Origin of the sequence: Clostridium sp. Marseille-Q5894 (genome assembly GCF_946902305.1) — a bacterium.
GTDB lineage: Bacteria > Bacillota_I > Bacilli_A > Erysipelotrichales > Coprobacillaceae > Thomasclavelia.
The window spans coordinates 1-57,671 of record NZ_CAMPPT010000006.1; the positions used below are offsets into that span (position 1 = coordinate 1).

Genomic DNA, 57,671 nt, shown 5'->3' on the forward strand with positions numbered 1-57,671 from the left:
TAAACTTATTTATACATTTTTTAGGTTGCCCCCTAAAGTGCCCCCTAAATTTCAGCGGACTTTTTTTAAGCCCCCTAAAGTTGACCCCCAAATAATTTGGCTTTCCCCCTAAATTATTTGGTTACCCCTATCTAATACATTAACTATAAATAATTTAATACTTAATTACATAACTAACTACAACTCTTAAAATTTATAACTCTATTTTTATACAATTCAATAATCATATATATATGATTCCTCATTAGATAAGGTGCAACTATTGGCGCAATGAACCAAAAAGAGGAAATCATAAATTATTTAAAGTAACAATTTCTCATTAGATAAGGTGCAACCTTTTCCTATAAAGGAAAAGAAATCCTTCCTATGGCAAAAGTAACAATTCCTCATTAGATAAGGTGCAACTAACAAAGCATGGAATTTATCAAGCAGAAAAAATCCAGTAACAATTCCTCATTAGATAAGGTGCAACAACTATATTTACTAGCTATTTCTTATATCTTACTATAAATTTAACTATTTTTAAACATTTTATGAGTGTTTTTTGCGATCAATCTCTAAATTAATTATTTGTGTGTAAGTGTTGTGTATCATAGGGTTTGAGCATTTTTTGTGTTTTTAATGAACATCTTTAAAAGATTGACTGTGTTTTTTGTTTATTTTTGATGATTTTTAGTTATTTTTTGATTATAAAATTACCCAAAAGTCTTGATGGATATAGGGTTTAGATTGACCGCAAAATATTTACTCTATAACTTCAAACATGCCAAATCCCTGGGATGTTTTTTCTCCTAAACCAACATAATATAAAAATTCTAAATATTCTTTTTTCCCCTGCAACATATAAGTACCATGCCAAGCAGTTATATATGTATTTTTATAATTAGTTACATATTTATCTTTTGCGTTAACATTTATTAATTTGATTTTGATATCATCTGGAACTATTCCATAGTATGCTTCGTATTTCTTTTTAAATAAGTTATTTATTCTGTCTAAAAAGTCTTTTTCTAGGGGATTGAAATAGTGAGTATGTTTTTTGTTTTCTTCAAGAATTGTTTCTCTTACTACTATTGGTGATAATAGTTTTATTTTTATTTGTTCTTTATTGTTGTAGAGAAATACTTGATATTTGGTTAAAATTATATTTTGATTTTGGAGTTTGTAATTAGTATGTTTATTTAAAATGTTTAAAAGGTAATGATCGAATTTGGTATCTATACTGGCGATATCTAAGATGAGAGTGTTTTCGAATATTATTTCATGATTTTTTATTGTTTGTTTAGGTGAGTATAGTTTACTATATGTAAATAATTTATATTTCTTTGTTTCTCCATAACCAAAGTTATGCAGAAATTCAGCGTATTCTTTATTTTCTTTAGTAAATAGAAGATAAATGAATCTTTGAATATCTTCGTGATAATTTAGTCTTAATTTTAGGGGCTTGTTTAATTTAAAAAATAATTTATATCTCATATTACTCCTTTTCATATTAGATTGGAATGGTTTTTTACCATTCCAATCTGCTCTTTAGAAACATATTTTAACGACTCTAATTCATAGAAACAGATACTATCATAATTTACATCAATTATTTTATCTAAATCTTTTTTTAACTTATTTAGTTTACTTTCTGTAATATAACCTTCAAACACTGAGTTTTGAACTGTAAACAAATACTTCTTAAATACTTTTCTCACTTTACCTACTCTTTTATGATGAACATCATATACTGCAATAATATACATAATAGTTACATCCTATATTTAAAGGGTTCATATTCTTCATCGTATTTAAAATACCTTAATAGTTTTAATACTTCTTGCTGTAGTATTTCCTGGTAACTTACTTTTTTGTTATTAATCGTTATTGTACTGCTTAGCTTTTTGTTTAACTGATCAATAAAGAGATATTTACCTTCTTTATTAAGAAATACTCCATTATTTCTTTTTTCGAAATGAACCTTGGCATCAATGATTCTTTTATTTATTAATGAAAATATTACTTTATCAACAAGAATAGGTTTAATTATTTCTGAGATATCAAGATTTAGATTTTCATATCTACGCATTGCAGAATGCAAATAAGAAATTCTAATATCTAGTTTTGTTTTATATATTTCATTAGCTATTTTTTGATATATTATAGTATTACCAAAACTGATCATTGCATTAAGTGCGTCTTTAGGTGGTCTTCTTGTTCTTTTAGTGAATTTGAATTCTGGGTTACTTAGAATTAATAATAACTACTATAATATAATTCTCTCATTCTGGCTTCTTGTAGTAATAATATTTCTAATGTTTTAGCTGCTTTCATTTCTTGTTTACATATTTTTAAATCATCAATTATTTTATCTAACTGAGTATCATCATTATGTTTATTATAATATTTTAGGTTTGAGATAATGTTTGTAGTTCCACTATCGATAATTTTTTTAGCTATTTCTAGTCTTTTTGCTTTATTGATATAGTTTTCAACTTGTTTTATTAGTATTGAGGCTGATTTATGATAATTAACAGGCATAAAAGATCCAATATAATGATCGTATTGGTCAAATAATGAAACTCTTATATTATGTTGATTTAAAGTTTTGAAAAAGTTACTAGAAAAGATAGTTTGTGAATATATATTGATGTGTTCGGTTACTTCAGCTGGAATTTCTATTTTTTTATTTTCGTTTTCAAATAAGATCGAATAATCTTTTTTGGTAAGAATACCATCATTGATAATATGATATTCATTATTTTCTTTTTTGATAGCTGATTTATACCAGTGATTATATTTAGTTCTATTTTCTTGTTTATTTTTCTTTGCTTTAACTATATTATCTTCTTTAACAAAATAATAGCCTAACATTCTTTTTGATAAATAATGTGTGATTGAAGTTTTATTTTGGTTTATTTCTAATTTGTATTTATCTTTTAAGCATTTTGATATATCATTTATTAAAGTTAAACCATCATTTTTATTATTAATAAATATATAAATATTATCACAATAACGAATATAGTTATATTCAAGATATTGTCTATCTAAATCCATTAAATAAAGGTTACTAATTACAGGACTTATTGAAGAACCTGTAATTAATCCTTTATTTTTTCTTTTGATTTTTCCATCTTTTTGAATTAGACAATTTTGATATTTCATGATTAAAGATATTAAAACTTTATCATCAATAATATCAAATAACATCTTTGATAATAGAACATGATCAATATTTTCAAAATACTTTTTTATATCTATTTCAACAATATATTCATAACCTTTCTCAATTAACTCTAATCCCTTTCTAATTACATCTATCGTCTCTTTTCCTTTACGAAAACTATAATTATTATCACTTAATAAACAATCTAATTTATCTTGTAATATTAAAGACACTGCTTTTTGAATAAAATTATCAATAATCGTAAATTTATATATTTCTCTTACTTTTCCTTTTTTAGAAAGTAACTCATATACTTGAACAATATTAGGTTCATATGTACCTAAAACAAGCTGAATTTCAATATCTTGCCAATTAAGAATCAGATATTCTTTTAACTGCGATAACATTACTCCATCTATCCCACTAGAATAGTTACGCTTCATTAACTCTAAATAATTTTTTTAGATTACTTTCACTTAATATTTCTTTTAACATGTTACCTATCATATTTTTGAATGATACAATTATAAATACATATTCCAATTATAATTGCTATATCAATCATTATTAATGTAAAACTATATTTACAAACAATCAATAATATATTTTTAGCTGTAAATATATCAGAATTTAAACTATCAAAATTTTGACTAATAGAAATCGTATCATAAACATATGTTAAAATGACCATAAAAAATGAAATAGAAGCAAAAATCAAAGCATACTTATTAAACTTGTTATCCTGATTAGCGTTAGTTCCTGTATATAAACCATCTAATTGTTCTTTTAATTCTCTTTTTTCTTCATCGATATACATTGCTTTTGTAAGCATATTGTAGATCTCTACGCCTTGCTCTTCTGGTGTTACTTCAAAAAATAATAATTGGTTTTGAAAAGAAATATATTTTTCTTGTAAATTTAATAAATTATTAATTGTTTTTTGATCAATTTTTTTATTATCACTTTCTAGACCTTTTGTAAGTACAGTTGCAAAGTTTTGAAATAGAATTATCGAAGCTCGTTGTGCCTGTACCAATATAGCCATTTCAACATATAGTGTCAAAAATGCATTAATTACATGATCAGGACAGCTAAAGCTAGCTAATCCAATTAATGAATGATGAGTTACAGCATGAATTGTTCCATAATCAATCCAGCGTGTATATAAACTTTTTGCTAATAACTCTTGAATCATATCTTCTGACTGACATGTACTATCACTAGAATCTATATATATTAGAGCATATAACTCTTTAGCTATATCATAATCAACTTGATAAGCATATTTCGTTTCTCCCGCATACCTCATAAATAATTTATTTTCAGGACATGGATATCGAGAGTCATAAACTTTTTTTGATATTTTATTAATTATTTCATCAGATTTGATAAAGGAACATGTAAACATTCGATCACCAAGAACTGATTCTATTAAATATGTGTTTTCATCTATTAGATTCTTTTTATTAGATGTGATTTTTTTATCACCTTCATCATGTTTGCTTGGATAAGTCAACAAATCTTTAATCGGATCAAGAATTTTTGTAAGACTGATTTTCATTACATTTTTTTTAGATCTTGTATTTTCAAATAGTTTATAAAAATTTTCTTCAGTAGTATGCCTCTCATTTCCATCATCAAATTCTATTGCCCAATAAAAAGCACATGGATTACTTGATTCAGTTAAATTAGGAGGAGTAACTCGACGTGTAAATTCATTAATCAATTTAATATCTTCAATCTTATCATATTCATGATTTTCTGTTTCTAATACCATTACTGCAATATTAGTATTAAATACTTTTAATCGAATTGCATTTAATAACAAAGTATATTCCTGTACGCTACTTCCTTTTCCTACTTGAATATGTAATTTTGCTTTATTTCTAATTTTTTCAGGTTTAAATACATAGTTATCTACTATTCTTAAATTATCTTTTTCACTATCATTTAATTCAAATCCATAAATAGCATCTAAACAAGAACGATTAAAATATTGCATCTTATTATAAAATTGTTCAAATTCTGTTTTAGTTGTAAATATTTCCTTATAATCATTATAAGAATCAAGACATTTATCATTCACATTAGCATTAACCCAAGCATCATTATTTCTTAAAATATTATTTAAAAATTTTTTTGTTTCATATTCCTTAAAATATGATTTATTCTTTTTGCTCTTTTCTTTTTTTATCAATCTAAATGGAAAAATAAATGTGTGATAACTATATATTACTTTGTTCTTCTCAATAACTGTTTTATCATCTTCAATAATTTTTTCAACATCATATTCATTTAAATATCTAAAAATTTCCTCATATTTAGATAATTTATTTTTCTTAAATTCACTATCAACTTTCAATTTTTCTAAAGAACAGATATTAGATCTTAATTCTGATTTTTTTAATTCTATAAATTCCTTCAATAAACTTGAGTTATTAATTATAATATTTTCATTATTTTTTAATAATTCATATAATTCTTCAGCATTATATATTTCATTAATCTTTTCAATTCTTTCACTACCCTCAAGCCATTTATCTGCATCATCATTTTTGATACATGCTTTTGCAGATATCTTATTTTCATTTTCATTTAAAATAATCTTTAATTCTTTCATTGTACTTTCCCTGCAGTCCTACTCTATTAAATATCCATACCCTACATTTGTTTTAGCCCCAATACCAAAATCTTTCATAATTTCTTTAAATAAATATATTTTATCAGCATTTGTAATAGTTTTTTCTTTATCACCTATTTTTATTATAGAATCGTTTAAAATAAAATTAAATTTTATTTTAGTACCAGGTGCAAGTCGTAACATAGTAATAACATTAACTTCACCTAAAGTTAAAAGTTTTTCTTTTTGATGATGTGGTGCCAAATAATCTAATTTTAGAACATTCTTATTATTATAATCGCTAATAAACGAATCAATAAAGATGTCCTTCCCTGGTGTATTTTCATCACCAAAAATAGCTGTTTTTATTTTCTTTACAAATTCTTCTTTTTCATTATCATTAATATCTTTAATATTTAATTTAGCTAAAATATACTTATGATAACCGAAAGCGCTGGCAAGTTTACCTTTTAATGAAGAGCCAGGAATATATGGTAAACCAGTTACGTAATCAAAATTAAATCCTAATGATATTTCTCCTTTGATATTAGCTTTATGATTATTACCGATTCCAATTAATAAACCAGGATATTCAACTTTCATTTCAAATGACGAAAGTATATCTTGAAGGGGTTGTAAAAATCTATCTTCTCGATAACGATGCTTTACTATATCGTCATTATTTTTACTTATTATCGTTGTTATCATATTGTTTTCGATTATTTTTTCTTCTTTATCATCAATAGCTATATTTTTTAAAAAATCATAATATGATTTATTGAAAAAATAGTTCATGTTTGAAATCGTCATTTTAATCATTCCCTTCATTTTTAGGAGTTTTATTCTTTGATGGATCTTCTTCAAACAGATTAAGAGTCAGCTTAATTGCAATAGCAGCATCTAATACCTCCTGCTTTACAATTTTATTATTCTGTACACATTCAAATAAATCATATTTTTTTATTTCCTGATATTCTTTTTCACTATTTTTATCTTTTTTTATAATATAACAAATCAATTTCATTAATTCTTGACGCTTTACATCAGAACTACCCTTATCACTAAAAAAAGCAATAGCTGATAACAAACTTCCCATGCTAACAGCTGCTCCAAAAGAAGCGATTTGTGCTTGATAATTTCCTTGTAATTCATTATCTTTAATGAGTTCAGAATTTTTTACTGCTTCATATGCAATCGGTAAATATCTATTTATTCTACTCTTTGACATCATCATCACCGCCTTCTTTAAATACAGTTACTTTAGTAAGTCCATAACCAATTGAAGCATTACCACCAAACTGGACAATTTTATTATTAACAGCTTCATTAAATATTTTAAGTACTTCATCTTCTTCACAGCTAACACAAACAAAGAAAAGGGAATGATGCGGAACGTATTCTTCATACCAGATATTTTCAGAAATACCATTATCTAAAACATTTCTTGCGACAACTGGTAATGAAATATCTTTTATTTTATCATGTGGCATAATAACAAGATTATCTGCTTTATTAGAAGCAATCTGCTTAAATAATTTTTTGATTTCATCATCTTTTAAATTATCATCGATTTTTATTTCTTCTACGGTAATATTACCATTAGCAGCTTTATAAGATTTATTTTCATCCAACTTATCTACATCTAAATTGTATTTTATTTTCATAACCTCACACATTTCAATAAATCTTTCTAACATTTTTTTAGTAGTAACCAATGAATATGGCATCTTACCGACTTCATTACGCATTGTCACCCCTAAACATTCACCACTATAAAATTTTAGTTTACCTGGCTTCTTTTTTTCATCTTTGTTTTGTTCAATTGGTTCAGAGCCAAAAATATCTATTTCATCTTGTTTATTAATTTTAGAATTATCTTGTATAAATTGTCTAAAAGCCCCTTTTATTCCTGATGAATTAATCATTGGATAATTAGTAAGCGGGTCTTTTTCAACCTCATTATCAATAATATTATAATTAATATCTCCGTTACCTACATGTAGGTTAGTAATTGGTTCTAGTATGTATATAATACTTTTCATTAGTTATTTCCTCCTATTTTTATAATCTGATTAAATCCGATATTTTTTAAATTTTCATTTTCAAATAAATGCTCAAAATCTTGCTCTCTTGCTTCATTTACAAAGAAAACACTACCAGCACGAATAAAATTATATAATTCACTTTGCTCTAACTTATGATAAAAATTATCTTTATCATAATTAGTTTTTAAACATCTAAAATTTCTTGTTTCCAAAAAAATCAGATCACAGCATTCATTTAATTTATTAGCATCTTCACAAGCTAAATCCGATAAAGCATAGTAATAAACACCATCATCGATCTTTAAAGTCTTTTTTATCGTTTCTTCTAAATTATCATTTTCTTTATACATAGTTAATTTAAATGCTGATTTCTCTGCACCCAGATAAACAACATCTGTTATCTTGTCATCCAAATTTAACTTTGTATCATCAAGTGTTACATAAAAACATAACTTATAATCTTTAAAAAACTTATACTCTTTTTTAAAGAAACCATCTTCATCTAAATAACGATTAATTCCTACTTTTACATGTGATTTAAAAATTTCACTATTTTCAATAACACTTAAATCATCTAAAAGTACATATGAATCACGATAATCATCTTCTTTTTTTAAATCTATTTTATCGATCAATTTAAAATCTCTTTCACTACTTCCATCCATTATTTTACAAACATCTTTTTGCAATCCTCTTAATTTAATTTTATTATTATCAAAACTACCATTAAAAGGTGTTTTGACTAATATCTGTTTTTTATCATTTTTTAAAAACATCGGACTAATCTTTTTAATAACACCATATTCTAATTTATCATTACATGACATTATAAAACTACTTCTACCAATAAATTCTTTTTGCTTTTCAATTTGTTGAGCAGTTAATCCCTGACTACTAAAATTCTTATTTAACAAATTCATTCTTTTTAACACAAAATATCTCATCATCCCTAATAATGTTGTTTGTGTCGGTAAATTTTCTGATATTACAAAATAATTATTGTAAATCCCCTTATTATTCCTACCAAATCCAAAACTTCTTTCATTTCCCAGGAAATAATATTCAATCGGCTCTAATTCTACACAATACTTACTCATTACTCTTGCCTCCTTTTTCAACTAAAAATTTAGCAAATCTTAACATACTTGATAATTCAGTATCTTCGTCTTTATTAAAATCATTTTTATTTATGGATTTAAAGCGATTACTCTCATTATCACTTTTAGCTTGAATAAACAAATCTGCAATATCTTCAATAAATTTTTGATAGTTATCCTGCATCGGATTACTATACATATTAGTAAAGAAATTGCTTATTTCTTTTTTATCCTTATTTTTTATTGCAATATTATATAAACCACGATAGTTATCCATCAAATAGATTACAGAATTCGTACTGTCGTTTATTTTTTCAGACTCTTTATTAGAAAGATAATAGTTATTTATAAGATTTTTAAATTTCTTTAAAGTTTCTGTTTCATTACCAAAATTTAAAAACACTGATAACCCACTCGCTTTAGTTAAATTAATTGCTATGCTGTCTTTTTTCTTATTATCATCGCCTAGTTTTTTTGCTTTATCTAACATTTCTCTAGCCTGATCAAACGATTCATATAAAGGAAACTTTCTATAATTGATTGCAATTCCAAATGATATGCTAGCTCCTTCGATCTTTGATTTTTTAAAATTAACTCTAATTTTGTCACATAGATCTAAAATATTTTCATTACCATCTTTACTTATTATAGGTGCTAAAAACAATAAATCATCACCACCAGCATATATCGTTACACCACCATATTTTTTGATCAAAGCAGCTGATTTAGTCGTATAATCAACACAACTTTTAGAAAATTTTTTAACTTTTTCAGTATCATTACCCATATCATTAAATTTGTTTGTCATTCCATCACCATCTGCCTGTACTATTGCAAGATAGTTAGATATTTTATAATCTTTTTTATCTTTTATTCTGGCGATATCATCTACGGATTTGATTTGATTATCATTTTTTTCAAACAGAACCTGTGGCTTGATTTGGGTATTATTTCTTTTATCATCATTTATAGTTTTAAAAAAGTTTTTGATATAAATATTTTTAGCATCTGTTTTATCTTTATCATCAAGCTGATCACTTTCTTTAATTTTTATGCCATTAAATAAAGTTAAGAAATAATTTTCTTTTTCTTCATACACATAAGAATTGAACTGTTCAACATTATCTAATATCTCACTGATTTCAAGCATAATATTATCAATCTTCTTTGTCTTGATACAATGAATATTTACATATCTATTAACGAAAGTTTTAACCTCATCTCTACTAAAACATCTTTTGTCAAATTTATTGTCATCTACTCTAATAAAAGCATTATATAATAGTTCACCTGCTTCTTCTTTTATTTTCTTTATTATCCTATTGATATCTAGATTTTCATCAGCAATAAAAATAATATGGTCAGGATAAGAACCTACTTCTTCACTAACATTATTCTTATCTTCAAAACTGGGTATTAATACATCACCATCATTTTGTTTTATTTCTAGAATTAATTGTTTAGCAAGATATGAAAATATATAGCTGGCACCCCACAATCCTCCTGGTGTTGAAGTCATACATAACGTTTTAACTATCGGTCCGATCGTTATCCCATAATACATTTCATTATCTTTCATTTTGGCTTTCCTCCAATCTAGTTAAAAAGTATTCACCTTCATAATTTTTGTTGAATTTATTTTTAACATCCACCATATATAAAACCTTATTTAATCCTGCTATCTCAAAAAAATCGATAAAATTAAAGTCTTTTTGATTAGGTAATCTAGCATCAATATTTATTATTTTTCGATCAGTTTTTTCTCCTTTATATTTTCTTTCTCTAAAACTTATTTTTGGATCAGCATTTTGTAAACTTATTAAAGCGTTATTATTTACTATAATATATATTTCTTTATAGCTTTCTGTGACATGATAATGAAGCGGTGAAGGAAATCTTGATATTTCATCTTTTCCCACTTTTGCTTTAACATCAAAACTTTTCCAAAAACTCTTTGTTTCTTTTCCATTCCTACAAGGAATCTCTTTAAATTTATTACGATTTTCTTTAGTTTCCAAACTAAATTGATACAATTGGGCAAACCCCAATAACCCTCTTGTATAATATACTTTACTTCTATTGTTAAGATTATAATTATTAATAGTTTTTTCATTATCATGATACATTAAATTGTCAATATTATATTTTGCTAAATGAAGCCCTTGTTTCATAGCTTTTTTCTCATTAACAATATTATAACCATCTTGTTTAAAATACTTCTTCATGATTACTGAAGGAACATATTCATAATTAGAGTGAAGACCACTTTTGAGAATACGATTATATTCTGCAATTGCATTCAAAGCAACCGCATAATCAGCATCAATTTTACCGTTTTTTTCTTTATCCAATTCAAGTTTATATACTAAAACATTATTATCCTTAAAATGATTTGCTACTTTAAGTAAATTTTCTTCGATACTATTTTTATATTCCTGATCATCTATCTTAGAAACTCTAAAATTTCCATATCCTTTACTTTGCTGTAATCCAAATGCTGTTATATCAACTAAAATAGGTAATAACTGTATTACTTTATTGGCAAGTAATTCATTAAAGCAAACTATTTTTACTAGAATTTCTTCATAAAAAGTAGAAGTGTATATATTTTCATTATTATCATTCTTTAAAATATAATCAGCATTTCCTAAAAACCTCTTTTTTTTATTACTATGATCTAATAAATCCATATTTTCATCTTTATTAATTGCTTCTATTCTCATTTTATAGTTCAATGCAATATGATCTTTATCAATCAGCCACTCTTTATTTATCAGATTATCTACAACATTTTTTAACATTTCAGTTTCTGAACCTAATTTTTGTTCAGGATGCTTTTTTACCTCTTTTTCATAAGCAAGCCATGATAAAATAAAACGATCTAGCTTGGGTTTTAATTCTGTAGCTCTGATTGTTGCTCCATCATCATCTTGAAAATGAATCATTGGTGTAATTTGTTTTAAACTAAATTTTAACTTTATCATTTCCATATTTGTGCCCTCCTATATCTATATTTAACTACATTTCATTTTATTTTTCGCCCTTTTTATCAAATAAATTTAACTATTTTTTTAATAACAAATATTTAATTTACATTTAAAATAAAAAGAACCTAAACTAGGTTCTTGCTACTAAAAAATACACTAAATACAATTTATACTATAGTTGATATATACATTTTTATACCTCAATATCTATTAACCGCCTAAATAAAAGAATGATTCTTTCGCTTAATAAATAAACTAGTGTCGCTCCAATAAATCCAAATATAATATCATTAACATCAAAAAATCCTTTTAATGTAATAACCTGAATCAGTTCAAAACTAAAAATCACTAATATTAAACATAAATAAAATCTTCGGTGGTTTTGTAAATACGAAAAAGCATCACGGGCCAGTAGCCCAATTGGAAAATATGTAATCAATGAAGTTAGTATCATCTTCACTGTTCCAATTTTATAAAAAGGAACTAAATTACTGCAAAAAATAATTTTCTCTAGATAAGTTGATTCTTTTGGCGTAGCAGGTCCACTAGCTATGTATATAAAACTTAATAGCAAAAAAAGATAACATAACAGCAGCCAGCGACTAATAATTTTTTTCATACAAACCTCCATTCCACCTTCATCAATCGGACACAAATATATAATTTATGATTGATCTAGACATAACTTTCACATTTCATCCTTATATAAAACAATATAAGTTTTAAAAATATTATCATGATAATCCGTTAAATAAGTTCCATGATATTTAGCGACAATATCTTTAACAATTTCTAAACCATAGCCATGATTCAACTGATCTTTTTTTCTAGTTTTAAAATTATAAAGATTTGGGTCTTCATGACAGCTATTTTCAACTTTAATAATATACTGCTTTGTTTCAAACAATAATTCTGCTACTATATTTTTATTTTCATCGCTATTTTCAATCGCATTATTAATTAAATTCATAATTACTAATAGTAAATCGCCACTCATATCTTCATTAACTGATAAATCGTTGCTTCGAATTAAAAAATTAAAATCAGAGTAAGTTTGAATAAGATAATTGATATAAGCATCAATCAAAACATTTTTTGTGTAAATATTAGTTTTCTTCTCTAAAATTTTATCTGTTAATGAAGATATATAATCTAAAGACTTGGATATGTTATTTTGTATTAATAATTGTTGTAGAACAATCAGCTGATTATTATAATCATGCCTGATTTTACTTAAATATTCTTGATCATCTTTAATTTTTTGATAATAAAGTTTTAAAAAAGTCTTACTGAGATTATTTTGTTTAGTGACTTCTAACTGCTTTGTTGTAGTATTTAATATTGCAACAATAATCAATCCTAAAAAGCATAATATCCCAATCAAAAATAAGTTTAAAATATGATAAAAAGATAAGTCTTTAAGACTAGAGATCGTTGCGATACTACAGAGTTCAATGAATAACATGATAAGCGCATAAGTAGAATAATAAATTGTATTTTTAGATTTAATTATAAATATGCCAAAACATGAATTATAAAATATACTAATGATCATTAAGGTTCCGATCCAGGAAAAAACTACTACTGTAATGTCATTAATATCTATTATAGAATTATTTGATCGATAAAAAACACTAACAATTACAAAAACCAGGTTATAAATGATCGTTATTAGAGAACTATTAAATGATATTTGTAATAAATTATCATGAGTTTGTAAGTAAAATATTATTGTTAAGAGTAAAAAAGTAATTGATCCAAATAAAAATAAACTATGAAAATAATAACAAAAAAATAAATATATAAATGTACTGAAAATTGCAATAAAAAATAATTTAATCTTATTTATTGAGTAAGCAAAAGTCTTTAAAAAAAGATACGATAAACACATAAAAATCAATAACTGTATTAAAAAATAAAATATATCAATCCCTTCTAACATGTAATAACTTCCTTTCTAATATTTTAATCTTTAATTCTGTACATCTCCTTCTTGAAACTGGAAGTTTGAAATCAAATATTCGTACCTCGCCATGACAACAATCTTTTGCATAATCAAGATTAATAATCGTATTACGACTTATTTGATAAAAACGGTTATCCAAAACTTTTTGAATATCTTTAAGATTTTTTTCTTTGATCGTTTGATTGGCCTGATTCAATAGATGAAAAGTAATATCACGTAAATTATAAGTTAAATATACTATCTCATCTAAATAGATAATTGCTTCTATTTGATTATTTATAATTGTAAGATACGGCTCATTTATTTCCTGATAATACTCATTAATAATTCTTTTCAAGCCTGATTTCAAATCATTTTTTAAGACAAAACCGATGACATTTTTACCAAATGCATCGATCATTTTATCAGAGTATGAAGTGATAAAAACAATATTTAAATCATAACTTCGTAACATTCTAGCAACCTTTAGACCATCAAGATCCGGCATATCAATATCTAAAAAAACTAATTGATATAAATCAGAATATTTTAAAAAGGCTTGCCCTGATTCATAAATATCGATTTCAATGTACGGCTTTAATTCTTGAATTATTGTTTTTATGATTGAAAGATATTCTATTTGATCATCTACAATCGCCCATTTCATACAAATTATCTCCTTTTACTTTAATAAAGTCTTTTCTTTACCCATTATCTCATTTATAAAACTATCATCATACCATTGATGATGTTTTAATACCATTCATTAATTTTCTCTGTAATATAATATCAAAAATGGTAAAATTGTGATAGATAGTTATCTAATTTATTTACAATTTAGAATGAACCGTCATAACCATATAGTAAACCTTTAATAATCAATATTTTGCAAGAAAGGATAAAAATCATTATGAGAAAAATATTATCAGTATCATTATCTATTATTTTATCTTTTATAATTTCGTGTTCAAGCGTTAGAGCATTACAACTAGACACTCAAAATATCACTACTGAAAGCAATTATGATGAATTTGGTAATTACTATAACAGTGAAACTGGAGAATATTTCCAATGGAATAACACAAGAAGTACTGCAAAGAGTTTTAAATTTAAGATTCATAGTTTTGTTAATTCTGAAAGTTTTAAACTCAATACAACAAGTGTAAAAATAACGTGTTATAAAACTAAATATGTTTATGCAAACGGCAATGAAGTATCTGGTCAAAGCGGTGAATTTACAGTTAATTTACGTAGATCTGCTTGGCCACATTCAAATAATATTGCTACATTTTATGCACCAATCAGTTTAAATTTAACTAAATTTCTAGGTTCAGGTTTTTCAACTGATATTAATTACTATATTGAAATAGCACCTGTTAATGCTATGAGTGATGGAGTATATATCGAAGGTTCGGGAGAGGTAATATGTTATTAAAATAACATATTTTGTAAATAAATTGACTATCTAATTTTTTTATAAAAAATAAAAAGGGGATCTGTTAGGATCACCTTTCTATTGGTTCATCGCAGTTTATTCCGTCACCTATGCAACTCATAAAAAATTACCGATAATAGAATTATAAATCTAAATACAATACATATAGTTTATTAATAAAAAGTTAAAGAACTGCTCTAACTTTGTGGGGAGGGAAGAGCTTTCGCTCTCCCTTCGTTTTGTGCGAGAGCACATTTGGGATAAAGTGGTTCATTATCTGAACCATCTTTATTATAACATATTTGACAAAAAATGGAAGACTTTTTTTTAATAATCTAATATTTTTTTATCCCCGCATATTTTAATCCTTTATTTTTCAATTTTAATATTACAAAAGACATAAACAATCAAGATATTTATGAAAATCTTTTAAATAAAAAAGTATCAAAATCAATGATTTCAATACTTTTCTCACTATATCTCGTCAATGAAATTTATATTTTCATTGACTATTTTTATGACTATCTCCAATTACTTCCATCGCTTCTTCTTAAAAACTCATCAATCATATAATCAAGATGTTCCTGATTATCACTTCTAACCATAAATACATGATTTCCCATGGCTGCACTTAATACCTCAGGTACATCAACATCTAAAACGATATCATTTTTAAATTGATTTCTTAATTGATTATTATCGTGTAGATAGCTGAAGCCATCACGCCGCCCTATATAAGCTACTAGATATTGTTGTTTCAAATCTAAATAACATTTATCATAAATAACCATATCTGCCCATACAGTATAAACATCACTATCATAACTAAAGTTGATCATATCTGGCATGTATGCTCCTGGAGCACGCATATTTACTTCAAGTCCTACTAAATCACCTTTTTTCCCTAGACCTTCTTTATCAGCATCTAATCTGAAAAATTCAAAATGGAAAAAGCGACTTCTAGTATCAAAAGCTTTAACAACTTTTTGACCTACTTCTTCGATGTCTGTTCCTGCAACAATTCGATTTTGAAATGCTGTATCACAATGATCATTAACATTATCCATAATTGAATTCAACATAATCGTACTATTTGCAATCAAAACATTCTTTTTAGAATCTGTGATTCCATCATAAGTTTCAACATGACCATTTACGTATTCTTCCATAATATAAACACGATCATCTTTTGTTGCAAAGAAATATTCTAACTCATGCTGATTATTTAATTTATATGTTGATGTTGCTCCTACACCATTATCAGGTTTAACTACTACTGGATATCCAACTTTTTCAACAAAAGCTAATGCGTTATCAAAAGTATCGATCAAGCAGTATCTAGCGACATTTAAACCAACACTTTGATAAACAGCTTTCATTTTTGATTTATATTTCATTACCGCCAAATCTTCAAATTTAGTACCACTATTAACATTAAAATCACTTCTAAGCCGCGCATCAGTTTCTAACCAGTACTCATTTTGACTTTCAATAAAATCAATTCTACCATACTTACTAATAAAATAAGCTACAGCTTTATAAACTTCATCATAATTTTCTAAACTATCAACTCGATAATACTCACTTAAACTATCTTTAGTCTCTTTACTAATTTCCTGATAACTTGCATCACCAATTCCCAAAACATTCACACCACGAATTTTTAAGCGTGAACAAAAATTATGAAAATATAATGGGAAATGAGGTGAAATAAACACTACATTCATCTAATATCCCCCTTTTATAAAATATGATTTAAAAAATACGGTAACTGGATTTGCCACCAGTCCCAGTCATGATTAACATCTCTACCCCAGAAATCGATCCACGCAGGAATATCTTTATAATCCAACAATTCTTTCATTCTTGTTGTAGAATAAATCATTTCATCTTCCCATGCACCTTGACCACAGCATAAAATAATATCACGATGACGATACATTTCAACATATGGATGATCATAAGACATTCCATTTAAGAATTGAATTGGACTGTTGTTGTATAAGATTTCATCATGATAATCACCAAAAAATAGATCACTATCATAATAACCGCTTAAACAAATACATCCTTGAAATAAATCTGGTCTTCTAAATAAGTAATTTGCTGCATGAGTTGCCCCCATTGAACATCCTGTTGTATAAATGAGTTTACCAGTTCCATTAATATCAAAGATTCTTGGTACTAATTCATCTACTACATAATAGTACCATTGTTCCATCATATATGTACGATGTTGGTTATCGCCACCTTCATCAGACCAGCATTCACCATCAATACTATCTAAACAAAATACTTGAATTTGACCTGATTCAATTTTATCAGCGATTACATTGATCATCCCAAAATTTTCAAAATCATAAAAATGCCCATCTTGAGCCGGAAAAACTAATAAAGGAATTCCAGTATGACCATAAATTTTAAATTCCATTTCACGATTTAAACAATTGCTGTATTCTTTAAAATATTCAACTTTCATCACTATGCCTCCTGTAATACCTTATCGATAAAATCATTAACTTCTTCCATCGTCTCAAAACGTGCTGTATAAGTATAATTTCCCATTGCCCCCGATAAAATATCCGGCATCCGTTCATTCATTACAATATGACTACCAAACATTGCCACAAGAGCATCATTATTGTAATAATAATTCTTACCATCACGTCGTCCACAATATACACAATGATAAGGGCGATTTGTATAATAATCGCTATTATCATAAATAACCATATCACTATAGATCTTATAAACATCAATATCATTAGCCCAGTTCATCATATCTGGTGTATAACCTCCTGGTGGTCGCATATTGACTTCTAAGCCAATGAAATCTCCTTTATTTCCTAATCCTGGGCGATCTTCTAATAATTGGAAAAATTCGCAATGAAAAAATCTACCATTGACAGGAAATTCCCTGACTACACTTCTTCCCAATTTAACTAATTCATCAGGAATTTTTCTTAAAGAATAATAATGCATATCACTATTATCATTTACGACATCCATGATCGAATTAGGAAAAACATGTGAAGTCTCAAATAATACTTCATGCTCTCTATTAGCAATACCATCATAAGAAATAATCAAACCATTGACAAATTCTTCCATAATATATTGCGTAATATGATCAATTTGATAAAAATCTTCTAACTCTTGATCATTATTCAACTTATATGTAGCAGCAGCTCCTACACCATTATCCGGTTTAACAACTACTGGATATCCAACTTCAGCAATAAACTTTTTCCCATTTTCAATAGTATCAACAAGATGATAACGTGCTGTTTTGACCCCTGCTTTTTCATAATAAGCTTTCATTCCTGATTTTGTTTTAAAAATCTTAGTCACGTCTTCTTTCATTCCCGTATTGATATTAAAATCCGTTCTAAGTCTAGCATCTAATTCCAGCCAATATTCATTATTAGATTCTAACCAATCAATTTTCCCATATTTACTAGCTAAATATGCCACACAACGATATACATTATCGTAATTTTCCATATTGTTTACATAACAATATTCAGTTACTGAATTTCTTAACTCGTCACTTATACTTTCTGATGGCATGTCCCCAATTGCCAATACATTTACACCACGCTGTTTCATCCGATCACAAAAGTGCCAATATGACTTAGGAAACATAGGTGAAATAAATAAAAAGTTCATAAGCCCCCTCCTTTTCTATTTTCCAATGGTTTTCACCATTGTTTAATTTATTATAACATAGAAGTAAAATATATAGCAAAAATAAAATATCATAAACTACTATATTTAACATTTTAAATAAAAACAGCTGATTTATTCATCAACTGTAAAAAATCTTTCCGTTATTTTTTATTTTTTTGACGATATTTAAAATAATTCACCAAAGCATAATAAACTGGAATAGTTAAAAACACTACCCATGTTGGTGACCAAATATCATAACAAAAACCTTCATATAAGAAATATAAAATCAATAATACGGGATATGGAAAACGATTTAAATCACGATGTTTGATTGCACCTATTGCTCCTTCAATAATCGGAATCAATAACAGCATTATCCATAAAGGATGAAAATTTCCTGTGTAAAACGCCATGATCAAATAAATAACGATAATAATCAAAGCAAACGGAAATTTTGTATAATTTTCATAATAATGAGACCAATCATCATCTTTATGCTGTTTCTTCCACTCATCATGACTATACGTTTTATCATTGACCCTTACTCCAGAGCTATCAACATGAATATCTTGGTTTTTAGCATGTTCTTTAACATGGATACCATCCCAGCCAATATGAACTTCATCACCATGTTTGTCACTTACATGGATTCCATGTTTTAAGCTTATATGTACCTTATCTTCCTTCAAAGTATCTGTCTTTTCTGTTCTATTATTGCCACTTTCAAACTCTTCCTGATCCGTTTTTAATAATTCATCCAAAGAAATGCCATAAAGCTTTGATAATAAAATAAGATTATCAGTATCCGGAGATGCCTCAGCACGTTCCCATTTACTTACAGCTTGACGACTAACTCCTAATTTATTTGCTAAAGCTTCTTGAGAAAGATTATTTTCTTTTCTTAATTTGACTAAACGATTAGCAATTTCTATATTCACACATATACCTCCCTTAAACACTTTTATTATGACAAAAAATGTTTAGTTGTTCTAGATATTTTAGTTATCATCTATGCAACCATTGGTTGCGATTTAACTTATTATAATACAAATTTGATTATGATAACAATAAATTATCATATTTATTGAAATTTTTTTAATTAACATATATTATAATCTTAGATGATACATTTGTATGGTGTAATACACCTCCTTTCTGAAAAATGGATTGTTTCGTACATGAAACAATCCATTTTCTTTAATATCGATCTAAAACATATTATTGTTTTTTAGCATCATAAGTCACTTCAATCCCAAGACTGCTAAATATCTTAGAATCCATTGGCCCTATCGTAGAAGTAACATGTGCCTGTGTCCCTTTTAATTTTGGTAACTGTGATAACGCTAGTCTAGCATTTTCATTATCAACAGCACTTAACGATAAAGCAATCAATACCTCATCACTATGTAAACGAGGATTAATACTTCCTAAATACTCTGTTTTCAAATGCTGTATTGGTCCAAATGCCGATGGCGAAATCAAATGCGCATCATCAGGAATCTTAGCTAAATATTTAATCGCATTGATCAAAATAGCTGAACATGATCCCATAAAATCGGTCGTTCTACCAGTAATGATCGTACCATCATCCAGCTCAATAGCTCCAGCATAACAATTTACTGCTTTTGCTTTTTCATTCGCTGCTGCAACACAACGACGATCTTCAACAACAACTTTAGCTTGATTCATGACTAGTTCCTGCTTATTAAATTCATCTAAACTGCATTCTTCTTTAACATAGCGATTTCTAGTATGGTAATAACGACGGATGATTTCCTGACGACTAGCTTCTTTACAAACTTCATCATCACTAATACAAAAACCAGCCATATTGACCCCCATATCGGTTGGTGAATTATAAGGACTAACCCCGTAGATTTCTTCAAACATATTTTTTAAAACCGGAAAAATTTCTATATCACGATTATAATTTACAGTAACTTTATTATATGCTTCTAAATGAAAAGGATCGATCATATTGACATCATTTAAATCAGCTGTTGCTGCTTCATAAGCTAAATTAACTGGATGATTTAAAGGAATACTCCAAATTGGAAATGTTTCAAACTTGGCATAACCAGCTTTGATTCCTCTAATATGTTCATGATACAGCTGTGATAGACAAGTAGCCATTTTACCACTACCAGGACCTGGAGCTGTTACAACTACTAAAGGTTTTGTTGTTTCAATATAATCGTTTTTACCAAAACCTTCTTCACTGATGATCTTTTTAGTATTTGTTGGATAGCCATCGATCAAATAATGTAAATAAACATTGATATTTCTTTTTTCTAAACGGCTTTTAAATACCTCAGCAGCTTTTTGTCCATCATACTGAGTAATAACTACACTTCCAACGTATAATCCTTTACTACGATAAACTTCAATCAACCGTAAAACATCGTTATCATAAGTTATCCCTAGATCACCACGTACCTTATTCCGCTCGATATCACTGGCTGAAATAGCAATAACGACTTCAGCTTGATCTTTTAATTGCAATAACATTTGCAATTTGCTATCCGGTGCAAAACCTGGTAACACTCTAGAAGCATGATAATCGTCAAATAATTTACCACCAAATTCTAAATATAGTTTATCGCCAAATTGAGCAATTCTTTCTTTTATGTGTGATGATTGCATCATTAAATATTTATCATTATCAAATCCTATTTTCATATATTATTTGTATATAACCCCTAAAGGTTTATATTTCTCCTTTCCTCTATACATTTATTGTTTTAATTTTTCGTTAATTTTAAACTTTATCTTTTGTATTCTACTTTATTTATGTAATTATTGCACGATTTTGCATTAAATTTTATATAAAAATAAAAAATTATTAAAACAGGCTATTCAAATAATTTAGGGGTCACAACTTTAGGGGGCTACTTTGGGGGTCAACTTTAGGGGGATGGTCTTACAAAATAACTATTAAAAAAACAACAGCTAGAAATGATACTAGTTGTTGTTTTTTTAGTTCCTTTATCATGAATATTGTCTAGATACTATGAAAGGAACTATATGAATAATGATATCATGAAATTTTTAAACATTGAAGATAAAGATATAATCATTACCAAAGTTTTAACTGATGGAAATGTTAAAGAGATTCATCTTGAAAAAATTCTTAAAGTTGAATATTGCCCTGCCTGTGCTTCAAGAATGCATTCAAAAGGCAGATACATCAGAAAAATCAATCATCCAATTTTACAGGATGGCTATCAGCTGATACTTTATGTTACTCAAAGAAAATGGAGATGTACCAATCCTCAATGCAATCTTTACTTCAATGATCAGTTTAACTTTATCAGTAAATACAAACAGTCTTCCAATATAACCCCTTATATGATCCTTAACGAGATGAAAAATATTCATATCACGACAGCTGATGTGGCTAAAAAATATAATATTTCCGATACTGCTGTACACTATATTTTTCTTCAATATTTGGATATCAAACGTCTTCCTTTGCCTGAAACTCTATCTGTTGATGAAGTATTTTTAGATATAGATTACAGACATCGCTATGCATTGGTCATTATAGATTTTAATACTTTAGAAATTGTTGATATTCTCCCTAACAGATGGGAAGAAACGACAAATGCTTATTTTTTGTCTATACCATTAGATGAACGCAAAAAGGTCAAATATCTTATCTGTGATATGTATAATCCCTATATCAACTATACAAAACGTTATTTTCCTAATAGTATAGCTGTTATTGACAGTTTTCACGTTATTGCCTGGATCCTTACAAAGATCAACAACTATATTAATGATATCAAAAAGAAATTTCAGGCAAGAGATAAAAAACTCTATGAAGAATCCTGCAAAAAGAATAACAGACCCATAGATTTTAAAAACATGCCTACTTCTAAAGAAGTGTATTTACTCAACAACTTTAAATGGCTATTATTACAAAATGTAGAGAATATAGACTATCAGGACAGACCAAGATATAATCATAAGCTCAAAGCCTATTTAAACACTTATGACTATGAAAAAATGTTTTTTCAGCTGGATAAAAACCTTATAAATATTAGACGCCTAAAAGAAAAATATATCGAATTCAACCAAACAAAAGAAAAAGATTTAAACAAAGTCGCTGTTCTTTTAAATGATCTGATTATTCTCTATTCTCATTCATCATTAGCTATGTTTAGAGAATTTTCTGACCTATTAAAAAAACATAAACAGGAAATCATCAATTCTTTTATTTATATCACTGATAATGATGGTAACGAAAGAAGACTGTCTAATGGACCTATGGAAGGCTATAATAGAACACCAAAGGATTTCAAAAGAAATTCCAGAGGATTAAGAAACTTTGAATATGCTCGTAGCAGATTAATTTGGGCAAACAGAAAAAACGAACCTGTTCTCTCTACTCCAAAATCAAAAAAAGAAGTTTATAAATTTAAAAAATAAAATAAAAAAGTATCTGGACAAGAGAAAAGGAACAACTGTCAAATTTTTGGTTGTTCCTTTAAACTTATTTATACATTTTTTAGGTTGCCCCCTAAAGTTGACCCCCAAATAATTTGGCTTTCCCCCTAAATTATTTGGTTACCCTTAAAACAACACCATTAAGATGTTGTTTTAATAATTGCGATACTTTGATAAGGTTTTAAACAATGACTACAAATATCATCATAATTATTGATCAATACTTGATAATCACTTAAATCTAAATCTAAAGATACTTCCTGATCATAAAAATTATTCAAAACAATTAACTCCTGATCATCCAAAATACGTTTATAAGCAAATATTTGTGGATGATCTTTCATCATTGGCAAATATTTTCCCTCACTAATGATCTTATACTCTTTCCTTAATTTAATTAATTTTTGATAATACTTAAAAATCGACTCATTATCCTGTAAATCTTTTTCAACGTTGATCTCATGATAATTTTCATTTACTTCCAGCCATGGCTTCACATCAGAAAAACCGCTATTGATACTATTATCCCACTGCATTGGTGTTCTAGCATTATCACGTGATTTTTCTTGTAAGATCTTATGGATCTCTTTTTCATCAAGCCCTTGTTCTTTTAAAATATGATAAGCATTGATACTCTCTACATCTTGATACTGTTTAATATCGGTGAAATAGTGATTTGTCATGCCAATTTCTTCACCTTGATAAATATATGGTGTTCCCCGCATTAAATGAATTGTCGTCGCTAACATTTTTGCTGATAATTTACGATATTTTTGATCATTACCAAATCTAGAGACACTGCGTGGCTGATCATGGCAATTCCAAAACAAAGCATTCCAGCCATTACCATCTTGCATTTTTACCTGCCAGGTATTTAATAATTCTTTTAGTTCTTGAAAATCAAAAGGCATAATAGTCCACTTTTCTTTATTAAAATAATCAACTTTTAAATGATGAAAACTAAAGACCATATCAAGTTCCTGATTATCAGGATTTGTGTAGCCAATACAATTTTCTACACTTGTAGCCGACATTTCGCCAACCGTAATACATTCTTTGATTTTACCAAATGAGTGTTTATTAAGTTCATGAAGATAATCATGGACTTTAGGTTGATCACAATAAAACTGTTTACCAATACCTTCTGGACAATCTTCAAAAGCACGTTTATCAATATTATTGATAACATCAAACCTAAAACCACGAATTCCCTTCTTTAACCAAAAATTAATGATCTTGATCAATTCATTTCTGACTTCCTCATTTTCCCAATTCAAATCAGCCTGTCCTTCATCATAAAGATGTAAATAATACTCATCAAATTCAGGAACATATTTCCAAGCTTTTCCGCCAAACTTAGAATCCCAATTAGTTGGTAAACGATCACCTTTCCCCTTTTTAAAAAAGTAGTAGTTTTTGTATTTTTGATTACCTTTCAAAGCCTCTTTAAACCATTGATGTTCTGTAGAAGTATGATTAAAAACCATATCAAACATCAAATAAATATCTCGCTTTTTAGCTTCGGCAATTAAATTTTCTAAATCTTCCATCGTACCAAATATCGGATCAATACAATAGTAATCTTTAATATCATAACCACTATCCTTTTGTGGTGAAGAAAAAATTGGACACATCCAGATCATATCGATCCCTAAATCTTTTAAATAATCCAATTTTTCAATAATACCATTAATGTCACCAATTCCATCATGATTACTATCATTAAACGATTTTGGATAAATCTGATAAATCACTTTATTTCCATAATACATCTCTTTTAGCTCCTTAATTATCAATATTAATAATATCTTTTTCTAATATCTTTATATTTTGATCTTTTTTACACAATGTAATCTTTTGCCCACTAGTAAAAACGACTGGTGAAACTAAAGATTTATGATTAACTTTAACCAAATCTAAATCAACCTTACATATTACATCTCCAGAGCTGATTTCCTGATCGAGCTCTACATAACTTTCAAATCCTTCACCTTTTAATTCAACTGTATCCATTCCAATATGAAGCAGTATTTCAACACCATCATTACGTCTTAGTCCATATGCATGTTTAGTCGGGAAAGTCATAATTACTTTGCCATCAAATGGTGCTACAACTTTGCCATCACTTAATTCCACAGCAAAACCATCACCCATCAATCCCTCAGAAAAAACTTTATCATCAACTTCATTTAAAGATAACATCTTACCTTGAAAAGGTGAAACAAAGGTCACTTCTTCACTGACTTTCTTCCCCTCAGTTTCAAGATCACTTAATTTCTTTTTACCAACAATATAAGTCAAACTAAATGGTACAACTATAGCAACTAGCATTGCTCCTAAAAAAACTAACCAGTCTTCTGATTTGATAGAAATAATACCTGGTAATCCTCCTACCCCAATACTGTATGCCTGTACTCCAAACCCTACTGAAATCACTGCTGCAAGCGCTGATCCGATCATACCACAGACAAGAGGAAAAACATATTTTAAATTGACTCCAAATAAAGCCGGTTCAGTAACCCCTAAATAACAAGAAATACAAGCTGGTACGTTTACCTGTTGGGCTTTTTCATTTTTCTTTTGTAGAAATGACATTGCCAGAACGCTTGAACCTTGAGCGATATTAGATAAAGCAATCATTGGCCAAAGAATCGTCCCACCAAACATACTCGTAAGAGTAGTGTCAATAGCATTAGTCATATGATGAAGACCAGTCATAACGATTGGTGCATAAATTAATCCAAATACTGCAGCAAATAAGACTCCAAATGATGAAGTTAAACCACTATAAACTACATCGGCAATTCCATTACCAATTACCCAGCCAATTGGACCAACAACTGTATGAGCAATAATTACCGCTGGCACCAACGAACAAAATGGTACTACGATCATACTAATAACTGCTGGTGTGATCTTTCTAAAAAATATTTCTAGATAAGCTAGTACAAATCCTGCCATCATTGCGGCGATAACCTGACCTTGATAGCCAATCATTTGCACTTGAGCAAACCCAAAATCCCATACGGGAATATCTGTAGCACCAGCAACCGAAAAACCATTCAATAACTGTGGTGATACTAACGTCAATCCCAAAACGATTCCTAAGATTTGCGTCGTTCCCATCTTCTTAGTAATCGACCAGACAATACCTACTGGTAACAAATGAAAAACCGCTTCACCAATCAACCATAAAAAATCATATACCCCTTGAAAAAATACCGAAACATCGGCTAAACTCTGACTTCCGTTATTAAAAAAATTGATTTCTCCAATGATGTTTCTAAACCCTAAAATCAATCCCCCACAAATAAGGGCTGGAATCAATGGTGCAAAAATTTCACCTAAATTCCCCATCATTCGCTGTAACCAGGTTTGACTAGATTTTGAAGCCTCTTTAGCTGCATCTTTACTAACTCCTTCAATTCCACTTATAGCCACAAAATCTTGATAGAATTCTTGAACTTCATTACCGATAATAACTTGAAATTGTCCTGATTGGGTAAATGTTCCTTTGGCCACGTCCAGCGATTCAATCTTATCAACATCTGCCTTAGCAGGATCAACTAATACAAAACGCATTCTTGTTACACAATGAGTAACAGCTTTAATATTTTCTTTTCCACCTACATAGTCCAATAATTTTTTGGCATCACTACTAAATTTTCCCACCTTTTTCTCTCTCCTTTAAACTTGTACGTACATCTTTTACAAACTTATTATAACTTGTACGTACATGTATGTCAATACCAAAATAAATATTTTATATTTAATTATTTTACACTAAAAAAGTATCGCCTTGACGATACTTCAACTACTTTAAAATTATTTTCATGACCTATTTTGTAATACCTACCATTTGCAATAAATATTTAGCATTAGTCGACTGACAACGACCTTTCTTTATCAAATAATCAAACCTGATCTTATTATCCTGATAATACTCACTAAAATGATAATTAGCACAAGGAATTTGATTCTCCAATTCACATAATTCAAAATCATGGGTCGTGATAAAAGTAAATATATTTTTTGAAGATAACTGTTTGACTGTTTCCGTTGCTCCATATATTCGATCTTTAGAATTAGTTCCTTTAAAGATTTCATCAATCAAAGCAATCATTCTTTCACCTTTATTATTAGCTTCAACTATTTCTTTGATCCTTAATAATTCAGCATAAAACGTTGAAATACCACTTAAATCATCTACTAAACGCATTGATGTGTAAATTCTCATCAATGAACATTTAAAAGATTTCGCCAATACTGGTCCACCTGCATATGCCAATATCAAATTTATACCAATCGTTCTTAAAAAAGTTGTTTTTCCTGACATGTTTGAACCGGTAATAACACAAACCTGTTTATCCATTGTAAATGAATTAGCAACAACTTGTTTACCATCGATCAAAGGGTGATAAGCATCATTAAATGTTAAACAAAGCTCATCACTAAAAACCGCAAAACTGCTTTGTGGTTTAGTTCTTAATAAAACTTGTAGACTGATCAAACTTTCTAATTCACCGATTGCCGTGATCCATTGGTCTATTTGAGTACCATATTTATTGGCCCACATTTCATAGCGTTCGCGACAATTAACATCCCAAAGCAATAAACCGTTTAACAATAATGCCGCTAATAAGTTATTTCGTTGTTTAATTGCAGAAGCGATTGCCTGCAGTTCTTTAAATGCTTGACTAGAATGCGATAACTTATTCTTTAGATTATTTAGGTGTAGTGATGAAAAATCGTTATGCTCCACTAATTCGCAAATATTTTGATAGCTTGTTAAACACTTAGATAATTCTGTAATTTGTTTAAACAAATTACTATTTTTATTAAAATTTATGATCATAATAAGCCATTGACCAAATATCAAGACTGGCAGCATTATTACAGCCAATTTAAACCCAATTTCAAATAAAAACATTATTAAAATTATAAATGTCAAAATTGGTATGATAAACCTCACAACATTCCAGCTTTTTACTTTATCACCATCATTAATACCAGCAATAAATTCCTCAATAACTTTTTCAACAACTTTAGGTTTTATCAGCATCTTTCCATAAGTTTCAAAATCAATAACAAAATCATCTTTATTTCCTAACTCTTTTATCGCTTCTTGTTCTTGAATAATTAAACCTTTATCAAATTCAGTTCTTGATAATTTATCCAATAATCTTTTCTTTCCTCTTAAAGTAACCGCAGTATTCAAATACTTAAACAATGAATTGTTCCCCACAATATCAAGATCTTTCATGACACCCGTTATCGTTTCTAAATAATCAGTTCCATCCTCATCAAAATCTTTCCATTTATCACCAAAGCGGGCAATATATTTTTCAATTACTACTAATCTTGCTCTTAAATAAATCAAACGATCTGCCATTTTAATATGCCAAAAAACTAAAAAAACAAATACCACTAACATTAAAAATGACCCTATATATAAATAATTTTTATTCAAAAAATAACCACACAATAAAAGCAGTATCATTGCAGCACCGCTAATAAAACGAAAAACAGCTATTTTTATTGAACTATTTTCTATTTCTTTAATTCTTTTACCTATGTTATCCTGCAATAATAAATAATCATTATAATCCATAATTTCCTCTCTTTAAAAATTATAATTGTGTTCTTCTAGCAAATTCAACAAACCGAAATTTATCAGGTCGATGTTTAGATATCGTATATTGAAATAGCGTTGCATCTTCTAAATAAGTATACGATTTAACACAAACTAATAAATCAAAGTCTTTCATATCTATAAGTTTTTTTTCTTCTGGTGTGGCTTTTATAACTGTAAATTCTTTTCTTGCGAAACTAATTTTTAGTCCTAATTCATTTTCAATATATTCATATAACGAATTTTGAGCAATTTCTTTAGTTAAATTAGTCACAATATTAGCATTTAAATAATCAATATCAAGAATCACACGCTCCCCGTCAATTTCACGAACCCGTTCAACTTTATAGTAATTACCACTATCCATATACAATTCATGTTTTATTACTTCATTGACAGGATTAAGCGATAATTCAATAACATCCGTCTTTACCTCACCATTGATCGTCTTAGCTAATTCTTTGAAACTAGTTACCCCTGAAACCGGAAAAGCAATTTTATCAACATCCAGTACTAAAGAGCCTTTACCTTTATTTTTTTGAATATAGCCGCTTTTAAGCAAAATATCCAAAGCTTTTCTGATTGTATCGCGCGAAGCATTATACATTTTCATCAATTCGTTTTCACTTGGTAAATATGTATGAGCTTTTATTTCATGATTCTTAATTTTATTAATTAAATCCTGAGATATCTTCTGATATTTACTTAACATCTGATCTGTCGAGTATTTATCCTCGACATCCTCCTTTCTAAAGTTACTATTATAAATCACTTAGACATTATAACAGATACTTTTAAATATTAATAGAAAAGATAAAAAACTAAGCTCAGCTTAGTTTTTCTTATCACCTTTTTTATTTGAAACAGTTTGAATGCTACCAATAATTGTAGACCCTTCTTCAACCATGATTTTAGCAGAAGTTGTATTTCCGTCTAAAACAGAAGTTCCTTTTAATGATACTCTGTTTTCAGCAATGATATTACCTTTGATTTCACCTTCTAATACAACATCACTACTATTAACATCACCTTGTAAATTAGTCTTACCTAAAATATTAACGATTCCTTGACAATTTACATTACCAACGATCGTTGCATCGATAGTTGTTAATGAATCAGCTTTGATATTACCTTTAACTTTACCTTTGATCGTTACTGCTTTATCACAAATAATATTTCCTTCAATTATACCTTCAACTTGTAAATCTGCTTTACAAGTAATATCACCAGAAATCTTAGTTCCATATGAAATAACAGATGCAGCATATTCTGGTTGCACTTTTTGAGGTTTAGAATAAACAGGTTCTTCTCTAGGCACATTAAAAGTTTTATTTTCTACTTTCTTCTCTGGTTTTGGTTCTACTTTTTTCGGCTCTCTATTTTTTAATTCTACTTTTCTTTCTTCAATTTTCTTTTCAGCTAAAGATTTATTATCTTTCTTTTCTACTACTTCTTCTATCTCCTCTTCTACAAAAACTGCTTTATTAATTATATCCATTATATTTCTCTTTTTGTTGCTCATTTCAACTTCTCCTCCACTAAAATCATATTTATATTACAATCTAACTATACCATTACAAACATTCAACATATAACATATGCCAATGTCACTACTCAATTATAACATACAATTCTTAACTAATCACTAAAAGATTGACAAAACAATCAAAAATAGGACATCTAAACAATAATTTACCTGTTAATAATAACAAACTACTGGACAATTAACTTCAATATTGTCATATAACTTTGCAGCTATATTAGTTGGTAGATTTACACAACCATGAGAACCATTATTCAAGTAAATTGTTCCACCCCATTTACTACGCCATGAAGATGAATCATGTAGTCCAATCCCTTTATTGAAAGGCATCCAGTAAGATACTGGTGTTTCATATGGCCAAGTGCCATCTGGCAATTTTGTTCCTCTTAAAACACGATTACGTTCTTTATTATAAAGATAATACGCTCCCGCTGGTGTTCTTCTTTCTGGATCATTATATGTCCCAGAAACAATATCTGACTCTAAAATTATCTGACCATCTTTATGATACCACATATGCTGCCCTTTTAGATCTATTTCAACAAAAGTATTTCCAAGACCACCATTATCAGTAGAACTTTCTTTACCGCTTGTTACTGGGGTTCTAACCCCTACTTTATTTGCATATATATCTTCTAATAAACCACTTATTTCTTTAGAAGTTTGTAATCGCAAACCATAATTACCACCACTTACAGTAATAGTGCGATTATTCGCTCCAACAAATGTTCGCGTACCACCAACACTATTTATTTTTTTAGCTAACGAATTAACAAAAGCAGTAACCTTTTCTTTAAAAACATCATCATCTCGATAATAATTGCCGTTTTCATCAATCGAAAGCCAAGTTATTAATGTATTGCCATCTAAAACAACATCACCTGAATTTGTTTTATATGTAATTACAGCTGACGCATAATTTTTAGCAGCTTCATATAATTGCTGAATCTTGGCATCACTCGCCCTTACAGCTGGTTCTACATAACACTTTTGTTCTTGTAGATCAACACTTGTTTTACCTTCATTAAAAGCTGATTTGATAGCTTCAAATGTCTTTTCTTGATCAATAGTTGAACCATCAACTTCATTTTTAATCGTAAACTGATTGTCAACATATTCTACTTTTGCATCTTCTGGTGCCACCTGCACTCCTTCTTGCAAATGATTTAATGATAAGATCTTGTCTTTTAAAATATTTTCATCAAGTAACGCTAAATTATTGACAGAATTATTTTTTTTAGTAAAAAAAGCTTGAATCCAATTAAAAGAACTTTGTTTCTTTATAACTTTCTTGATATCATTATCACTATTATATTTTATCCCCAAATCTTTACCTGATACAAACTCTGAAGTTCCATCATTAAACTTTAATTCCAAAGAATAATCATCGACTGTTTTCGAAAGCTTTTCATTCGCTTCACTTACAGTTAGACCGCTTACATTTACATCATTGATATAAGTTCCATTCAGAAATTTCTTATTAAAATAAAAAGCCCCTATAAAATAAACAATAACAATCGCCATCAATAAAACCATGATAACAATAAATTCTTTACGAACTTTGCGTTTTCGCTTATTATCTCCATTATTTAAAACCATTTCACCTTTACTCATATTATTCATAATTCCCTTTTGCCTTTTTTACATATTATATTTTCTTTCTACATGCATTCTAGCATTTTAACTCTAATTGTCAACTAAAATCACCTATAAGCAAAGTGTTTTTAAGAATTATTAATAATTATAAACCTAAATATTTTTCTCAAGAAACAAACGCAATTTATCTACTTCACCATCAAAGCAATATGCTTCGATCCCCGCTTTTTTAGCTCCTTCAACATTTTCTAAAATATCATCAATAAAAACACATTCATCTGCTTTTAAACCAAACTCCGATAAAAAATGCTGATAGATCTTCAAATCTGGTTTCACCAATTGATGACGAGCTGAAAGATAAAAATCATCAAAATATTTAAATGCTGATACTTTTTGATAATAATCATCAAACTGCAAGCTGCAATTAGACAATAAATATATTTTAAAACCCTTTTGCTTTAACTCTTTTACCAAAGGTTCCATTGCAGTAATCGCTTCAAAATAATCATACCAATGATATAAAGCATACTTTAGTACTTCATGATACTGTTTATCACTCTGACTATATATCTGGTTTAAAGCTTCATCTACGCTAATCAAACCTTGATCCAGCATACGCCACTGTAAACTTTCAAAAAGTTCTTTTTTGATTATTTTTTGTTCATTTAAATCAGCACTCAATTTACTAGCGATATATTCAGGATCCCATCTTAAAATCACATTCCCCATGTCAAAAACAATATTTTTAATCATTTGTTAAAGCTCCTAAAATCGCTACCCCTTTTATGATCTGTTCTCTAGTCGGCATTGAAAAATTCATTCTAAATGACTGACAGCGTTTATTATCATCATCATAAAAAGCATTTCCAGGAACAACAGCTACTTTGTGCTTTAATGCTCTTTGGACGAAAGCTGGCATATCGATTCTTTCTGGTAAAGTAACCCAAATAAACATCCCCCCATCAGGTTTTGTCCATTTACAATCCTTACTAAAATGTTTTTCCATTTCTGATAACATCAAACTACATTTTACATCATAAACCTGCTGTAATTTTGTTAGATGCTGCTCCATATCTGTTTCTTGCAAAAAACGCGCCATTACTCTTTGCGCCCAAGCATTAGTATGAACATCATTTGTTTGTTTAGTAATCGTACATTTAGCAAGCAGTTCTTGATGCCCAACCATGATGGCAACCCGCATTCCAGGTGCAATAATTTTTGAAAAACTAGCTGCATATACTACTAATCCTTCATCATCTAATGATTTTATTGAAGGAATAGCTTTATTTCTAAACCTTAAATCACCGTATGGGTCATCCTCTAAAATCAAAACCTGATATTTTTTAGCTAATGCATAGATTGCTTTACGTTTTTCTAATGAAGTCGTAATTCCGGTAGGATTTTGAAAATTAGGAATCAAATAGATAAACTTAGGTTTCTTTGGCATTTTTAACGCTTCTTCTAATTTAGCGATATTAATACCATCATCATCCATATCAACCCCAACTAATTTAACCCCATTACTTTTAAAAGCATTTAACGCCCCTAAAAAACTAGGATTTTCACAAACAACGACATCCCCTTCATCACACAAGCACTTTGCCATAAAATCCATGATCTGTTGCGAACCTGAAGTTACCATTACCCCATCATAATCATTAACAATATTTCCATGACGTGATAAAAATTTAATTGCTTCTTCTTTAAAATCATTATCACCTTCTGTAATTCCATATTCTAAGACTGAATTCGGCTCGTTATTAAAAATATCATCACTGATTTCTTTTAATTTAACAACCGGAAAAGTCTCACTAGCTGGATTTCCACCACCAAAACTAATAATTTCTGGATCTTTCATCATTTTTAAAATCTCTCTAACCGCTGATGCCTTAACACCGCTGATTCGTTTTGAAAATTCAAATTTCATCTTTCTGCCCCCTTATGTTATAAGACTATTATAAACCAAACATTTCTTAATGCAAAGCACATTAGTTTAGTTTATAATGATTAAAAGGGGTGATTTTTTTATGCAGGCACTATTTTTAGTCTTACACAAAACTGAAAAATTAGATGATTTATTAGTAGCTTTACAAAATAATGGTATAACCGGTGGCACGATCATTGAAAGCAAAGGAATGGTCAATGCATTAAAAAGCAGCGATAACTTTATTATCGAATCATTACGAATCATTCTAGAAGACCCTCGTGAAACTAGCAAAACACTATTCTTTATTTTAAAAAACGATGAAGTTGCTAAAGTCAGAAAAATAATTGATGAAACTTTAAAAGGAATCAATAATCCCAATACAGGTATCATGTTTGGCATCGATCTAACATTTGTAGCTGGTTTAAACAATTAATAAGCATAATGCCCTAGCTGTACGCTAGGGCATTACCATTGTAACATTGACATATATTCATCTACACTAGATAAAGCCTGTTTATAATCATCCATTTTAACCATTTTTTCTTTCTTACCATCAATCGAAGCAATATAAACACTGTCATATTCCCCTTCTAATAATAATGACTGTTTACAATAATCTAATCTGGCATTGACGATTCGATAAACATCTTCACCTTTACTATTTTTATATTGAGCAATATCACCCGTTAAAACTAAAATATAAGCCTCATGAGTCGGCATCTCACTACTGTTATTCAATAATGGTGACTCTTCTCCAGGTGGTAATAAACGCATAATTTTATTAAATTCCTGTTTAGTACTTATTTTATAACCACGTATTTCTTCTTTGGCAGCAATATCCATCGCTACTTCCTGATAACTATCATCAAAATTTTTAGCCGAAACAAATTCCAGCAGTTCTACTTTTAAAACCTGATTTTCAACTACTAATGAACTTAATGTCTCTTTATCTTCTTCTACTGGTTTTACAATCTCATTATTTGCTTTACCAAAATTCAAAACGATCAAAACAACTAAAACCAAGACGATCATACCAATCAGCATTAATGCATTTTTTGTTAATTTAAGGGGTTTTCGTGCCATTTATATCCCTCCTAACATCTTTATTATAACATAAATAAACCATGGAATCTTCCATGGTTTAAAGTAATTTTTCTAAATGACTAACGATCTCGCTTTCAGGAACAAAACCTGTAATTTGATCTACCGCTTTACCATCTTTAAAAATAATCAAGTTAGGTATTGCCTGTACTCCATAACGACCAGCGATATCTGATGAAGCATCAACATTTAATTTATAAAAATCAACTTGATCCATTTTATTCGCTAATTCTTCTAATACTGGTCCTAACATCTTACAAGGTCCACACCAGTCAGCATAAAAATCAACTAATACTAATCCTTTAGCGATAGCACTATCAAATTCATTACTATTTAATATTTTCATTATTCTCACCTCTAATTAACATTATGCCTGATATTAAAATAATTACAACTAATTTGCTTTTATTTTATTAAAATCCGCTAAAGCTAAAGACATAGGATCATTAGTATTATAATAATACATCGAAGAACTGTTTTTAAAATTCACATTACACCAAAATTCCTCACCAGAAACTACATTTTTTAATAAACTAGGATCATTTTCAAAGTCTGTCAATTTACGTTGTAATATTTCTTTCAAAAGCTGTAACTCATCTTTTGAATCAATAATATAATTTTCGTTATTAAAAAATTCAATTTTTTGGCATTTATCCATCTTTTCCAATAATTGATAATATTTACCATTCCAGCTTTTAATCAAATTTTTATCAATTTCATTAACGATTTTTTCATATTCAGTATGTTCCACAGAATACCGACGTACTACTTTACTTCCATTAGAACAATAATAAGTGATATTTATTTTTCTTGGCAGATCATCAACCCTACTCGATTCAATCAATTCTTGATGAATCTTGCTTACTTTAGCAATCTCCTGATCATCAGTGATCCGAATATCTGATTTAACTCCTGCAGCATCTTGATCGATCACTACAGCATCAACTGCATCAGGAATATAATTTTCTAAATAATTTTTAGAGCCCGCAAAAACAACTACTGTTACAAAAACAATTAAAGCTGATTGAATAATACATAATTGATATTTAATTCTTTTAAAATGAATGAATTGAATAATAAAAGTAACAATTACTGTTGCAATAATATTTATTATAACAAAGGTTTTTATTGAAGCTGAGCTGACTCCTAACAATGAAGCTAACAGCCATGATCCGCTTATAATGATGATAAGCCTAATTATTTGGGCGACGATTTTATAAGTAAATCCCTGGTAATTATTACTACGATCACGATTTTTACATATATATAAAGTTAATAGAAAACTAACCACTAGATATCCGATATAAATAAAATAATTTAATTCTAAATCAACACTAGCTGCTGCAGCTATCCTGATAAAGGGCATTAAACTACTTATCATATCTAATGACATCCCGTCATAAACAACCCCTTTGATAAATGAAGCATATACCAATGATAAACTAAAATAAAGTACGATCGGTACAAAGATAATAACCATCTGTAAAACTATATGCATAAAAAGGGTCGTCGTTAAATAAGCAGATAAATTAGATAATGTATAATACAAAAGAATTATTAATAACAGCGCTAGACTATTTTTCAAAAAATCCCCTTGAAGTAAAACGCAATAAATTATAACTGGAACAATCAAACAAATGATTCCGCTTAAGTAATGAATCATAAAGCTTTGCAGTCTAGTTAAAGGTAAAGAGTTATAATATGTTTCTTTAGCCACACTGAACAAATGTCTTAAATTGATCGTCGGGATGATCAAGGTAAAGACAAAAACGATCAAATAAAAAGTAATTACAGCAATATCCTGATTATATGATAATCCACTAATAATAAAATTCAAAACTAGACAGCCAATATAAATAACAAAGAAATCTTTTAACTGTTTTAAATCATTTTTAAATAAGCTTAACATGTTTATATACCAGCCTTTCTAATTGAACTAATAATAATTTCACCATTTGATTTTTCAAACTTCAAATCCAAACTAATTTCAAAACTATCATCCTCATTTAAAGCTGTTACATTTGCTCGATATATAACATAATTATTATCAAATTCTATCAATTCAACAACATCATCATATAAAGAAGTCAAATCATTTATAAGCAACTCATCTTCTATAAACTTAGCTATTGGACTATCAAGATCCACTAATAAATTATTATCAAAAATATAGTTATAACAATCATCAACAAATTCAGACTGTTTGATTATTGAATCATATTCTAAAAATTCTTTAACCTGATCATTTAATTTAATTATATATTGATAACCATCATCACTGCTTAAATTAAGCATACTTGCATCTATTAGATCATCAGCAGTTATTTTTTGATCTTTAGTTATTTGATAAAGCTGATCAATATTTTCTGGACTTAGATAAAGACTTTTTTCTTGATAATAACAAGTTAGATATTTTTTGTTTTCAAAATCTCTAAGCGTATTATTTAAATAATCACTACCTGATTTATTAAAGTAATCTACGATAACTTTAAAATCAAAATAATAATGCATGCTATCTTTATAAAAATCATCTGAATTATCATATAAATTAAGGGTTATTAAAACATCATCATTTCCAAATTCCAGAACATGAACACTATCTAGATTATCATTAAGATAATCAACCAACCCCAACAAATTATCACGATCAAGATTCATTAACAACACATCATTTTTTCGATTATTGATATAAAGATCACCACTGATCTTTTCTTTTGAAAGAAGTTCAGAAACAACCTGGTGATATTGAGTATTTGCAAACGCATAATTAAAGCCAAAAAAGATCAATAAGATGGGAATATAGATCAATAACTTACGATAAATATAAGTACTTTTAAAAATAATCTCAATAAAAATCGCTATGATCACACCAATTACCATGTATATCAACAATAAATCTAAAACCCCATTTAACCCAAAAGTAATATCTATTTGATTCATAAGTAAGATCAAATAAAATATTGCAATCGTTACAATCAACATGATTCCCGCTTTTAAAATCAGTCCAATTTTACGAAAAACCAGCGGTTCTCCAATATACTCATCATTCCTGTTTACATAAATATAATAACTTATCACCAAAAATACCATTGCACTAAGACAATGAATAAAAATCGTCTTATCACCCGTATCAATAAATTCCAGTCCCGCAAAAACCGGAAACACTAATTTAGCATAACGATCACCAATTTGATTGATCTGTCCCGGCACTAAATAAACAGAAAACAAAATTAAACTCAACAACAATGCTACTGGCAATGTATAAGCGACAATACTAAATACGATCTGACCCAAACGATTTCCGGCCATACTGGCAGCTAAATAAGTAATCGTATAATAAATAAACAATAACACAAAAATCATTAACATAAAGCGATAAAACAAAATACTTTCAACAGAGGTATACGACCTAAAAAAATCAACAAAAATCACGCCGATCCCTTCAATTAAAAGCGTAACTAAAACAATTAAATAACCAGCTAAATAATTAGTAAACCAAATACATTTAGAACTTAACGGCAATGCTTTTACTATCGAAGCTTTTGTCTTATCGATCATATAACTTTGAATAAAACTCGGATATACTGTTGTTAAAACAACAGCGCTGATCGCATAAACAACAACACACAACTGTCCCATTCCTGTTCCATCAACAGCTATTGATGCCAAGATAAAAAATCCCCCAAAAACAATTAATGAAACTTTAGCTGGAAAAAGATTATTTTTGACAACACTTCTAAGCAGTGTTTTATTAACCCATGACGTCCTTGAGTTCATCATACTTTCCTCCCAGCGTAAATAAGAAAATTTCCTCTAATGACAATGATAATGTTTCATTTATGATCGGATGATATTTAGATACTATCATATCAATACTTTCAAGATTCCCTTTAACAATCAAAGTATGAACCCGTCCCATCATCTGATGGGCTAAAATATTCAGCTCTTTTTCCAAAGCATACATATCATCACCCGATTCTAAGACGATCTGTAATTTATGATAACCTTCTTTTAAATGATCAAGCGCCTCTTCGAAAATAATTTTTCCATCACTGATCAAAGCAATATGATCACACATACTGTCTAGTTCATTTAAATGATGGCTAGAAATAAAGATCGTCATTTGTCGTTCACTTACATCCTGAATCAAAATATCCCAAATTATTTTACGAATATGCGGATCTAAACCATCAAACGGTTCATCCATAATTAAATATTCCGGCATGATCGAAAGAGCAAAAATAAACATTACCTGCTTTTTCATCCCTTTAGAAAATTTATTAAAATTTTCTAAGCTGTCATGCTTAAACAACCGCATTAATTTAAAGTATCGTTCCTCATTAAAAGTCGGATAGATTCCCTGATAAAGTTCTTTAAGATTTTTAATATTATGACCAAATGTATCAAAAAATTCATCAGGAATGTATACTAACTTTGCTTTTGCTTCACTATTTTCATAAACACGCATTCCTTCTAATTCAACAAAACCGTAATCGCCCTGATACGCTCCGACGATATGACGAATCAATGTTGTTTTACCAGCACCATTTTCACCAATAATGCCATAAATTGAGCCTTTAGGTATATTTAAACTAATATTGTCCAAAATTAATTTGTTATCTATTTTTTTTGAAAGTTCTTTTACTATTAACATTATTTATCCTCCCATTTTTGTTCCAGCAACTGACACAACTGTTCAAAAGTCATTCCCACGTATTTACTTTTAGTCACTATTTCATGTGTCAATTCATTGATCTGCTGTAAAAACAACTTCGTTTGAACATTTTGTTTTGAGCTGACAAAACTCCCTTTACCCGGTAAAGAATATATAAAACCCTGTTCTTCTAAAAGTCGATAAGCTTTAACAACTGTATTAGGATTAATATGAATCGATGAAGACAATTCTCGTACCGAAGGTAATTTATCATCTGCCTGCATCAATCCCGTGGTTATATATTCTAGCAGCTGTTTATAAATTTGTTCATAAATCGGTGTTGCACTATTACTGTCTATTTTCATGCTGACTCCTTTCTAAACTTATCCTCGCACTAATAGTATAACAGACTTTAAACTGTATTACAATAAGCAATACAGTTAATGGCTAAATATAAATATTTTATTAATAATACTTAAATAGTTTGCAATTTTTATTATTTTAAGTAAAATATGTTTTAGAGATAGGAGGTTTTTTATGAGTAAAGTAGCAATTATCACTGATAGTAATTCTGGAATAAGACAAGACGAAGGTAAAAAGTTAGGCATTAATGTATTACCAATGCCCTTTACTATTGATGGCCAGACCTTCTATGAAGATATTAATTTAACACATAGTGAATTTTTTGATAAACTAACAAATGGTGCTGAAGTTTTTACAAGTCAGCCTTTAGTTGGTGATGTCGATAAACTATGGGATGAAGTATTAAAAAATTATGATGAGATAGTATATATTCCAATGTCGAGTGGTTTAAGTGGATCTTGTCAAACGGCGTTGATGTTAGCAAACGAGTATGATGGAAGAGTTCAAGTCGTTGATTCTCAAAGGATCTCAGTTACTCAAAAATGGGATGTGTTTGATGCCATCGAATTAGCCAAACAAGGGAAATCAGCTAAAGAAATCAAAAAAATTCTTGAAACAAATAAATTAAACGCTTCTATCTATATTACAGTCAACACATTAGAATATCTTCGTAAAGGCGGAAGAATTACTCCGGCTGTTGCAATCCTTGGAGGAATGATGAAAATCAAACCGATTTTACAGATCCAAGGTGAAAAGCTTGATACTTTTAGTAAATCAAGAACAATGTCAAAGGCAACAAAAATAATGATTGAAGCGATAAAAAAAGATATTGATGAACGTATCGATCCTGAACAAAAAGGGAAAAATGTTCATGTCTGTGTAGCTTATACATATGACAAGCAGCCAGCATTAGAATTGAAAAAAGAATTAGAGGAAATCTATCCTGATTCTACTATAATCTGTGACCCATTATCATTAAGTGTTTCATGTCATATTGGACCACATGCACTAGCAGTTGCGGCATGTAAAAAAATTATCTAGGCAAGAAACTTCGTTTCTTGCCTTTTTATATGTTATAATAATTATAAAAAGAAGATAAAATATAAATAAGGAGGAAATTATGCAAGAAAAGCCATATACAAATAATAGAAGAACTGGCAAAACTAATCAAAAAAATTATAATAAACCTAAAACTACTAGAAAAACAATTAACAAAAATCGTAATAGTATCGATACTAAAGTATTTGCTTTAGGAGGACTTAATGAAATTGGTAAAAATATGTACTGTATCGAACATGATAATGAGTTATTTATTATTGATGCGGGAGTTAAATTTGCCGAAGAAGGATTACCAGGAATCGATTATGTAATCCCAGATTATTCATATTTAAAGCGCAATGAAAAAAAGATCCGCGGTCTAATGATCACTCATGGTCATGAAGATCATATCGGTGGAATTCCTTTTTTATTACAGATCGTTAAAATCCCTTTTATTTATGCTACTCCGTTAGCTAGTGCGATGATCAAAAGAAAATTAGATGAAAAAAGGCTAACTAATGTGACTAAGATCATCCAAATCAATGATGAATACCAAATCAAATCTAAGTATTTTAATATCGGATTTTTCAAGACCAATCATTCTATCCCTGAATCATTAGGAATCATCGTCAATAGTCCTAATGGTAGAATCGTTGAAACTGGTGACTTTAAATTTGATTTATCTCCAGTGGGAGATGCTGCTGACTATCAAAAAATGTCTTTCTTAGGTGAAACTGGTGTCACTTTATTAATGAGTGACTCAACAAATTCTGAAGTTCCTACTTTTTCTATCAGTGAAAAGAAAGTCGCTAACAGCGTCCAGGAAGAATTTAGAAAAACTGAAGGGCGCTTGATCGTTGCCACATTTGCTTCAAACGTTCATCGTGTCCAGCAAATCGTTGAAGCAGCAGTTAAATTTAATCGAAAAATTCTTGTTTATGGTCGTTCAATGGAAAATAATATCCAAGTTTCTAGAGCCATGGGATATATTAAATGCCCTGATAAATTTTTCATCAAAAATGATCAGGCTAAAAAATTACCTGACAATGAAATATTGATTTTATGTACTGGTTCTCAAGGTGAAGCTTTAGCCGCTTTAAGCAGAATCGCTAATGGAACTCATAAATATGTAAAGATCAAACCTGGTGATACAGTTGTATTTTCGTCAAATCCAATTCCTGGAAATGCTTATAGTGTCAATGTCGTTGTAAATAAATTATTTAGAGCTGGAGCCAAAGTTTTAACAAATACCGCTTTCAATAATCTACATACTTCTGGACACGCATCCCAAGAAGAGCAAAAATTAATGATGCTACTTACTAAACCAAAGTATTTTTTCCCAGTTCATGGTGAATATCGGATGTTAAAAATCCATGCTGCCTTATCTCAAGAAGTTGGTGTGCCAGCAGAAAATTCATTCGTTCTTTCTAACGGTGATACAATCCTACTAAATAACGGCGAAGCACGTTTAGGACCACGGATCCATGTTGAAGACATTTATGTTGATGGAAATGATATCAGTGGTTTATCTACAGCAGTACTTCGTGATCGTCAAATTCTTTCAGAAGATGGAATGGTTTCGATCTTGATCAGTATGGATTCTAGAGCCGGAAAATTATTGACACATCCAGTAATTATTTCTCGAGGATTTGTTTATATGAAAGACAGTTTTCATATGATTCGTGAAGCAGAACGCTTAGTTGAAAGTTCTTTATCTAAGTTATTACAAGGAAAAACTACTTTTGGAGAAATAAAGAATACGACACGGGATATCTTATCTTCATATTTTTATCGTAAAACAAAGCGTAATCCGATGATCATTCCGGTTATCATGAATAAAAAACCATGAGAAAAAAAATAAGAACAATTAAATTTCTTTTATTAGTAATTATAATTATCGGTGGCGGTTTTGGTTATTATCATAGTCATTACATCGCCCCTGATGATTATACGATCAAAAAAACTACTATTAATAATAGTAGTCTTCCTAATGAATTTGCAAATTTTGAAATTGGATTTATTAGTGATATAAATCTTCAAAATAGTAGTGATATTACTAGATTGGAAAAAATCGTGACATCTTTAAATAATCAGCATGTTGATATGCTTATTTTTGGTGGTGATTTATTTACAGATATCCCATTTGATAATGAAAAAGTAATTGAAGTATTATCAAATATAAAATCAAGTTATGGTAAATTTGCTGTGTTAGGTGAAAAAGATCTCGCTTCACTAAATGATGTTACAAGTATTTTAAATGAAGGTGGATTTGAAGTTCTTCATAATGAATATCGTCCCATTTATTTCAATAATGCGACAATTGGGTTATTCGGTCTAGAAAGCAGTGGCGATATTTCCGGTTTGATCAACGAAAACAATCAAGATATTTATAAACTTGTAGCTGTTCATGAACCAGATTATTTTGATACTACAGCTAAAAGTAATATTGCATTGCAATTATCTGGTCATACGATGGGCGGTTATATTTATTTACCTGGGATTGGTGGTTTATTTAAAAAGAGTAATGGTCAAAATTATGTTCATGGCTACTATACTAAAAACAAAAGCCAATTGGTTATTTCTAATGGTTTAGGTATGGAAAATGGTTATGAATATCGATTGTTTTGCCCTAACCAAATTAATATAATTACACTAAAAAAGTAATCTGATGAGATTACTTTTTTATTTCAGTTCCAACACCATTAGTAGTAAAAATTTCAACTAACAAACTATGTTCCATTCTACCATCTAAAATATGGACTTTATTTACATCATTTTGTACTGCATCAATACAGTTTTGTAACTTAGGAATCATTCCTCCTTGAATAATTCCTGATTCAAATAATACTTTTGCTGAAGCGGTATTAATTTTAGAAATCAAAGTTTTAGGATCATTAGGGTCTTTCAATACCCCTTCAATATCAGTTAAAAAGACTAGTTTACTCGCCTTTAAAGCACGAGCAATAGCAGTTGCCACATCATCAGCGTTAATATTATAAGCATTATATTTTTCATCTAAACCGATCGTTGAAATAATTGGAGTATAACCATTCATCAATAACGTTTCAATCAAATCAGTATCAACTGCTGTGATCTTACCTACCCAGCCAATATCTTCACCTTTAGAAAAATGTTTTTCAACAGTAAGCATATTACCATCTTTACCTGATAACCCGACAGCATGCGTACCAATTCTTTCCATATGCTGTACCAGTCCTTTATTCAACTTTCCAGATAGTACCATTTCTGCAACTTCTAAAGTTTCTTTAGTAGTAACTCTTAAACCATTTTTAAATTCACTTTCAATACTAACCTTATTTAACCAAGTATTAATATCTTTTCCCCCACCATGAACTATTACCGGCTTGATTCCAACTGATTTTAATACTGCGATATCTTTTAATACTGACTGTTTGATAACTTCATTTGTCATCGCACTGCCACCATATTTAATAACAACTGTATCTCCAGCAAATTTTTGAATATAGCTTAGCGCATCAACTAATACTTGAGCTTTATTTTGTTCTCTTGTATGCACTTAAATTCCCCCTTACGAACGATAATCAGCATTGATCTTAACATAATCATAAGTTAGATCACAACCCCATGCTGTTGCTTTAAAATCACCATTATGAATATCAATAATTGCTTTAACTTCACTACTTGATAATATCTTGGTTGCTTTTTCTTCACTATAATCTGTTGCCATTCCCTTAGATACTAACTGCAACTGACCAAATTCACTAGCAACACTTAAGTCCACATCATAAGGATCAAATTCTTCACCAGAATACCCCATTGCACATAATAATCTTCCCCAATTAGCATCATTACCATAAACAGCTGTCTTTACTAACGGTGATGTACAAACACTTTTAGCAATCACTTTAGCCTGTTTAATACTGCTGGCACCATGAACTTGTACCTCCAATAATTTAGTAGCTCCTTCGCCATCACCAGCAATAGCTTTAGCTAGATATTCATTAACATAATATAAAGCTTCTTTAAAAATTTGATAATCTTCATCTTCATTAACGATTTCTTTATTATTAGCTAAACCATTAGCTAATAATAAGACAGTATCATTTGTTGAAGTATCCCGATCTACAGATACCATATTAAAAGTATCAGGAATTACTTCTTTTAAAGCCTTATTTAATAACTCTTTAGAAATATTACAATCAGTTGTAATAAACCCTAACATCGTCGCCATATTAGGATGAATCATCCCTGAACCCTTACAACAAGCACCCAAAGTAACTTTCTTTCCATCAAGTTTAATTTCCACTGCAAGATGCTTTGGTTTTGTATCTGTCGTCATAATTGCTTCAGCTACGATCATACCAGCCTCTTCACTATCACTTAACAATGATTTTACTTGTGGTATACCCGCGATAATTTTATCCATCGGTAACTGTTTACCAATTACCCCAGTTGAACAAATCAAAACTTCTTCTTTTTCAAAACTAAAATTATCAGCTACGCTTTTAGCGAACTCTTCATTATACTTCATTCCCTCATCACCAGTACAAGCATTAGCAACACCACTATTGATTGCAACAACTCTTGCATGATCATAGTTCTCTACGATCATCTTATCCCATACTACCGGTGCCGCCTTAACAATATTTTGTGTAAATGTACCGACTGCTTTAGCATCGACTTGACTATAGATCAACGCTAAATCTTTTTTCTCTTTTTTTATACCAACATGGGCTCCTGCTCCAAAAAAACCAATTGGCGAAGTCACTGTTCCATTATCAATTATTTTCATTATCAAATCCCCCTATAATACCGCAGGCGCTAAAAGCAACCCAGCTTTTTCATCAAGTCCAAACATGATATTCATATTTTGAATTGCTTGACCAGCCGCCCCTTTTACTAAGTTATCCATTGCTCCCATCATAATAATTCGATTAGTCCGAGAGTCGATCTTATAATTAATATCAACAAAATTACTAGCTTTAACATTTCGAACTTCTGGTAAAACTCCAGAATTTAAAACTCTTACAAAATACTCATCATCATAACATTGATAAGCCTTAGCTACATCTTCTTTACTAACTCCGGCTTTTAATTTTGCATAAGCAGTTACTAAAATACCACGATTCATCGGAACTAGATGAGGCGTAAAGTTCAATAATACTTCCTGATTACAAGCATAACCTAACTGTTCTTCAATTTCTGGGGTATGACGATGACTCGCAACCCCATATGCTTTAATACTTTCATTTACTTCACAATATAAGTTAGCCACTTTAGCGCCACGTCCCGCGCCACTAACACCACTTTTAGCATCAATGATCAATGTATCCATATCGATCAATCCTGCTTTGGCTAACGGATAGATTGTTAAGATCGAGCATGTTGGATAGCAGCCTGGATTTGCAATCAAACGCGCTTTTTTTATTTGTTCGCGATTAATTTCACACAATCCATATACAGCTTCTTTGATAAATTCTGGGGAAGCATGTTCGATTCCATACCACTTTTCATAAGTATCTACATTTTTAATTCGATAATCAGCACTTAAATCAATCACTTTTACTTTACTTAAAACATTTTCATTAACCATCTTTGCACACACTCCCTGAGGTGTTGCAAAAAACACAACATCAACATCATCTAAATAATCTTCGATGTTTTCATCAACACATTTTTGATCTAACAGCTTAAAATAACTAGCATAAACAAAACTATATTCTTGATCAGTGTATGTCCTTGATGAAACCCACTTAATTTCAACTTCTTTATGCGTTAATAAAAATCGTACTAACTCACATCCCCCATATCCGGTTGATCCCACAATTCCTACTCTAATCATTTTTTAGTCCTCCACTTTCTTTAATATAAAAAAACGTCTCTTAAACAAGAGACGAAATTAACCGCGTTACCACTCTATTTATCATAAGTTGACCCTATGATCTCTTTCATCGTTAAGGGTGATTGCCCGAAAGCGATACTCTAAGTTCCCACTTTCCTCTCGTAAATGCGCTTCATTTTGATTAGACTGCCAATCTTCCACCCACATCAGCTCGCTAAAAATCGTCATCAAAACTACTCTTTTAGTCATCGAGTTTGGTTACTATTATATTACTAAAAAATATTTTGTCAAATAAAAATTGAATTTCTTTCTTGATTTAAAATAATTCTTTAACTCTAATAAAAAAAACTTATTATTTATAAATGTGAAGATCCTTGATATATAAGAATCTTCACATTATTCTAAAACCTAATTTAAACCATACTTTTCTACATATTTATCAATTATCTGCTGTGAAATCAACGGTGCTGAACTGCTGCCTCCATTCGATGCTGTCGTTTGTCGTATCGCGATACAGGCAAAGGCTACGATTGGTTCAGAGTTTTCATCTGCCTGGATATATCCGATCTGTAAATGGTTTGGATAATCGGTCTCTCCTGTTCCTGTATAATCTTCAGCAGTCCCCGTTTTTGCATATGTCACATAGGATTTACTGCTCCAGTAAGAATTACATGTCCCGTTTGTTCTTGTTACACAGGCTCTCATTCCCTGTTTGATTTGGCTAAAAGCCGTCGTTTGCTCAGATACATCATCTAACACTTCTGTTTTAACTGTATAGTTGGCATTTGCCAATCCATCAGCATCTGTTACATATGAATCTAAAAATAAATGTGGTTTGATTCTCTTTCCACCGTTTGCTAGTGTGCAGGCATACTGTGCTAACTGGATATTTGTATATGTATCATATTGTCCAATCGAAGCATCTAATAAATACCCTCCAGTTCGCTTGCTTCCTCTATATCCAAACGCTTCGTTAGGAATATCGATCCCTGTCTTTACTCCCAAGCCTAATTCTCCAAGATCTCTTCTTAAGGTTTCAAAAGCTTCATCATTGATCTTTAGCGGTCCATCATATACGTAGTTTGCTCCTCCTAACAGCATCGCTATTCTAAACATATAAACATTTGATGAGTATGCTAGAGCATCTATTTCATTGATCAGTCCTAAATCTCGATGTGATTTCTTCTCTTTCGTTCCTTTGATCTTGATTGGTTCATCCATAAAGGTCGTCCCTGGTGTTATCACCCCTTCTTTAAACGCTGTATAAAGAGTTCCTCCTTTGATCGTCGATCCAATCAAATTGGCATCTAAATAGTTTCCAGCTGCATAATCTGTTACTTCTCCGGTCTCTTTATTGATGATCTTCCCAGACATCACGATGATCTCACCCGTGTAGGGATCCATCAGTGTAAAAAACATCTTATTAAAGAATTTATTTTGACTGTTCATCTTGACCAGTTCTTCTTCTATTATCGAATCGGCAAACTGCTGCAGCTCCCAATCGATCGATAGACGGATATTTGATCCGGCTGTTCCTGATTTGGTACTTGTAACAATTGGATTTCCACTACTGTCATAATTCAATGTATAGCTGCTGTCGCTTCCTCTCAAGATATTTTCATACTGTGCTTCTAATCCAGATACCCCGACTCTGGAATCGTTTTGATATCCTAAAGCTAACAGTTCATTTTTCATTTCCGAAGGCAGACCCTGTTTTTTCGTCGTTACTCTGCCCAGTACCTGACTGAATTCCCGGTCGTAAACATACTGCCGTGACCAGTCTGTCGTTACATCGATTCCTGGCAGGATATCGATGTTTTCTCCAATGATACTTGCTTCTTCTTCACTGATCCCTTCTGCTAGTACTGATGATCCGCTTGAACAGCTCTTCATCAAATAATAAAAGTGCGTATATTTTAATGTGTTTTCATCCATGTATTCTTCAAGCATCTCATCAGTGATCCGTTCGATCTGAAGATTTAATAAAGCACTGTCATAATTATTCTGCTCTTTAAGTTTAGCTTTTTCTTCATCACTGACTAATTCATCAGCTAGATCTGGATATGCAATAATGAAATAATCTTTTTTATTACGGGTTGAAATAGAAGAGGTATCTAGATTTATCGTCTTCGCTAAAAATTTAGCCGATGTTTTTAATTGTTCATCCTTGATCTTTTTAGGTGCATAATAAGTTGCACAGATAACATTAGTATTTTGTACCAGTTTAACATAATTACGATCGACGATTTCACCTCTAGGGGCATCGGTTGAATATGTAGCAGTACCATATTTTTCTAATTTAACAGCTAATTCATCGCTGTCTTTAAACTGAATCAAAGCCAGTCTAGCAGCCATGACTGATGTAATAGCAACAATGAAACAAAGCAAAACGATCAACCGCCTGCTGACTATATTATCCTGTTTATTTTTCTGTTCTCGTTCTTGTTCTAAAGCTCCATAAAAACGAACTTTATGAATTTTGTTTTTAAAATTAAATGCCATCTTACTACCCTCCCTCTTTATTATAAAACAGCAGCTTAAATATGTATATTAAAAAAATCTTAAATCATTGTTTTTGACGATAAAAAAAGCTAGAATTGAATTCTAGCTTATAATTCTTCAAACCTTCTAATCCCCCATGTATTTAATAAATAATAAAGACCCAAATCAATAATAACAAATATAACTAATAGCATATTTACATACATTTTAGCACTCATAAAATCACTAAAGAAACCAATATAACAAATACCTATCAAGATTACTAAAGCCATTGTTGAAAATAACGTTATCATAATTGAAGCACTTTGCTTTACAACAACTGTTTCATTGACCCAATCAAACTTTGGTTTCCATAAGTTCACTAACAAACCAAATAACGCTTCAAAGATCGTAAAAACAACAGGGACAATTATCACAATTAAACAATCAATAATATTTAATGAAAAGACGATACTTCCAATAATTGAAAATAATAAACCTGGGGGAATACATAAAGCTAAATGTAATGCTACCTTACTTTCTAGAATATCTTTTGTTTTGATTGGTAGTGATTTAATGATCCATAAACGATTCCCTTCTAAAGAAATTAAAGCTGCGCTAATTATATTCATAGAACTTGTGGCAATAACGGCAATCGATAACAAAGGAACAATAAACTCATTTATCATACTTCTATATTGTCCTGGAATAACCTCTAACATATCTAATAATTCTGCTCCTTTAATAAGCAGTGCTCCGGCCAATACAACCGTAAAAGCAATTCCTAAAGCAGCATTCAACATTACCATTGGATTAGAGGTAAAATGTTTTAATTCCCGCTTAAATAATGCCATTTTTTGATTAGATGTTTTAATATCAGAATCTTTTAGTTTAACTTTTTTAGATATCGGTTTACTTGTTGCAATACTAATAAAATTCTTTGAAAGTAAATAAATCACTAATGCAAATGGTAATAAGACACAAAGTAAATATAATATTAGACTAACTGCACTTGTTTTACTAATTGCAATTGACAAATGATAAATTGGAAATAAAGTATTTCTAATTGCTTCACCGATAGTTTTCCCATTAGCAATCAATGAGATTAAATAATCTGGTAATTTATTGATTACATAGAAATATAATCCTAAAAAACCTAAGGAAATGATCATTGTAATAATCGTTTTATTTCTAATTTTTTTCATGATCATTGCCATCAGCCAGCCAAAGATACATGATAAAGTCAATGCCAATAAGGGTAAAGTAATAATAACGATGATAAAAAACAATAATTTAATAATATCAAAAGGTATTTGACCAAAATAAACAATAAAACATGGTAAAGCCACTAAAGCTTCATAAACATAATTAATAATCAAAACTACAAAGATCCGACTAAGTAAAATATCTTTTGTTTTGATCGGCATCGCTAAGAGCAGTTCATTATCCTTAGCCCCATATATTTCTTGTTGTGTCGTAAAAACACTGCCAATGAAACACAATAAAACAACCAAAACTGCCATGATTCCAAAATATAGCCATTCAAAGCCGATCATTGTAAAAGGTTTTAAAATCTGATCAAACATATAACCAAACATCGTTCCAAATATAAGTGCTATATAAGCCAGGATAAATAACATCAAAACTATTTTACCAGCAGTAATTTTTTGTTTTTTACTACCTTTCATTGAACGCATAAAGATTCCCTGTAATCGAATCTTAATTAATGATTTAAGCATTTTCATCCTCCAATTCTAAAAATACATCTTCTAAAGATTCATTTCCAATGACTTCTTGAGTATTTCCAGATATGACAAGTTTACCTGCTTTAATAATCGCAATTTTATTACAAAGCTTTTCAGCAACTTCCAAAACATGAGTAGAAAAGAAAATCGCCCCACCTTGATCACATATTTCTTTCATCAAACCTTTTAATAAATGTGATGCTTTAGGATCCAAACCAACAAAAGGCTCATCCATAATAATTAATTTAGGATCATGGATCAAAGCTGAAATAATCGCTAATTTTTGTTTCATTCCATGTGAGTATGCACTGATCGGTTCTCCCAAAGAGTCACTCAACTCAAACATATCCCCATATTTTTTTATTTTCATCTTACGATCTTCTTGACTAATACCATAAACATCACTAATAAAATTTAAATACTTAATACCAGTCAAATATTCATATAAATCAGGATTATCAGGAATATACGCCATAATCGCTTTGCAAGCAAGAGGATCTTTCTTAATTGATTTACCATCAATATAAATATCTCCCTGGTCAAATTCCATAATACCTACAATAGATTTTAAAGTTGTTGTTTTTCCAGCCCCATTATGACCAATAAAACCGTAAATCTGTCCCCTTTCTATATGCAGTGATAAATTATCTACTGCCTTTTTACTTCCAAAAGTTTTCGTTAGATTTTCAATTCTTAACATTTTGATCTCCTCGTTTCATAAATAAATTATTTTTATTATTTATATTATTATAGTAGCTCTATATCCATATAATTGCAAGATATTTTATAATTATTTAAATCCAAAAAATATCCTGTAAAATAATTACAGGATAAAACAAATCTTTTAAACTGAATTTACATGTTCCTTTATTAAAGCATAGATTACCGATAAGACTGGAACACTAAATAAAACGCCAACAATTCCCCATAAACCACCACCAACAGTAACGGCAAACAAAACCCAGATCGATGGAAGACCAACTGACGATCCCACAACTCTTGGATAAATCAAATCACCTTCAAGCTGCTGTAAAACAACTAAATAAATGATAAAAAACACTGCCTGCATCGGATCGACCGTCATGATCATAAACGCACCGATTCCCCCGCCAATAAAAGCACCGACAATTGGTACAAATGCAGTTATTCCAACTAAAGTTCCTACCATTGGAGCATACGGGAATCCTAGTATCTTCATTCCAATTGCACATAAAGAGCCTAAGATGATTGCTTCGATCGTCTGACCAATAATAAAATTCGTAAAAGTTGTTCGTGATAATCTCGCAATCTTAACTAATTTTGCAGAAACTTTTGCAGGTAGATACGTCTTTATTAATTTATGAGATTGTCGTTTTAATGTCTCTTTGCTCATTAAAATATAAAAGGCAAACACAAATCCTACAACCACATTAACAATGCTGCTCATTAGGATTGAAAGAATATCAACTGTTGACCCTAAGACTCCTGTAAATCCCACTTTTAAAGCATTACTAAATTCTTTTGTAATTGCGTTCAAATCAATGTTATTTAATAATTCTTCTAACCGTGGTGAGATTCCACCATTGCTTTTACTCCATTGCTGCAGATCTTCAAATACTTCTGGTAAACTTTTGACAATCAGCTTTATCGCACTAGATATTTCAGGAATAACAAGATTTATTATTAATGTTAAAACCCCAATCAATATTAACATCGATAAAATAATGCTTATAATTCTTTTACAACGATCAAACCATTTTCCCTTAAAAAACATTTTTAGTAATTTTTCAACTCTGATCATTAAAACATTTAAAATAAAAGCAATGATAAAGCCAATAATAAAAGGCATGATTACTGATAATAAGTTATTAAAGGTCGCAAAAATTATTTCATAATTATTAAGTCCCCAATAACAAATTATCGCAATTAAGACTATTTTTAAGATTTTTTGATAATCCAGCTTATTTTCACTCATAAAGATCCCCCTATTTATACTGTATACTTTATTTTATTACTGTTGCTCAAATATGAACATCCAATAAAATTATCGCATAATTGCGATAAAATATTGCAATTATTTTTTCTATAGTTTATGATAATGATAATTTAATAGTTATTATAAGGGGGATTAAATGATGAAAGAAAAAGTTGTTCTTGCTTATTCCGGGGGACTTGATACTACTGCTATTATTCCTTGGTTAAAAGAAAATTATGATTATGAAGTTATTTGCTGCTGTATCGATGTTGGACAAGCTGATGAGTTAGATGGCTTAGAAGAACGTGCAAAAGCATGTGGTGCAACTAAACTTTACATAAAAAATGTCGTTGATGAATATGTTAAAGATTATATTATTCCAACTGTCCAGGCTGATGCTGTATTTGAATATAAATATTTATTAGGTACTGCTACTGCAAGACCATTGATTGCTAAAGTATTAGTTGATGTAGCGCGTCAAGAAGGTGCGACTGCAATATGTCATGGAGCAACTGGTAAAGGTAATGATCAAATTCGTTTTGAACTAGGAATCAAAGCATTAGCTCCTGATTTAAAGATCATTGCTGCTTGGCGTGATCCTAAATGGACGATGGATTCAAGAGAATCTGAAATCGAATATTGTAAAGCTCATGGAATTAATTTACCATTCTCTGCAGATTCTAGTTATTCACGTGATCGTAATATTTGGCATATTTCACATGAAGGACTAGAACTTGAAAATCCTGAAAACACACCAAATTATGATCATTTATTAGTTTTATCAACAGCACCAGAAAAAGCACCTGATAAAGCTGAACATGTTCAAATCGAATGGGAAAAAGGTGTTCCTGTTAAGTTAAATGGAAAAGAAATGCCTTTAACTGCTATTCTTGAAGAATTGAATGAACTTGGTGGTAGACATGGTATCGGAATCGTTGATATCGTTGAAAACCGTGTTGTAGGAATGAAATCACGTGGTGTGTATGAAACACCAGGTGGTACTATTTTAATGGAAGCTCATCGTCAGTTAGAAGAATTAGTATTAGATCGTGAAACTTTAAAATATAAACGTTTAGTTTCTGTGGAATTTGCTGAATTAGTATATGCTGCTAAATGGTTCTCACCATTACGTGAAGCTTTAACTGCTTTTGTTGATAAAACTCAAGAAGTTGTTAGCGGTACTACTAAGTTTAGATTATATAAGGGAAATATTATCAAAGAAGGTACAACTTCTCCATATTCTTTATATGATGAAGATATTGCTAGCTTTGCAACAGGTGATTTATATGATCATCATGATGCTGAAGGATTCATTACTTTATATGGTCTTTCAACTAAAGTTAGAGCAATGAAATTAAATAATAAAAAATAAAAAAGGGCTTTAGCCCTTTTATTATACAGGAGGTAAGAAAATGAATTTATGGGGTGGCAGATTTACCAAACCAACTAATCAATTAGTCTATGATTTTAATGCATCGATTGAATTTGATCAAACTTTTTATCAACAAGATATTCAAGGAAGTATTGCTCATGTAAAAATGTTAGCTAAACAAGGCATCTTAACTAAAGAAGAAGGTAACCAGATCGAAACTGCTTTAAAGCAGATCTTAGCAGATATCGAAAGTGGAAAACTTGAAATCGATAATTCACAAGAAGATATCCATAGCTTTGTCGAATCTACCTTGATCGACCGAATTGGCGATACAGGTAAAAAATTACATACTGGTAGAAGTAGAAATGACCAGGTTGCTTTAGACATGCGTTTGTATACTCGTGATCAGGTTGTAATGTTAAATACATTGGTTCACAATCTTTTAACAACGATCAATGATCTTATGAAAGAACATTTAGATACGATCATGCCAGGCTTTACACATTTACAAAAAGCACAACCAATTACTTTAGCTCATCATCTTGGTGCCTATTTTGAAATGTTTAAACGCGATAGCAGCCGTCTTGAAGATATCTATGATCGAATGAATATATGCCCATTAGGTTCTGGAGCTTTAGCAGGAACAACTTATCCGTTAGATCGTAATTACACTGCTGAATTATTAGGGTTTGATGGTCCTTGTTTAAACAGTATCGATGGTGTTAGTGATCGTGATTATTTAATTGAATTATTAAGTGCTATGGCTACCATGATGATGCATATGTCAAGAATCAGCGAAGAAATTATTATTTGGAATACTAATGAATACCAATTTGTGGAATTAGATGATACTTTTTCAACTGGGTCATCAATCATGCCACAAAAGAAAAATCCTGATATTGCGGAATTAATTAGAGGTAAGACAGGTAGAGTTTATGGTGCTTTAACTAGTCTGCTTACAACCATGAAAGGTATTCCATTAGCTTATAATAAAGATATGCAAGAAGATAAAGAACTTGTTTTCGATGCTTTAACGACTACTAAAGGCTGTTTACAATTATTAAATGATATGTTGAAATCAACAACTTTTAATAAAACAAAAATGCGTAAATCAGCAACTGGTGGTTTTACTAATGCTACTGACGCTGCTGATTATCTTGTCAATAAAGGTGTACCGTTTAGAGATGCTCATGGAATCATCGGACGTCTAGTTCTTTATGCAATTGATCAAAATAAAGATTTAGATGATTTAAGTATTGCTGAATTTAAAGCTATTTGTGATGTTTTTGATGAAGATATTTATGAAGCAATCAGTGTTGAAACATGTGTAAATAAGCGTAATACAATTGGTGCTCCTGGTATTAAAGCAATGAAAGAAGTAATCGCTTTAAATGATAAATATTTAAATAATAGCATGGGGTTAAAATAATTTAACCCTTTTTTCTTACAATTTTCTTAAAAAAACACGATAAATTTGTCTTTTTAAACAAAATAGGCTAAGATGAAAAGTGAGGTGATATTATGGCTTACAATATCTTAGTAGTTGATGATGAACAATCAATTGCTGATTTAGTTGAATTATATTTACAAAACGAAAATTATCATGTTTTTAAATACTATCACGGGCAGGATGCTTTGGACAGTTTACAAAAAAATCACTATGATCTTGCCATTTTAGATGTGATGATGCCAGATCTTGATGGTTTTAGTTTATTAAAAGAAATTCGTAAAGATTATTTTTTTCCCGTGATCATGTTGACAGCAAAAAATAATGATCTTGATAAGATCAATGGTTTAACATTGGGAGCTGATGACTATATAACTAAACCCTTTAATCCTTTAGAGTTAGCTGCGCGTGTCAAAACCCAATTAAGACGCTATCTTCGTTATAATACTAGTGAAACGACACCCAACCAGCAAATATACGATTTCAATGGTCTAATGATCAATAATGACAATCATAAATGTACTTTATACGATCAGCCTTTAAATCTTACTCCTTTAGAATTCTCAATTTTATGGTATTTATGTAGTAAAAAAGGCAGTGTGGTAACATCAGAAGAATTATTTGAAGCTGTTTGGCAGGAAAAATATCTCGACAACAATAATACCGTCATGGCCCATGTAGCTAGATTGCGAGAAAAAATGCACGAAAATGCTCGTAAACCTAAATTTATCAAGACTGTTTGGGGAGTGGGTTATACAATTGAATAATTCTCATTTCAAAAAAAGTTTAACGGCTAATCTTTTAAAAAAAATAGCTGTTACAATTGGGATATCGATCATTACTTTTATTATCCTATTTGTTTATTCTTATGAAGTCTATCATCAATATGTTTGGCAAGAATATGATCTGGTTTATCAGTTGGCTCAATTGATCAAAGATAACTTACCAGTTATATCGATCAGTCTTATTGCTCTTGATACTATCATTATTTTTTGGCTTCGATACCGAGAATCCTTACAGTATATCGAAAAGATGTTAGAAGCGGGAAAAATACTTGTAGAAGATAGCGAGCGATTAATCAGTCTTCCTTTTGAGCTTAAAGAAATAGAGGATCAAATGAATCAAATCAAAAAAGATTCATTAAAAAACAGAGCTGCTATTAAACAGGCTGAAAAGCAAAGAAATGATTTATTGTTGTATTTAGCTCACGATTTAAAAACACCTTTAACATCAATTATTGGCTATTTAGATTTATTAAAAAGCCAAACTAATTTATCTTTAGAAGAAAAAAGCAATTATACAAAAATTGCTTATGATAAATCGCTTCGTTTAGAAGAACTGATCGAAGAATTCTTTTTGATCGCTAAATATAATTTAAGCGATATCACGTTAGATAAACAGCAAGTAAATTTATCAATCATGCTAGCACAAATATCATATGAATTCATGCCTTTATATCGAGAAAAAAATCTTGAATGTGTTAATGAGATCGAAGATAATTTAATTGTATCGATCGATATAAACCAATTTGAACGTGTTTTTGATAATCTTATTCGTAACGCCATCAATTATAGTGATAAAGATTCAAAAATT

Annotated in this window: 50 protein-coding genes and 1 other annotated feature (1 of these 51 running past the window's edge); of the genes, 10 read left to right on the forward strand and 40 right to left on the reverse strand. The window is 29.7% G+C overall.

The window, feature by feature from the left end; all coding sequences use genetic code 11:
• Positions 1 to 744: 744 nt before the first annotated feature.
• The 14 genes from cas6 to OC535_RS09850 all read right to left on the reverse strand — a co-directional run bounded on the left by cas6 (position 745) and on the right by OC535_RS09850 (position 14,512).
• Positions 745 to 1,476: a CRISPR-associated endoribonuclease Cas6 gene (gene cas6, locus OC535_RS09785; RefSeq protein WP_051592780.1), complete on the reverse strand. Its 732-nt coding sequence runs from the start codon at positions 1,474 to 1,476 to the stop codon at positions 745 to 747.
• Between the two features lie 11 nt (positions 1,477 to 1,487).
• Positions 1,488 to 1,748 carry a CRISPR-associated endonuclease Cas2 gene (gene cas2, locus OC535_RS09790; RefSeq protein ID WP_498823707.1) on the reverse strand — a complete coding sequence of 87 codons (261 nt, stop codon included), beginning with the start codon at positions 1,746 to 1,748 and terminating at the stop codon, positions 1,488 to 1,490.
• 5 nt (positions 1,749 to 1,753) lie between these two features.
• Positions 1,754 to 2,236 (reverse strand): CRISPR-associated endonuclease Cas1, encoded by a 483-nt coding sequence (cas1, locus tag OC535_RS09795; RefSeq protein WP_498823811.1) that lies wholly within the window; start codon positions 2,234 to 2,236, stop codon positions 1,754 to 1,756.
• On the reverse strand, positions 2,236 to 3,594 hold the full coding sequence (cas1, locus tag OC535_RS09800; RefSeq protein WP_498823708.1) for a CRISPR-associated endonuclease Cas1: 1,359 nt from the start codon (positions 3,592 to 3,594) through the stop codon (positions 2,236 to 2,238). Before cas1 (OC535_RS09800) ends, cas1 (OC535_RS09795) begins: the two co-directional genes overlap by 1 nt.
• Positions 3,595 to 3,647: 53 nt before the next feature.
• Positions 3,648 to 5,771, reverse strand: a complete 2,124-nt coding sequence (locus OC535_RS09805; protein WP_498823709.1) for a hypothetical protein — start codon at positions 5,769 to 5,771, stop codon at positions 3,648 to 3,650.
• An 18-nt stretch (positions 5,772 to 5,789) separates the two neighbouring features.
• Entirely contained in the window at positions 5,790 to 6,581 is a 792-nt protein-coding gene (gene cmr6 / locus OC535_RS09810) for a type III-B CRISPR module RAMP protein Cmr6 (RefSeq protein ID WP_498823710.1), read from the reverse strand.
• A 1-nt stretch (position 6,582) separates the two neighbouring features.
• Positions 6,583 to 6,999: a type III-B CRISPR module-associated protein Cmr5 gene (locus OC535_RS09815; RefSeq protein WP_498823711.1), complete on the reverse strand. Its 417-nt coding sequence runs from the start codon at positions 6,997 to 6,999 to the stop codon at positions 6,583 to 6,585.
• Positions 6,986 to 7,813 carry a type III-B CRISPR module RAMP protein Cmr4 gene (gene cmr4 / locus OC535_RS09820; RefSeq protein ID WP_498823712.1) on the reverse strand — a complete coding sequence of 276 codons (828 nt, stop codon included), beginning with the start codon at positions 7,811 to 7,813 and terminating at the stop codon, positions 6,986 to 6,988. Before cmr4 ends, OC535_RS09815 begins: the two co-directional genes overlap by 14 nt.
• Complete coding sequence (locus OC535_RS09825) at positions 7,813 to 8,913, reverse strand: hypothetical protein (RefSeq protein ID WP_498823713.1); 1,101 nt, start codon at positions 8,911 to 8,913, stop codon at positions 7,813 to 7,815. The genes cmr4 and OC535_RS09825 overlap by 1 nt, the downstream gene beginning before the upstream one ends.
• On the reverse strand, positions 8,906 to 10,492 hold the full coding sequence (locus OC535_RS09830; protein WP_227053144.1) for a Cas10/Cmr2 second palm domain-containing protein: 1,587 nt from the start codon (positions 10,490 to 10,492) through the stop codon (positions 8,906 to 8,908). The genes OC535_RS09825 and OC535_RS09830 overlap by 8 nt, the downstream gene beginning before the upstream one ends.
• On the reverse strand, positions 10,482 to 11,903 hold the full coding sequence (locus OC535_RS09835) for a hypothetical protein (RefSeq protein ID WP_498823714.1): 1,422 nt from the start codon (positions 11,901 to 11,903) through the stop codon (positions 10,482 to 10,484). The genes OC535_RS09830 and OC535_RS09835 overlap by 11 nt, the downstream gene beginning before the upstream one ends.
• Positions 11,904 to 12,093: 190 nt before the next feature.
• Positions 12,094 to 12,519, reverse strand: coding sequence for a VanZ family protein (locus OC535_RS09840; protein ID WP_498823715.1), 426 nt, complete (start codon positions 12,517 to 12,519; stop codon positions 12,094 to 12,096).
• Positions 12,520 to 12,588: 69 nt separating this feature from the next.
• Entirely contained in the window at positions 12,589 to 13,455 is an 867-nt protein-coding gene (locus tag OC535_RS09845; protein ID WP_498823716.1) for a GHKL domain-containing protein, read from the reverse strand.
• Between the two features lie 370 nt (positions 13,456 to 13,825).
• Positions 13,826 to 14,512, reverse strand: a complete 687-nt coding sequence (locus OC535_RS09850) for a LytR/AlgR family response regulator transcription factor (protein ID WP_227053140.1) — start codon at positions 14,510 to 14,512, stop codon at positions 13,826 to 13,828.
• A 243-nt stretch (positions 14,513 to 14,755) separates the two neighbouring features.
• On the opposite strand from OC535_RS09850, the gene OC535_RS09855 reads away from it, so the two are divergent.
• Positions 14,756 to 15,280 carry a hypothetical protein gene (locus OC535_RS09855; protein WP_024721309.1) on the forward strand — a complete coding sequence of 175 codons (525 nt, stop codon included), beginning with the start codon at positions 14,756 to 14,758 and terminating at the stop codon, positions 15,278 to 15,280.
• Positions 15,281 to 15,801: 521 nt separating this feature from the next.
• On the opposite strand, the gene OC535_RS09860 is transcribed toward OC535_RS09855, so the two are convergent.
• The 5 genes from OC535_RS09860 to OC535_RS09880 all read right to left on the reverse strand — a co-directional run bounded on the left by OC535_RS09860 (position 15,802) and on the right by OC535_RS09880 (position 21,631).
• Positions 15,802 to 17,007 carry an ATP-grasp domain-containing protein gene (locus OC535_RS09860; protein ID WP_227053139.1) on the reverse strand — a complete coding sequence of 402 codons (1,206 nt, stop codon included), beginning with the start codon at positions 17,005 to 17,007 and terminating at the stop codon, positions 15,802 to 15,804.
• 14 nt (positions 17,008 to 17,021) lie between these two features.
• Complete coding sequence (locus tag OC535_RS09865; protein WP_227053138.1) at positions 17,022 to 17,759, reverse strand: esterase family protein; 738 nt, start codon at positions 17,757 to 17,759, stop codon at positions 17,022 to 17,024.
• A gap of 2 nt (positions 17,760 to 17,761) precedes the next feature.
• A complete protein-coding gene (locus OC535_RS09870) occupies positions 17,762 to 18,949 on the reverse strand; it encodes an ATP-grasp domain-containing protein (protein WP_227053137.1) in 1,188 nt (395 codons plus the stop codon).
• Positions 18,950 to 19,110: 161 nt separating this feature from the next.
• Positions 19,111 to 19,890 carry a helix-turn-helix domain-containing protein gene (locus OC535_RS09875; RefSeq protein WP_498823717.1) on the reverse strand — a complete coding sequence of 260 codons (780 nt, stop codon included), beginning with the start codon at positions 19,888 to 19,890 and terminating at the stop codon, positions 19,111 to 19,113.
• A 280-nt stretch (positions 19,891 to 20,170) separates the two neighbouring features.
• Positions 20,171 to 21,631, reverse strand: coding sequence for a DUF1846 domain-containing protein (locus OC535_RS09880; RefSeq protein WP_024721306.1), 1,461 nt, complete (start codon positions 21,629 to 21,631; stop codon positions 20,171 to 20,173).
• Between the two features lie 345 nt (positions 21,632 to 21,976).
• Here OC535_RS09880 and OC535_RS09885 point away from each other — a divergent pair, with 345 nt between their 5' ends.
• Positions 21,977 to 23,383, forward strand: a complete 1,407-nt coding sequence (locus OC535_RS09885) for an ISL3 family transposase (protein ID WP_498823491.1) — start codon at positions 21,977 to 21,979, stop codon at positions 23,381 to 23,383.
• 158 nt (positions 23,384 to 23,541) lie between these two features.
• Here the strand turns inward: OC535_RS09885 and treC are convergent, their stop codons facing one another.
• The 8 genes from treC to OC535_RS09925 all read right to left on the reverse strand — a co-directional run bounded on the left by treC (position 23,542) and on the right by OC535_RS09925 (position 34,099).
• Complete coding sequence (treC, locus tag OC535_RS09890; RefSeq protein WP_498823718.1) at positions 23,542 to 25,173, reverse strand: alpha,alpha-phosphotrehalase; 1,632 nt, start codon at positions 25,171 to 25,173, stop codon at positions 23,542 to 23,544.
• Positions 25,174 to 25,186: 13 nt separating this feature from the next.
• Complete coding sequence (gene treP / locus OC535_RS09895; protein WP_498823719.1) at positions 25,187 to 27,073, reverse strand: PTS system trehalose-specific EIIBC component; 1,887 nt, start codon at positions 27,071 to 27,073, stop codon at positions 25,187 to 25,189.
• Between the two features lie 166 nt (positions 27,074 to 27,239).
• Complete coding sequence (locus OC535_RS09900) at positions 27,240 to 29,012, reverse strand: MutS family DNA mismatch repair protein (protein ID WP_227053443.1); 1,773 nt, start codon at positions 29,010 to 29,012, stop codon at positions 27,240 to 27,242.
• A 19-nt stretch (positions 29,013 to 29,031) separates the two neighbouring features.
• Positions 29,032 to 29,745 (reverse strand): trehalose operon repressor, encoded by a 714-nt coding sequence (treR, locus tag OC535_RS09905; protein ID WP_024721302.1) that lies wholly within the window; start codon positions 29,743 to 29,745, stop codon positions 29,032 to 29,034.
• Between the two features lie 120 nt (positions 29,746 to 29,865).
• Positions 29,866 to 30,555: a bactofilin family protein gene (locus OC535_RS09910; RefSeq protein WP_227053444.1), complete on the reverse strand. Its 690-nt coding sequence runs from the start codon at positions 30,553 to 30,555 to the stop codon at positions 29,866 to 29,868.
• A 177-nt stretch (positions 30,556 to 30,732) separates the two neighbouring features.
• A complete protein-coding gene (locus tag OC535_RS09915; protein WP_034595389.1) occupies positions 30,733 to 32,199 on the reverse strand; it encodes a L,D-transpeptidase family protein in 1,467 nt (488 codons plus the stop codon).
• Positions 32,200 to 32,325: 126 nt separating this feature from the next.
• A complete protein-coding gene (locus OC535_RS09920) occupies positions 32,326 to 32,925 on the reverse strand; it encodes an HAD family hydrolase (protein ID WP_498823720.1) in 600 nt (199 codons plus the stop codon).
• Complete coding sequence (locus tag OC535_RS09925) at positions 32,918 to 34,099, reverse strand: aminotransferase-like domain-containing protein (RefSeq protein ID WP_498823721.1); 1,182 nt, start codon at positions 34,097 to 34,099, stop codon at positions 32,918 to 32,920. Before OC535_RS09925 ends, OC535_RS09920 begins: the two co-directional genes overlap by 8 nt.
• Before the next feature lie 100 nt (positions 34,100 to 34,199).
• On the opposite strand from OC535_RS09925, the gene OC535_RS09930 reads away from it, so the two are divergent.
• Positions 34,200 to 34,532, forward strand: a complete 333-nt coding sequence (locus OC535_RS09930; protein WP_027089702.1) for a P-II family nitrogen regulator — start codon at positions 34,200 to 34,202, stop codon at positions 34,530 to 34,532.
• Positions 34,533 to 34,564: 32 nt separating this feature from the next.
• On the opposite strand, the gene OC535_RS09935 is transcribed toward OC535_RS09930, so the two are convergent.
• From OC535_RS09935 to OC535_RS09960, 6 genes are read right to left on the reverse strand one after another with little or no spacing between them, the layout of a single operon-like run.
• The gene (locus OC535_RS09935) at positions 34,565 to 35,182 is read right to left on the reverse strand and encodes a hypothetical protein (RefSeq protein ID WP_227053448.1); all 618 of its coding nucleotides are present in this window, start codon (positions 35,180 to 35,182) and stop codon (positions 34,565 to 34,567) included.
• Between the two features lie 58 nt (positions 35,183 to 35,240).
• A complete protein-coding gene (gene trxA, locus OC535_RS09940) occupies positions 35,241 to 35,549 on the reverse strand; it encodes a thioredoxin (protein WP_024721296.1) in 309 nt (102 codons plus the stop codon).
• A 45-nt stretch (positions 35,550 to 35,594) separates the two neighbouring features.
• Complete coding sequence (locus tag OC535_RS09945) at positions 35,595 to 37,109, reverse strand: hypothetical protein (protein WP_498823722.1); 1,515 nt, start codon at positions 37,107 to 37,109, stop codon at positions 35,595 to 35,597.
• A gap of 2 nt (positions 37,110 to 37,111) precedes the next feature.
• The gene (locus tag OC535_RS09950) at positions 37,112 to 38,980 is read right to left on the reverse strand and encodes a hypothetical protein (RefSeq protein ID WP_498823723.1); all 1,869 of its coding nucleotides are present in this window, start codon (positions 38,978 to 38,980) and stop codon (positions 37,112 to 37,114) included.
• Positions 38,952 to 39,854, reverse strand: coding sequence for an ABC transporter ATP-binding protein (locus OC535_RS09955; RefSeq protein ID WP_024721293.1), 903 nt, complete (start codon positions 39,852 to 39,854; stop codon positions 38,952 to 38,954). The genes OC535_RS09950 and OC535_RS09955 overlap by 29 nt, the downstream gene beginning before the upstream one ends.
• Positions 39,854 to 40,219, reverse strand: a complete 366-nt coding sequence (locus OC535_RS09960) for a GntR family transcriptional regulator (RefSeq protein ID WP_024721292.1) — start codon at positions 40,217 to 40,219, stop codon at positions 39,854 to 39,856. The genes OC535_RS09955 and OC535_RS09960 overlap by 1 nt, the downstream gene beginning before the upstream one ends.
• Positions 40,220 to 40,391: 172 nt before the next feature.
• Here OC535_RS09960 and OC535_RS09965 point away from each other — a divergent pair, with 172 nt between their 5' ends.
• From OC535_RS09965 to OC535_RS09975, 3 genes are all read left to right on the forward strand, one after another.
• Positions 40,392 to 41,258: a DegV family protein gene (locus OC535_RS09965; protein WP_498823724.1), complete on the forward strand. Its 867-nt coding sequence runs from the start codon at positions 40,392 to 40,394 to the stop codon at positions 41,256 to 41,258.
• 79 nt (positions 41,259 to 41,337) lie between these two features.
• On the forward strand, positions 41,338 to 43,104 hold the full coding sequence (rnjA, locus tag OC535_RS09970; protein WP_024721290.1) for a ribonuclease J1: 1,767 nt from the start codon (positions 41,338 to 41,340) through the stop codon (positions 43,102 to 43,104).
• A complete protein-coding gene (locus OC535_RS09975) occupies positions 43,101 to 43,919 on the forward strand; it encodes a metallophosphoesterase (protein WP_027089711.1) in 819 nt (272 codons plus the stop codon). The genes rnjA and OC535_RS09975 overlap by 4 nt, the downstream gene beginning before the upstream one ends.
• Positions 43,920 to 43,929: 10 nt before the next feature.
• Here OC535_RS09975 and argB read toward each other — a convergent pair whose 3' ends face one another.
• The 7 genes from argB to OC535_RS10010 all read right to left on the reverse strand — a co-directional run bounded on the left by argB (position 43,930) and on the right by OC535_RS10010 (position 53,259).
• A complete protein-coding gene (argB, locus tag OC535_RS09980) occupies positions 43,930 to 44,793 on the reverse strand; it encodes an acetylglutamate kinase (protein WP_024721288.1) in 864 nt (287 codons plus the stop codon).
• A gap of 12 nt (positions 44,794 to 44,805) precedes the next feature.
• Positions 44,806 to 46,029, reverse strand: a complete 1,224-nt coding sequence (gene argJ / locus OC535_RS09985; protein ID WP_027089574.1) for a bifunctional glutamate N-acetyltransferase/amino-acid acetyltransferase ArgJ — start codon at positions 46,027 to 46,029, stop codon at positions 44,806 to 44,808.
• A gap of 12 nt (positions 46,030 to 46,041) precedes the next feature.
• On the reverse strand, positions 46,042 to 47,079 hold the full coding sequence (argC, locus tag OC535_RS09990; RefSeq protein WP_024721286.1) for an N-acetyl-gamma-glutamyl-phosphate reductase: 1,038 nt from the start codon (positions 47,077 to 47,079) through the stop codon (positions 46,042 to 46,044).
• A 44-nt stretch (positions 47,080 to 47,123) separates the two neighbouring features.
• Positions 47,124 to 47,337 (reverse strand) — a binding site (T-box leader).
• Positions 47,338 to 47,487: 150 nt separating this feature from the next.
• Positions 47,488 to 49,581 (reverse strand): peptidoglycan D,D-transpeptidase FtsI family protein, encoded by a 2,094-nt coding sequence (locus tag OC535_RS09995; RefSeq protein ID WP_498823726.1) that lies wholly within the window; start codon positions 49,579 to 49,581, stop codon positions 47,488 to 47,490.
• Between the two features lie 107 nt (positions 49,582 to 49,688).
• A complete protein-coding gene (locus OC535_RS10000; RefSeq protein WP_498823727.1) occupies positions 49,689 to 51,299 on the reverse strand; it encodes a permease-like membrane multi-spanning protein in 1,611 nt (536 codons plus the stop codon).
• Positions 51,292 to 52,005, reverse strand: coding sequence for an ABC transporter ATP-binding protein (locus OC535_RS10005; RefSeq protein ID WP_227053780.1), 714 nt, complete (start codon positions 52,003 to 52,005; stop codon positions 51,292 to 51,294). The genes OC535_RS10000 and OC535_RS10005 overlap by 8 nt, the downstream gene beginning before the upstream one ends.
• 144 nt (positions 52,006 to 52,149) lie before the next feature.
• On the reverse strand, positions 52,150 to 53,259 hold the full coding sequence (locus tag OC535_RS10010; protein ID WP_027089571.1) for an AI-2E family transporter: 1,110 nt from the start codon (positions 53,257 to 53,259) through the stop codon (positions 52,150 to 52,152).
• A gap of 160 nt (positions 53,260 to 53,419) precedes the next feature.
• On the opposite strand from OC535_RS10010, the gene OC535_RS10015 reads away from it, so the two are divergent.
• The 4 genes from OC535_RS10015 to OC535_RS10030 all read left to right on the forward strand — a co-directional run.
• The gene (locus OC535_RS10015) at positions 53,420 to 54,631 is read left to right on the forward strand and encodes an argininosuccinate synthase (protein ID WP_024721280.1); all 1,212 of its coding nucleotides are present in this window, start codon (positions 53,420 to 53,422) and stop codon (positions 54,629 to 54,631) included.
• Between the two features lie 40 nt (positions 54,632 to 54,671).
• A complete protein-coding gene (gene argH, locus OC535_RS10020) occupies positions 54,672 to 56,060 on the forward strand; it encodes an argininosuccinate lyase (RefSeq protein ID WP_024721279.1) in 1,389 nt (462 codons plus the stop codon).
• A 92-nt stretch (positions 56,061 to 56,152) separates the two neighbouring features.
• Positions 56,153 to 56,845 carry a VanR-ABDEGLN family response regulator transcription factor gene (gene vanR, locus OC535_RS10025; RefSeq protein ID WP_024721278.1) on the forward strand — a complete coding sequence of 231 codons (693 nt, stop codon included), beginning with the start codon at positions 56,153 to 56,155 and terminating at the stop codon, positions 56,843 to 56,845.
• Positions 56,838 to 57,671, forward strand: partial view of a sensor histidine kinase gene (locus OC535_RS10030; RefSeq protein ID WP_498823728.1) — the 5' portion only. The gene runs 252 nt beyond the window's last position; only the first 834 of its 1,086 coding nucleotides appear in the window; its start codon is at positions 56,838 to 56,840; its stop codon lies beyond the right edge, outside the window. The genes vanR and OC535_RS10030 overlap by 8 nt, the downstream gene beginning before the upstream one ends.

Coding starts and splice junctions, on each gene's coding strand:
- argJ (WP_027089574.1), bottom strand. CDS start 46,029: ATGAAAATAATTGATAATGGAACAGTGACTTCGCCAATTGGTTTTTTT.
- vanR (WP_024721278.1), top strand. CDS start 56,153: ATGGCTTACAATATCTTAGTAGTTGATGATGAACAATCAATTGCTGAT.
- OC535_RS09845 (WP_498823716.1), bottom strand. CDS start 13,455: ATGATCATTAGTATATTTTATAATTCATGTTTTGGCATATTTATAATT.
- treR (WP_024721302.1), bottom strand. CDS start 29,745: ATGTTAAGTAAATATCAGAAGATATCTCAGGATTTAATTAATAAAATT.
- OC535_RS09850 (WP_227053140.1), bottom strand. CDS start 14,512: ATGAAATGGGCGATTGTAGATGATCAAATAGAATATCTTTCAATCATA.
- cas6 (WP_051592780.1), bottom strand. CDS start 1,476: ATGAGATATAAATTATTTTTTAAATTAAACAAGCCCCTAAAATTAAGA.
- cmr6 (WP_498823710.1), bottom strand. CDS start 6,581: ATGACGATTTCAAACATGAACTATTTTTTCAATAAATCATATTATGAT.
- OC535_RS09975 (WP_027089711.1), top strand. CDS start 43,101: ATGAGAAAAAAAATAAGAACAATTAAATTTCTTTTATTAGTAATTATA.
- OC535_RS10010 (WP_027089571.1), bottom strand. CDS start 53,259: ATGAGTGAAAATAAGCTGGATTATCAAAAAATCTTAAAAATAGTCTTA.
- OC535_RS10000 (WP_498823727.1), bottom strand. CDS start 51,299: ATGCTTAAATCATTAATTAAGATTCGATTACAGGGAATCTTTATGCGT.
- cas2 (WP_498823707.1), bottom strand. CDS start 1,748: ATGTATATTATTGCAGTATATGATGTTCATCATAAAAGAGTAGGTAAA.
- OC535_RS09840 (WP_498823715.1), bottom strand. CDS start 12,519: ATGAAAAAAATTATTAGTCGCTGGCTGCTGTTATGTTATCTTTTTTTG.
- OC535_RS09920 (WP_498823720.1), bottom strand. CDS start 32,925: ATGATTAAAAATATTGTTTTTGACATGGGGAATGTGATTTTAAGATGG.
- OC535_RS09865 (WP_227053138.1), bottom strand. CDS start 17,759: ATGAAAGTTGAATATTTTAAAGAATACAGCAATTGTTTAAATCGTGAA.
- OC535_RS09815 (WP_498823711.1), bottom strand. CDS start 6,999: ATGTCAAAGAGTAGAATAAATAGATATTTACCGATTGCATATGAAGCA.
- argC (WP_024721286.1), bottom strand. CDS start 47,079: ATGATTAGAGTAGGAATTGTGGGATCAACCGGATATGGGGGATGTGAG.
- OC535_RS10015 (WP_024721280.1), top strand. CDS start 53,420: ATGAAAGAAAAAGTTGTTCTTGCTTATTCCGGGGGACTTGATACTACT.
- OC535_RS09870 (WP_227053137.1), bottom strand. CDS start 18,949: ATGAACTTTTTATTTATTTCACCTATGTTTCCTAAGTCATATTGGCAC.
- OC535_RS09935 (WP_227053448.1), bottom strand. CDS start 35,182: ATGGCACGAAAACCCCTTAAATTAACAAAAAATGCATTAATGCTGATT.
- OC535_RS09945 (WP_498823722.1), bottom strand. CDS start 37,109: ATGTTAAGCTTATTTAAAAATGATTTAAAACAGTTAAAAGATTTCTTT.
- cmr4 (WP_498823712.1), bottom strand. CDS start 7,813: ATGAAAAGTATTATATACATACTAGAACCAATTACTAACCTACATGTA.
- OC535_RS09805 (WP_498823709.1), bottom strand. CDS start 5,771: ATGAAAGAATTAAAGATTATTTTAAATGAAAATGAAAATAAGATATCT.
- argH (WP_024721279.1), top strand. CDS start 54,672: ATGAATTTATGGGGTGGCAGATTTACCAAACCAACTAATCAATTAGTC.
- OC535_RS09995 (WP_498823726.1), bottom strand. CDS start 49,581: ATGGCATTTAATTTTAAAAACAAAATTCATAAAGTTCGTTTTTATGGA.
- OC535_RS09955 (WP_024721293.1), bottom strand. CDS start 39,854: ATGTTAATAGTAAAAGAACTTTCAAAAAAAATAGATAACAAATTAATT.
- OC535_RS09825 (WP_498823713.1), bottom strand. CDS start 8,913: ATGAGTAAGTATTGTGTAGAATTAGAGCCGATTGAATATTATTTCCTG.
- OC535_RS10005 (WP_227053780.1), bottom strand. CDS start 52,005: ATGTTAAGAATTGAAAATCTAACGAAAACTTTTGGAAGTAAAAAGGCA.
- OC535_RS09835 (WP_498823714.1), bottom strand. CDS start 11,903: ATGGAAATGATAAAGTTAAAATTTAGTTTAAAACAAATTACACCAATG.
- OC535_RS09915 (WP_034595389.1), bottom strand. CDS start 32,199: ATGAATAATATGAGTAAAGGTGAAATGGTTTTAAATAATGGAGATAAT.
- OC535_RS09950 (WP_498823723.1), bottom strand. CDS start 38,980: ATGATGAACTCAAGGACGTCATGGGTTAATAAAACACTGCTTAGAAGT.
- cas1 (WP_498823708.1), bottom strand. CDS start 3,594: ATGAAGCGTAACTATTCTAGTGGGATAGATGGAGTAATGTTATCGCAG.
- treC (WP_498823718.1), bottom strand. CDS start 25,173: ATGTATTATGGAAATAAAGTGATTTATCAGATTTATCCAAAATCGTTT.
- OC535_RS09885 (WP_498823491.1), top strand. CDS start 21,977: ATGAATAATGATATCATGAAATTTTTAAACATTGAAGATAAAGATATA.
- OC535_RS09910 (WP_227053444.1), bottom strand. CDS start 30,555: ATGAGCAACAAAAAGAGAAATATAATGGATATAATTAATAAAGCAGTT.
- OC535_RS09830 (WP_227053144.1), bottom strand. CDS start 10,492: ATGAAAGATAATGAAATGTATTATGGGATAACGATCGGACCGATAGTT.
- OC535_RS09900 (WP_227053443.1), bottom strand. CDS start 29,012: ATGGATTATAATGATTATTTATTATTGCAGGATAACATAGGTAAAAGA.
- OC535_RS09880 (WP_024721306.1), bottom strand. CDS start 21,631: ATGAAAATAGGATTTGATAATGATAAATATTTAATGATGCAATCATCA.
- OC535_RS09930 (WP_027089702.1), top strand. CDS start 34,200: ATGCAGGCACTATTTTTAGTCTTACACAAAACTGAAAAATTAGATGAT.
- OC535_RS09960 (WP_024721292.1), bottom strand. CDS start 40,219: ATGAAAATAGACAGTAATAGTGCAACACCGATTTATGAACAAATTTAT.
- OC535_RS09855 (WP_024721309.1), top strand. CDS start 14,756: ATGAGAAAAATATTATCAGTATCATTATCTATTATTTTATCTTTTATA.
- rnjA (WP_024721290.1), top strand. CDS start 41,338: ATGCAAGAAAAGCCATATACAAATAATAGAAGAACTGGCAAAACTAAT.
- OC535_RS09965 (WP_498823724.1), top strand. CDS start 40,392: ATGAGTAAAGTAGCAATTATCACTGATAGTAATTCTGGAATAAGACAA.
- OC535_RS09925 (WP_498823721.1), bottom strand. CDS start 34,099: ATGAAATTTGAATTTTCAAAACGAATCAGCGGTGTTAAGGCATCAGCG.
- OC535_RS09860 (WP_227053139.1), bottom strand. CDS start 17,007: ATGAATGTAGTGTTTATTTCACCTCATTTCCCATTATATTTTCATAAT.